The organism is Sphingobium jiangsuense (assembly GCF_014196495.1).
In the GTDB taxonomy this organism is placed as follows: domain Bacteria; phylum Pseudomonadota; class Alphaproteobacteria; order Sphingomonadales; family Sphingomonadaceae; genus Sphingobium; species Sphingobium jiangsuense.
Genome location: NZ_JACIDT010000001.1, coordinates 221,980 through 278,038, shown reverse-complemented (window position 1 = coordinate 278,038; position 56,059 = coordinate 221,980). Strand labels below are relative to the sequence as shown.

Sequence of the window (56,059 nt, the reverse complement as noted above, 5' to 3'; positions counted from 1 at the left end):
GCACCCGCATGAAATGGTGCTGACTGCGATCTCGCTCGGCATGGGCGGCATCGGCATCGCCGACCGCAACACGGTGGCGGGCGTGGTGCGCGCCCATGTCGCGATGCGCGACGCGAAGGAGCAGAAGCTGCTGCCCGATGGCTTCCGCCTTGTGGTGGGCGCGCGGCTCTGCTTTGCCGACGGCACCGGCGACATCATCGCCTATCCCGCGACGCGCCACGGCTGGGGCAGGCTGACGCGGCTGCTGACGGTGGGCAATCTGCGCGCGAAAAAAGGCGATTGCATCCTCGGTCTGCCCGACCTGATCGAATATGCCGACGACCTGCTGCTGATCGCTCTGCCCGGTGCGGACGGTTCCACGCTCGCCCGGTTGCAGGATGCCGCGCCGGGCCGCGTCTGGCTGGGCGCGGCGATGCACCGGGCCGGGCGCGACGCGCGGTTGCTCGCCCGCGCGCAGGCGCAGGCGGTGCGGGCGGGGGTGCCGCTGATCGCGCTCAATGACGCGCTTTATGCCGCGCCGGAGCAGCGGCCGGTGCAGGATGTGCTGACCGCCATCCGCCTGCATCGGGAGGTCCGCTCTGCCGGCAGGGATCTCCTCGCCAATGCCGAGCGGCATCTGAAGCCCCCCGCCGAAATGGCGCGCCTGTTCGCCGCCTGCCCGCAAGCCTTGGCGGAGACGCGGCGGCTGATGGACCGCATCGCCTTCTCGCTCGACGACCTGCGCTACGAATATCCGCACGAGCCGGTGCCCTATGGGTGGGAGCCGCAGCCATGGCTGGAGCATCTGGTGATGGAGGCCGCGCGCAAGCGCTATGGCGACGTGCTGCCGGACAAGGCGCGCGGCCTGATCGACAAGGAGCTGAAGCTGATCCGCGAACAGAATTACGCCTGCTATTTCCTGACCGTGCACGATATCGTCCGCTTCGCGCGCAGCCAGGGGATACTCTGTCAGGGCCGGGGCAGCGCGGCGAACAGCATCGTCTGCTTCCTGCTGGGCGTCACCTCGGTCGATCCGATGATCCACGACCTGCTCTTTTCCCGCTTCATGTCGTCCGAACGCAAGGAGCCGCCCGATATCGACGTGGATTTCGAGCATGAGCGGCGCGAGGAGGTGATGCAATATATCTATCGCCGCTACGGGCGGGAACGCGCCGGGATCGCCGCCACCGTCATCCATTACCGCCCGCGCAGCGCGGTGCGCGAGGTCGGCAAGGCACTGGGGCTGAGCGAGGATGTGACCGCGCGGCTTTCCGGCACGGTCTGGGGCAGCTACGCATCGAAACATGACGGCAAACGGGCGCGGGAGGGCGGGTTCGATCCCGACAACCCGGAAATCGCCCGACTCAACCATTTCGTGGGCCAGCTCGTGAACTTCCCGCGCCATCTGTCGCAGCATGTCGGCGGCTTCGTGCTAACCGAGGGGCGGCTCGACGAGACGGTGCCGATCCACAATGCGGCGATGGAGGACCGCACCTTCATCGAATGGGACAAGGACGATATCGACGCGCTCGGCATCATGAAGGTGGATGTGCTGGCGCTGGGCATGCTGACCTGCATCCGCAAGAGCTTCGACCTGATGCGGCTGCACGGGCTGGGGGATCATTCGTTGCGGCTGGAACTCGAAGCCGACGATCCGGCGGTCTATGAGATGCTGTGCCGGGGCGACAGCATCGGCGTGTTTCAGGTGGAGAGCCGTGCGCAGATGAACATGCTGCCGCGCCTGCGGCCGGTCGAGTTCTACGATCTGGTGGTGCAGGTGGCGATCGTCCGCCCCGGCCCGATCGAAGGCGACATGGTGCATCCCTATCTGCGGCGGCGGGAGGGGAAGGAGAAACCCGAATATCCTTCTCCCGGTCCCGATTATCCGCAGGACGAACTGGTCGATGTGCTCGGCAAGACCTACGGCGTGCCGATCTTTCAGGAGCAGGCGATGAACCTCGCCATCACCGCCGCCGGCTTCTCCGACGAGGAGGCGAACGGTCTGCGGCGGGCGATGGCGACCTTCCGCAATGTCGGCACCATCGACAATTTCCGCGAGAAGATGGTCGGCGGCATGGTCGCGCGCGGCTATGACAAGGATTTCGCCGAGCGCTGCTTCCGCCAGATCGAAGGCTTCGGCAGCTATGGCTTCCCCGAAAGCCATGCGCAGAGCTTCGCGCGGCTGGTCTATGTGTCGGCGTGGATCAAATGCCATCATCCGGCGGTGTTCGCCTGCGCGCTGCTGAACAGTCAGCCCATGGGCTTCTACGCGCCCGCCCAGCTGGTGCGCGACGCGCGCGAACATGGGGTGGAGGTGCGCCCCGCCGACGCCAATCGCAGCGACTGGGATTCGACGCTGGAGCGGCGGGCGGACGGCGCGCTGGCGCTGCGGCTGGGGCTGAGGCAGATCGGCGGCTTTCGCGAGGACTGGGCCGGGGCGATGACCGCCGCCCGCGCCGCCGCTGGGCCGTTCCGCACCGTCGAGGAGCTGGCGCGCCGCGCGGCCCTGCCCGCCCGCGCGCTGCGCCTGCTGGCCGATGCCGACGCGTGCCGCTCGCTGGGGCTGGACCGGCGCGCGGCGCTGTGGGAAGCGCGGCGCACGCCGGAGGGGGAGCTTCCCCTCTTCGCCGCGATGCAGGCGCGGGAACTGGGGCCGGAACCGGCGGTCGCGCTGCGCCCGATGACGCTGGGCGAGCATGTCGTCGCCGATTACCAGATGACGCGCCTTTCGCTGAAGGAGCATCCGATGACGTTGCTGCGCCCGCTCTTCGACGCGGAGGGCGTCACCTCCTGCGCGGCGCTGCGCGGGTGCAAGGGCGGCGCGCGGGTGCGCGTCGCGGGCGTGGTGCTGGTGCGCCAGCGCCCCGGCAAGGGCAATGCGATCTTCCTCACGCTGGAAGATGAGGGCGGCATTGCCAATATCGTGTTGTGGGCGCGCCGGTTCGAGCGCTTCCGGCGGGAGGTGATGGCGGCGCGGCTGATGCTGGTCGAAGGCGTGGTGCAGCGCAGCCCCCAAGGGGTGATCCATGTGATGGCGTCGCGCATCCTCGACCGTTCCGACGCGCTGGGGGCGCTGACCGGCATCCCGGCCCCTGCCGCTCCGTCCGATACCCTGCCCCCGAAACGCACCTCGACCCACCCGCGCAACGTCCGCCTGCTGCCCCGCTCGCGGGATTTCCATTGAGGGGGATTGCCGATGACGAATGATAATCCTCCCCTCCCCTTTAGGAGAGGGACCGAGGGATGGAGGCGTGCCGCTAGGCGCAGGTGCCGGATTCGAGGCAGAACCCCACCCCAACCCCTCCCCTGAAGGGGAAGGGCTTGATGTCGCCTGATCACCCCAAATCCGGCCAAATCATTCCCGCTTCCCATCCCCTGCCAAAATCGCCTACTAACCCTCCATGACCGACCTTACCCCCTTCGTCGTGCCCGACAGCGAAGCGCACGGGCTGATGGCCCGCCTGCCTCGCCGCGCGCGCGATCTGGCGTTGCTGGCGCGGTTCGACCGCCCCATCGGCTGGTGGCTGCTGTTCTGGCCGGGCGCCTGGGCGATCGCGCTGGCGGGCAACGGCCTCGAACGATGGGACATGATCCTCTGGTTCCTCGTCGGCAGCATCGCGATGCGCGGGGCGGGGTGCGTGTGGAACGACATGGTCGACCGCGACCTCGACCGGCAGGTCGCGCGCACCGCCGTCCGCCCGCTCGCCAGCGGCTCGGTGTCGATGACGCTCGCGGGCGCGTGGCTGGGGCTGCTCTGCCTGATCGGCCTCGTCGTGCTGCTGCAATTGCGGGTCGAGGCGCAGGTGGTCGCGCTGTCCAGCCTGGTGCTGGTCGCCGCCTATCCGTTCATGAAACGCATTACCTGGTGGCCGCAGGCGTGGCTGGGGCTGGTGTTCAGCTGGGCCGCGCCGACCGGCTGGGTGCAGATGACCGGCGGCATCGATGCGGCGGGGCTGCTGCTCTATGCGGGCGTCATCTGTTGGGTGATCGGCTATGACAGCATCTACGCGTTGCAGGATCGCGAGGACGACGCGCTGGTCGGCATCAAGTCCAGCGCGCGGGCGATGGGCGCCCATGTGCGCGCGGGGGTGACGGGGTTCTACGCGGCGGCGCTGCTGCTGTGGGGCGGGGCGGTCTGGTTGATCCGCCCGACGCCGCTGGCGCTGGCCGCGCTGCTGCCGATGGCGGCGCATCTCTGCTGGCAGGTGGGCACGCTGAAGGAAGCGGACGGCATGGACCCGCTGGTCAAGTTCCGCTCCAACCGCTTCGCCGGGCTGCTGATGTTCGCCGCCTGCGTGGTGGTGGGGGCGAGTTGAGGTGATCGGAGCCGGAACTATACTTCCGTTCGGGCTGAGCCGTCGAAGCCCTGTACTTCCTTGAAATAAAAGAAAACAGCCGTTGGGCTTCGCCCGCCCTTCGGGTCGACAAGCTCAGGGCGAACGGAGGCAGGCGAAGTGGGCAGGCTATTCCGCCGCCAGCAATTGCTCCGCGCCGCCGAGGTCCACCGAGACGAGGCGGCTCACGCCGCGTTCCACCATCGTCACGCCGAACAGGCGGTGCATGCGGCTCATCGTCACGGCATTGTGGGTGACGATCAGATAGCGGGTGCGCGTGTCCTTCACCATCTGGTCGAGCAGGTCGCAGAAGCGCTCCACATTGGCGTCGTCCAGCGGCGCGTCCACCTCGTCGAGCACGCAGATCGGCGCGGGGTTGGTGAGGAACAGGCCGAAGATCAGCGCCACCGCGGTCAGCGCCTGCTCGCCGCCCGACAGCAGCGTCAGCGTGGAGAGCTTCTTTCCCGGTGGCTGGGCCATGATCTCCAGCCCCGCTTCCAGCGGGTCGTCGCTGTCGATCAGCTCCAGATGCGCCTGACCGCCGTTGAACAGCGCGGTGAAGAGGCGCTGGAAATGGCCGTTCACCGCCTCGAACGCGGCGAGCAACCGCGCGCGGCCCTCGCGGTTGAGGCTGCCGATCGAGCCGCGCAGCTGGTGGATCGCCTGGGTGATCTCGGCGCTTTCGGCGCGGCTCGTCTCCTGCCGCTGCTCCAGCTCCGCCAGTTCCTGCGCGGCGATCAGGTTGACCGGGCCGATCCGTTCCCGCTCCGCCGTCAGCCGGTCCAGCTCGGCCTGCTCGCCCGGCGCGGTGCCGGTGTCGGCGGCGGCGAAACCCAGTTTTTCGGGCAGCACCGGCGGCGGGCATTCGAAGCGCTCGCCGCACAGCCGGTTGGTTTCGCTGCGATGGGCGATCGCCGCCTCGGCGCGGGCGGCGGCCCCGGCGCGCGCCTCGCGCGCGACCGACAGCGCCTCGCCCGCCTGTGCGAGCGTCGCTTCGGCCCGGCGCAGCGCGGCCTCGGCGGCGCTTTCCTCGCCTTGCGCTTCCCGCGCCCGTTCGGCCAGCGTCAGGCTCTCGGCGGAAAGGGTTTGCGCCTCCGCCGCCAGCGCCTCCGGCCGCCCGGCGAGGATGGCGCGCTCCTCCGCAATGGCTTGCCCGCGCGCGGTCATGTCGGCAAGGCGCTTGCCCGCCTCGCCGGACCGGCTGCGCCAGCGGCGGATATCGCCCTCGGCATCGCCCAGCCTGCGGCGGTCGGCGTCGAGCGCCCGTTCGCCCAGCGCCGCGTCGGCCTGCAACTGGCTGGCGCGGGCATGGGCGGCCTCGCTGCGGGCGGAAAGATCGGCGACCAGCGCGCGCGTCTCGCTGCCGTCCGGCATCTGGCCGAGCGCGGCTTCGGCCGTTTGAAGCTCCGCCTGCGCGGCGGCCAGATCCGCCGCCGCCTCTTCGGCGCGGACGGAGACGTCGCCGCGCCGCGCGGCGAGGCGGTCGATCTGCGCGATCGCGTCGTCGCGCCGTCGCGCCGCCGCCGCCCCGTCACGCTCGGCCGTCGCCAGATCGGCGCGCAGCGTGGCGATCGCCTGCGTGGCGGCAGTAGCGCGCTCATTCGCAGCGGCGAGCGCGGCCTGCGCCCGTTCCACCTCGGCGCGGGTGGCGGGCAGTTGCGCGTCGAGCGCGTCGAGCCGATTGGCGCGGATCAGCCTTTGCGCGGTCGCCGCGCCCGCCGCTTCCTCGCCGCCCCGCGCGACCAGCCCGTCCCAGCGGCGGACCTGTCCGTCGCGCGTCACCAGCCGCTGCCCGGCGGCGAGCGGCTGGCCCTCGTCCCGCTCCGCCACGACGATCTGCGCGAGGCGGCGGGCGAGCGCGGGCGGCGCGGTCACATGGGCGGCGAGCGCTTCGGTTCCCTCCGGCGGCGCGGGGTCGCCGGGCAGTGCCTGCGCGCCCGCCCAATGGCGCGGCGCGGTGTCGCTGAGGCCCGCCTCCAGATCGTCGCCCAGCGCTGCGGCCAGCGCCAGCTCATAGCCCGGCGCGACGCGCAGCCTGTCGATCAGCCGGTCCCCGCCGGAGGCGGCGCCGCTGCCCAGCGCCCGGCGCAGCGCCTGCGCCTCGCTGTCGAGCGCCGAAAGCGTGGCCTTGCTGGCGGAAAGCGCGGATTCCGCCTCCGCGCGCAGCCGGGCGGCCTCGTCGCGCTCGCCCTCGGCCCGCGCCAGCGCCGCCTCGGCCTCCATCTGCCGGGCCTGCGCCGTCTCGATCGCGGAGGCGGCCTCGTCGCGCTGCGCCTCCAGCGGCGCGGCCTGCGGCAGGGCGGCGAGTTCGTCCTGAAGCCGCTGCGCGTCGCGGCGGGCGCGGTCGACCCGGCCCTGCGCGGTGGACAGCGCGGCCTGCGCGACCTTCAGTTCCGCCTGCTCGCTCGCCTGCCGCGCCATCGCCTTCGCCAGATCCAGCTCGGCGGCGCGCGCCTGCTCCTGCGCCTCGGCGATGCGGGCGGCCAGCGCAGGCGCGCGCGCCTCGCCCTCCGCAATCCGTTCCTTGAGCGACGCCACTTCCTCGCCCAGCCGGGCGATGGCGTCGGCCGCATCATGGGCGAGCGCGTCCTCCCGCTCGCGGTCCTCGGCAAGGCGGCGGTCCTGCGCGTCGAGATCGGCGAGGCGGCGCACCGCCTCTTCCTGCCGGGCCTTGAGCGCGGCGAGGCGATGTCCGGCCTCGCTGGCGGCGTCGCGCGCGGTCTGCGCGGCGGAGCGGGCCTGCGCCAGCGCCTGCGTCGCCGCCTCGGCATGGGCGGAGGCGGCCTGTTGCGCCTCCATCGCGGCGAGCACGGCGGCCTCCCGCGCCTTAGCCTCGTTCTGCGCCGAGGTCGCGGTCGCGTCCGCCTCGCGCCAGCGGGCGAAGAGCGCGCGCGCTTCGGCCACGCGGATCGCCTCGGACAGCTTCGTATAGCGCTCCGCCGCCTTGGCCTGCCGCCGCAGCGCGGCCGCGCGCAGGTCCATGTCGGCGAGGATTTCATCGAGCCGGGCGAGATTGGCTTCGGCCGCGCGCAGCTTCTGCTCGGCATCCTTGCGGCGCACATGCAGGCCGGCGATGCCCGCCGCCTCTTCCAGCATCGCGCGCCGTTCCTGCGGTCGGGCGGCGATGACGGCGGCGATCTTGCCCTGGCTGACGAGCGCCGGGCTGTGCGCGCCAGTCGCGGCGTCGGCGAACAGCAGCGCGACGTCCTTCGCCCGCACGTCGCGGCCGTTGGCGCGATAGGCGCTGCCCGCGCCGCGCTCGATCCGGCGGACGATCTCCAGCTCTCCGTCGGCTCCCGCTTCGATGGCGGGGGTGATGTCGCCCGGCGGCGCGCTGGCGTGCAGCATCACCTCGGCGAAATCGCGGCGGGGGCGGGTGGCGGTGCCCGCGAAGATCACGTCCTCCATGCCGCCGCCGCGCATCGAGCGGGCGCTGGATTCGCCCATCACCCAGCGGATCGCCTCCAGCAGGTTGGACTTGCCGCAGCCATTGGGGCCGACGATGCCGGTCAGGCCGGGCTCGATCCGCAGTTCCGTCGCGTCGACGAAGCTCTTGAAGCCGGACAGCTTGAGGCGGCGAATTTCCATCCGCGCCTATCCTGCGATCGCGCGGAGGAAGGAGGAAAGGGAAAGCGAGGCGGCCCGCCCGGTCAGAGGCCGGCCTCCGTCAGCCGGGCCTTCAGCACGTCCCAGGTCGCGGCGTTTTCCACCACCTTGTCGTTGATCAGCAGCGTCGGCGTGCCGGTGATGTTGTAGGTGGCGGTCGCCTCCTGAACATGGGCGGCGATGGTTTCGGCCGCCTTGCCGTCGGACAGGCATTGCCTCACCTTGTCCTCGGTCAGGCCGCGCTGCTTGGCGAAATCGATGAGGCCGCCAAGCTCGGCGAGCGCGATGAAGCGGTCCTTCGGCGCGGCGTTCATCGCCTGGCTGTAGGCGGCGTCGCCCTTGCCCTGAATGGTCTGGAACAGCGCGGCCTGGTTGGCGAACAGCTGGTGCGACAGCGGGAAATAGGTCTCCGCGCCGTTGCACCCGGCGATCAGCGCCATCGTCATGTCTACGGGATCGCGCACGAACGGGCGAAATTCGAAGCTCATCTTGCCGGTATCGACCATTTTCCGCACGTCTTCGTCCGATTGCTGCGTGAAATCGGCGCAATGCGGGCAGGTGTAGGACCCGAATTCGGCCACCTTGATCGCCGCATCGGGGTTGCCCATCAGATAGCCGCCCTTTTCGGTGGCGACGACCACGCCGCTCCACGTCTTGCCCGCGGGCGGCGGCACGGTCTCGCCCGCCGCGACCTTCGGCACGTCGCCGCCGGTCTTGTCCTTGTCGCCGCAGGCGGCGAGGCCGAGCGCGAGACAGGCGGCGGTGAGGAGAGCGAGGGACTTTTTCACGCGGGGCAGCTCCGAAAACTAAAGGGCGAAACGAAGATAGGGCGGTTTAAATCAGTTCGGGGTGGCGGGCAACAGAGGGCGCAACCCGGCCCAGTCATGCGCCTGCGTCAGCTTGCCGTCGACGAGGAAGGATGGGGTGCCCTGCACGCCGTCCTGCTCCACCGCGCGCCTGGTCATCGCCAGCACCTGTTCCAGCGCCGCCGCGTCGGCGAGGCAGGCGCGGCCCTGCGCCGGGGTGACGCCGCGCTTCTCCATCAGCGCGAAAAGGCCGGTCCTGTCGGCGATGTCCGCCATCGCCGCCGCCTGCGAGGCGTTGGCGGGCAGGGCGGGCTTATAGGCGCGCGCCTTGTCCAGCCACGCGTCCTGATTGGCGAACAGCGCCTCATGATTGCCGAAGAAGCGCGCCGCCCCGCCGCAGCGGGCGAGCAGCGCCGCCGTCATGTCGAACCGGTCGCGCACCAGATTGCGCACCTCGACCGCGAGCGTGCCCCTGGCGATCCAGCCGCTTTTCAATGGGCCGGTGCCCTCGGCGACGAAGTGGGCGCAATGCGGGCAGGTATAGCTCACATATTCGACGAGCCGGTGCTTTGCCGCCGGGTTGCCGAGCACATGGGCGCCCTCGGCCGTGCGGGTGACGGTGCGGGTCCAGTCCTTCGCCGGGGCGGCGCGGGCGTGGAGGGCCGCGGGGGCAAGCAGGACGGGCGAAAGCGCCAGCGCGCCGAGCGCGAGGAGCAGGAAGCGGAGCGGTTTCACGGGCGGGGCGACTCTGGTTGTCGGGAACATCTCAGCTGATCTTGCCGATGGGCCGGGTATTGGCAAGCCCCTGCGCCATCGCCTCCAGCACGGCGCGCAGTTCCGGGTCGCCGATGTCGCGCAGCGACTCGCCCAGCTCGGTCGGCACCGGGCGCAAAGTGGCCGGGGGCGGGCGGCGTTCCGGCTCCCGCCGGGCGACCTCGCCGGGGCGGATCGCGACCTTGACGATCGCCTCATAGCCGAAGAAGCGGTTCACCCGCTCGATGATCTCGGGCAGCACATGCTGGATGATCGTCGCCTGCCCGCTCATCACGGTGAGGGACAGCGTGCCCTTTTCCTTCTTGCCCGCCGGGAAGCGGATGGATTCGGGCGCGGAGAGCGCGGCATAGCGCTCGCCGACGATCTCCGCCCAGCGCGTGACGACGCTCGACTGCACGAAGCCGAAGCGGCGGAAGGCCGCGCCGCCGATTCGCGGCATCAGGTCCGCGATCGCGCGCGGGCCGCCGATGCGCTCCGCCCCGGCCCGCTCCCCGGAGGCATTGGGGGCGGCCTTGCGCGATTTGCGCGCGGATTTCGGTTTCGCAGGTTCCGTCATTGTCCGCTCCATGCCATAGCGGCGCGATGTTGGCAAAGAGGTCCCCTGCAGGCGCGCCCGGCGCCGCCCCGTCCGAAAGCGTGGCGGACGCGCTTTTGCGCCATTACGACGCCCACGCCCGCCGCCTGCCCTGGCGAATCCCGCCCGGCGCGTCGGAAAGGGCGGACCCCTATCGCGTCTGGCTGTCGGAGATCATGCTGCAACAGACGACCGTGGCCGCCGTCATCCCCTATTTCGAGAAATTCACCACGCGCTGGCCGGATGTCGCCGCGCTCGCCCATGCCGACGAGGCGGAGGTGATGGCCGCCTGGGCGGGGCTGGGCTATTATGCGCGGGCGCGCAACCTCATCGCCTGCGCGCGGGTGGTGGCCGACGAGCTGGGCGGGCGCTTCCCCGATAGCGAGGAGGGGCTGCTCGCGCTGCCGGGCGTGGGCGCCTATACCGCCGCCGCGATCGCCGCGATCGCCTTCGGCCGCCGCGCGGTGGTGGTCGACGCCAATGTCGAGCGCGTCGTCGCCCGTCTGTTCGCGATTGCCACGCCGTTGCCGCAGGGACGGGGCGCAATTCGCGAGGCGACCGACCGCATCACGCCGGACGCGCGCGCCGGGGATTTCGCGCAGGCGATGATGGACCTGGGGTCGGCCGTCTGCACGGTGAAGACGCCGCAATGCCTGCTCTGCCCGCTGCGCCCGCAATGCGCCGCCCATGCCGAGGGGCGGGCGGAGGTCTATCCGGTCAAGCCGCCGAAGAAGGAAAAGCCGACCCGCGAAGGGCTGATCTGGTGGCTGGAGCGGGAGGACAGCCATGTCTGGATCGAGCGGCGCGGCGACAAGCGCATGCTGGGCGGCATGGCGGGCCTGCCCGGCACCGCATGGGATGCGCGCGGCGGTGCGCAGGGCGGGGAGCCGCCGGTGCCGGGCGACTGGATCGCGCTCAATGCCGGGGTGGAGCATGTGTTCACCCATTTCCGCCTGTTGCTGTCGGTGCGGCGGCAGGTGGTCGGGGCTGCATGCCTGCCCGATGGCGAGGGCCAATGGTGGCCGCTCGCCCGGATCGGTGAGGCGGGGCTGCCCACCGTCTTCGCCAAGGTCGTTCACCGCATGACGGAAAAGGGATGAAGATGCAGGACAAGAACGCATTGCCCATCGGTTTCGCCGCGCCCGCACCCATCGATCGCTGGGATCAGACGCGCGCCGACCCTGCGCTGCTCGCCAAGGCCTATGCCGATCCGCGGGCGCGGCGGCTGGTGCTCGACGGCCTCGACCCGCTGCTCGACGGCGGCAGGCTGGTGCGCGAGCCGATGCCCGCCGGTGCCGACCCCGCCGCCCATATCCTGCTGGGGCGGGAAAGCGACGGCGTGCCGCTGTTCGCCGAATTGCGGCGGGATATTCCGCATGGCGCCACCTATGCGCCGCGCGTGTGGGAGGCCGCGACCGAGCTGGAGCCGGGCGAACTGGCGCTCTATGGCGGCACGCGCAGCCTTGTCGACTGGCATGCGCGGCACGGCTTCTGCGCGGTGTGCGGCGGCGCGACGGTCGTCGCCAAGGGCGGCTGGGCGCGGGCCTGCACCGCCTGCGCGGCGGAGCATTTCCCGCGCGTCGATCCGGTCGTCATCATGCTGGCCGAATATGAAGGCCGCGTCCTCGTCGCCCGCCAGCCGCGCTTCCCGCCGCGCCGCTATTCCGCGCTCGCCGGCTTCGTCGAGCCGGGCGAGACGATCGAGGGCGCGGTCGCGCGCGAACTGTTCGAGGAGGCGGGCATCCGCGTCCGCGACGTGCGCTATGTGATGAGCCAGCCCTGGCCTTTTCCGTCCTCGCTGATGATCGCCTGCACAGCGCGGGCGGAGGACGATCGCCTGACCGTCGATCATACCGAGCTGGAGGACGCCTTCTGGGTCGATGCCGCCGGGGTGCGCGCCGCCCTCGATGGGGAAGAGGACGCGCCCTTCGTGGCGCCGCCGTCGATGGCGGTTGCGCGCTGGTTGCTGGTGCACTGGCTGGACGGAATGGCGACCCGTCCTTAGGTTGCGGCCCCCGCCCCGACATTGCGCCGGACGATGGGGGCGGCTATGGCGCTGGGCTGGCATCCACAGGATCAGATCGGGACCGCTCTTCCATGCTTTCACTCTCGCAGGCTCAGGATCGCGCGCAGGCATTGGTGGACGAGGCCCGCCGGGCGGGCGCCGACGCGGCCGACGCCCTCTATGTCTGCAACGCCTCCACCGGCGTTTCGGTGCGGCTGGGCGAGATGGAGGATGTCGAGCAATCCGAAGGCGAGGAGATCGGCCTGCGCATCTTCGTGGGCCAGCGCTCCGCCACCGTCTCGGCCTCGGATCTGGAGCGGGCCTCGCTCTCGGCCCTCGTCGATCGCTGCCTCGCCATGGCGCGGGAAGCGCCGGAGGATCCCTATGCGGTGCTCGCCCCCGAGGCGCGGCTGCTGCGCGGCAAGCCGCCCGTGCTCGATCTGGTCGATGCGGACGAGGTGGACCCGGCCGCGCTCAAGGAGCGCGCGCTGACGGCGGAGGACGCCGCCCGCTCCATCCCCGGCATCACCAACAGCGAAGGCGGCGGCGCGAGCATGGGCCGCACGCAGATCGCGCTCGCCACCAGCCATGGCTTCGCGGGCAGCTATGCGGCGACCATCCACGGTACATGGGCCAGCGTGCTGGCGGGCGAGGGCGGCGGGATGCAGCGCGACTCCGCCAGCCACAGCGCCCGTCATCTCAAGGATCTGGACGATGCCGAGCATATCGGCCGCCGCGCCGGGCAGCGCGCGGTGGCCCGCCTGCACCCGGAAAAGGTGGCGAGCGGCGTGATGCCGGTGATCTTCGACCCGCGCATCGGCGGCAGCCTCGTCGGTCATCTGATCGGCGCGATCGCAGGCCCGGCGATCACCCGCCGGTCGAGCTTCCTGCTCGACGATCTGGGCGCGCGGCTGTTCGACAGCGGCGTGACGATCATGGACGATCCGCACCGCAAGCGCGGCCTGCGCTCCCGCCCGTTCGACGGCGAGGGGCTGCCGACGCAGCGGCGCGCGCTGATCGACCGGGGGGTGCTGACCGGTTGGCTGCTCGATTCGGCCTCGGCGCGGCAGCTTGGGCTGGAGCCGACCGGCCATGCCAGCCGGGGCACCAGCGGCTCGCCGGGCGTGTCCGCGACCAATGTGCATATAGAGCCGGGCACGCTTTCCCCCGGCGACCTGATGAGCGGGATCGAACGCGGCATCTATGTGACCGAGTTGATCGGCATGGGCGTCAACATGGTGACCGGCGATTACAGCCGGGGCGCGTCGGGCTTCCTGATCGAGAATGGCGCGGTGTCGCATGCGGTGTCGGAAATCACCATCGCCGGATCGCTGAAGGAGATGTTCGCGGCGATGATCCCCGCCAGCGACCTCGCCTTCCGCTACGCGATCAACGTGCCGACGCTGCGGATAGACGGGATGACGGTGGCGGGTGGCTGACCGGGCGCTCCGCCCCGTCGTCGATGCGGTCGCGCGGGCGGCCGACCTTGCGCTGGAGCAATGGGCGGTCGGCCGGACGCAGGTGCGGCATTGGGAGAAGGAACCGGGCCAGCCGGTGTGCGACGCCGACATTGCCGTCAACCACATGCTGCGCGAGGAACTGATGCGGATCGCGCCGGATGCGGGCTGGCTCTCCGAGGAAAGCGTCGACAGCGCCGCGCGGCAGGATGCGGAGCGGCTGTGGATCGTCGACCCGATCGACGGCACCAAGGATTATATCGCGGGCCGGAGCGGCTGGGCGGTGTCGGTCGCGCTGGTGGAGCGGGGCGAGCCGGTGATCGGCGTGCTGGCGGCCCCCGCCCGCAACGAGCTTTGGATCGCGCATGCGGGCGAGGGCGCGCGCCGCAACGGCAGGCTGCTGCGCGCGGGCGACCGCCGGGTGCTCGCGGGCGCGCGCGTGCCCGCCGAGGCGCTGCCCCATGAGGACGCGGACCTGCGCATGGTGCCGCGCCCCAACAGCATCGCGCTGCGCATGGCGATGGTGGCGGCGGACGAGGCCGATCTGGTCGCGACGGTGCGCTGGGGCAATGAATGGGATGTCGCCGCCGCCGCGCTGATCGCGCGCGAGGCGGGCGCGACGGTCAGCGACGCGCTGGGCCAGCCGCTGCTGTTCAACCGGCCCGATCCGGTGGCGTTCGGCATATTATGCTGCGCGCCGGGCCTCCACGAGGCGGCGGTCGAACGCCTGTCCGGGCGCGCCCGGCGGATATTGGGAATGAACGACCGGGATACTCTTTAACCCCGGTCGGAGAAGATATATTTTCCCTCGCGCAGTGCCGACAGGCCGGGGCGCTTGAACAGTTTCCACCGCTCCGCCCAGGCGATCAGCAGCAGCGCGGTCGCGCCGAAGGCGAGGAAGCCCAGCGACATCGGCAGCACCGTGCCGTCGAAGGCCGCGCCGACCAGCCCGCCCAGCACGGTGGAGAGCAGCGTCGTCAGCGCCGCCTGCACCGACGCCGCCAGCCCCGCGCCTCTGGTGAACGGCTCCAGCGAGATGGAGCTGAAATTCGCGCCGGAGAAGGAGAAGCAGGTCGTCGTGATGCTCTGGATGACGATGAACACCAGCAGATGCTCATAGCCGGTGAGGATGATCGCGCAATGCAGCAGCGACACCGCCACCAGCACCAGCACCGCGCTCTGGCTGAGGCGGCGGGCGCCGAATCGCTCGACCAGGCGGCTGTTCATCAGGCTGCCCACGCCCATCCAGATCGCGATTGCGGCGAAGCCGATCGAGAAATATTCGCCCGCGTCGAACACGTCGAAGAAAATCTGCTGGATCGACACCAGAAAGCCGATGAGGCCGCCCATCATGATGCCGCTCGCCAGCATATGGCCGATGGAATTGCGGTTGGTGACCACCTGCACGAAGGTGGTCCACAGGTCGCGCGGGCCGATGGCGCTGCGGCTTTCGGGCGGCAGGGTTTCGGGCAGGCGCAGGAATTGCCACACCGCCAGCACCGCGATGAGCAGCAGCAGCAGGCCGAAGATCCAGCGCCACGGCGCGACCAGCAGCACCAGCGCGCCGACGCTGGGCGCCAGCACCGGCACGATGACGAAGGTGACCATGATGAGCGACATCACCCGCGCCATCGCGTCGCCACGGAAGCAGTCGCGCACGATGCTCATCGCGACGACGCGGCAGGAGGCGACGCTCAGCCCGGCGAGCAGCCGCGCGCCGAGCAGGATGGGGAAGCTCGTCGCCAGCGCGCAGATCAGCGTCGAGACGATCTGCAGGCAGGCCGCGACCATCAGGATGCGGCGGCGGCCGAATCGGTCCGACAGCGGGCCGTAGACCAGCGAGCCGATGCCAAGGCCCAGCAGGAAGATGGTGATGATATTCTGCCGGTCATTGGCATCGGCGACATGCAGGTCGGCGCCGATCTGCGGCAGGGCGGGCAGCATGGTGTCGATCGACAGCGCGGTGATCGACATCAGCGCCGCCATCATGATGACGAATTCCAGATTGCCCATGCCTGCGGGCGGGCCATGGGGATGATTCTTCTGTCTATCGGAGTGCATGCCCCTCCCTATGGCCGCATAAGAAGAGCAAGGCCAGCCCCTATGCGCCCCCTATGTGCGCCGCTCCGCCGCCCGCTCCTTTCCGCCGTCGCGCGCGGCGGAGCGGCAAAAAGGGCTGGCATCCCCGGACGCATAATGATAGCCGTTCGCAAGATTACCGGAACAGGACGCCTTGCACCTCCACCAGCTACCTTTGGGCCGCCCGGCCTGGATCGACAGGGTCGAATGGGATCGCCTCTCCATGGGCGAGGCCCAGCGCCTGCGCGAATTCGGCGTGGAGGAAGGGGCGACGGTAGAGGTGCTGCACCGCGCCGGACTGCTGGGCCGGGGCGCGCTCGCCTGCCGCATCGGCCGCATGACCGTCGCCATGCGCCATGCCCATGGCGATGCGATCCATGTGCGCACTGACCCGGCGGCGACGCCCGAAACGGCGGTCGCTTCCTCTTCCGCGCCTTCTTCCGCACATCCTTCCGCTCAGGCCATCACCGCTTCATGACCGCACAGCCGCTTGTTGCGCTGGTCGGCAATCCCAATGCCGGCAAGAGCGCCCTTTTCAACGCGCTGACCGGTGCACGCCAGAAGCTGGGCAATTATCCCGGCGTCACCGTGGAGCGCAAATCAGGCCGCCTCGCGCTGGAGGACGGGCGCCCGGTCGAGCTGGTCGACCTGCCCGGCACCTACAGCCTCACCCCGACCAGCCCGGACGAGGAGGTGACGCGCGACGTCATCCTCGGCAAGCAGCGGGGCGAACGCCTGCCCGATGCGCTGGTGCTGGTGGTCGACGCGTCGAATCTCGAAAACCATCTGCGCTTCGTGCTGGAGGTGCTGGATCTCGGCCTGCCGGCGGTGGTCGCGCTCAACATGGTCGATCTCGCCGCGCGCGACGGCCTCGAACTCAGCCCGGAGGCGCTGTCGGAGGCGCTGGGCGTGCCGGTCGTCTCCACCGTCGCCGTGCGCAAGCGCGGCCTCGACCATCTGCTGCACGAGCTGACCGGCCTGATCGACGGCGGCGCGGTTCCGGTGCGTCCGTCCACCGGCGACATGAGCTTCGCCGAGCGGCGGGCGAAGGCGCGGGACCTCGCGCGCATCGCCATCGTCGGCGAAACGCCCTCGCGCCGCCTGACGCAGGCGGTGGACCGCGTGGCGCTGCACCCGATCCTCGGCCCGCTGCTGCTGCTGGGGCTGCTGTTCCTGATGTTCCAGGCGGTCTATGCCTGGTCCGAAGCGCCGATCGCGATGATCGAGGGCTGGGCGGAGGAACTGGGCGATCTGGCGACGGCGCTGACGCCGGAAGGTTATCTGCGCTCCTTCCTCGTCGACGGCGTGATCAACGGCGTGGGATCGGTGGTGGTGTTCCTGCCGCAGATCCTCATCCTGTTCTTCTTCATCCTGATGCTGGAGGCGACCGGCTACATGACTCGCGCCGCCTTCCTGATGGACGGGCTGATGGCGAAGGTCGGCCTGTCGGGCCGCGCGTTCATTCCGCTGCTCTCCTCCTTCGCCTGCGCGGTGCCGGGGATCATGGCGACCCGCTCGATCAGCGACCCGAAGGACCGGCTGACGACGATCCTCATCGCCCCGCTGATGACCTGTTCGGCGCGGTTGCCGGTCTATGCAGTGATCATCGGCGCGTTCATCCCGGCGCGCTCGGTCGGCTACGGCGTCGGCTTGCAGGGGCTGGTGCTGTTCGCCCTCTATGTCGGCGGCATCGTCGGCGCGATGCTGGTCGCGCTCGTCCTGCGCCGCACCGTGGCCAAGGGGCAGAGCGCCGGCCTGCTGATGGAAATGCCGAAATATCAATGGCCGCGCTGGCAGGACATCGCGCTCGGTCTGTGGCAGCGGGCGATGATCTTCCTCAAGCGCGCAGGAACGATCATCTTCGTCTCGACCATCATCCTCTGGGCGCTGCTCAGCTTCCCCAAGCCGCCCGCCGGGTCCGACGTTTCGCCGGTCGGCTACAGCGCGGCGGGGCGCATCGCCACCGTGCTCAACGTCGTGATGGAGCCGATCGGCTTCAACCGCGACATCTCCCTCGCGCTCATCCCGGCGATGGCGGCGCGCGAGGTCGCGGTGTCGGCGCTCGCCACCACCTACAGCATCGACGCGGGCGACGACGAGGAAAAGCTGGAGCAGTCGCTGGGCGAGCGGCTGAAGAACAACTGGTCGCTGCCGACCGCGCTCGCCTTCCTCGTCTGGTTCGTGTTCGCGCCGCAGTGCATCTCCACCATCGCCGTCACCCGGCGCGAGACGAACGGCTGGAAATGGCCCGCCTTCATGGTCGGCTATCTGTTCGCGATCGCCTATGTCGCGGCGGGCATCACCTATTGGACGGCGGTGGCTGCCGGATTGTAGGGCCGTTCGAGATTCCGCTCATGCGGGCCTGCGAACCGCGCTATTCTGCGCTTCGGTGCTTACGACCCCTTAGGTCGCTGCGCTCCGATGCTCGAATGGCACGCCTCTCGGCTCCACCTGAACGAAATCTCGAACGGCCCTTCATGTGCAATATTTCCGAATCCGGGTAGATCCTCTGGACGCTGCCCGATCCAGCTTATAAGTGATCCCTTCACGGATTTTTCCGGCCGGAGTCTCGCCCGGCCCCCAGCAGTTTCGGAGAGTCATTCCATGGCAGGCAGCGTCAACAAGGTCATTCTGGTCGGCAATCTGGGTGCGGATCCGGAGGTGCGCAGTTTCCAGAATGGCGGCAAGGTCTGCAATCTGCGCATCGCCACGTCCGAAAGCTGGAAGGACCGCATGACCGGCGAGCGCAAGGACCGCACCGAATGGCACAGCGTCGCCATCTTCTCCGAAGGGCTGGCCGGCGTCGCCGAGCGCTATCTGCGCAAGGGCAGCAAGGTCTATGTCGAAGGCCAGCTGCGCACCCGCAAGTGGCAGGACAATAACGGCAACGACCGCTACACCACCGAAGTCGTGCTGCAAGGCCCCGGCGCGGTGCTGACCATGCTCGACGGCGCGCCCGGCGGCGGTCAGGGCGGTGGCGGCGGTTCCGGCGGCGGCTGGAGCGGCGGCGGCAGCGGCGGCGGCCGTTCGGGCGGCGACGACTGGGGCCGCTCGACCGGCGCCTTCGACGATGATTTCGGCGGCGGCGGGCGTTCCTCCTCCTCTTCCGGCGGCGTGCGTGATCGCGGCGCGCCCGCGCCCAATTTCGACAATGATCTCGACGACGAGGTTCCGTTCTGACCGCAGCGGCTTCCGCGATGACCGATACTCAGGCGAAGCTCGTCATCCGCGAGGCGAAACCCGCTGATGCGCGCGCGATCGCGGCGCTGTCGACCAAGGTCTACGGCAAGGCGACCGCCTTTTCCGGCGCGCAGATCCGCGGGCAGATCAACAATTTCCCCGAAGGCCAGTTCGTCGCCGAATATGAGGGCGTGATCGTCGGCCATTGCGCGACGCAGATCGTCGGCGCCGACCTCGCCTTCGCAGCCCATAGCTGGGAAGAGATCACCGGCGGCGGCTTCGCGACCCGGCACGATCCGGACGGCGACATACTCTACGGCATGGAAGTGTGCGTGGACCCGGATTATCGCCGCCTGCGCATCGGCCAGCGCTTCTACCGGCGGCGGCAGGAGCTGTGCCAGTATTTCGAGCTGAAGGGCATCGTCTTCGGCGGGCGCATGCCCGGTTACAAGCGGCGCCAGAAGCAGTTCCCCAACCCGGAGGATTATCTCGCCGCGGTGCTGGACAAGCAGGTGCGCGATCCCGTCATCAACTTCCAGTTGATGCAGGGCTTCGAGGCGCGCGGCGTGCTGCGCGGCTACGACCCGACCGACCGGGACAGCGGCGGCCTCGCCGTGCTGATGTTCTGGCCCAATCCGCTCGCGCCCGAACAGGTGCCGGGCCGCAAGGCGCGCGGGCAGAAGCGCCTGCCCTCCTCGGTGCGCGTCGCGACCGTGCAGTTCCAGATGCGGCGCATCGCCAGGATCGACGAGTTCGAGGAACAGGTCGAATATTTCGTCGACGTCGCCGCCGATTATTCGGCCGATTTCGTCACCTTCCCGGAATTGTTCACGCTGGAGCTGCTCTCGATCGGGGAGGAGAAGCTGGCCCCCGATCAGGCGATCGAGCGCGTTGCCGACTATACCGACCGCTTCTGCGCCTTCATGGAGAAGCTGGCCGTCAGCTACAACATCAACATCATCGGCGGCTCCCACCCGACGCGGATGGACAATGGCGACATCCGCAACATCAGCTATATCTTCCTGCGCGATGGCGGCGTCTACACGCAGGAAAAGCTGCACCCGACCCCGTCGGAGCGGCGCTGGTGGAACATCAAGGGCGGCTATGGCGCCAATGTGATCCCGACCGATTGCGGCCCGATCGGCGTGATGATCTGTTACGACTCGGAATTTCCGGAAATGGCGCGGCATCTCGTCAATCAGGGCGCGATGATGCTGTTCGTGCCCTTCTGCACCGACGAGCGGCGCGGCTATCTGCGCGTGCGCTATTGCTGCCAGGCGCGGGCGGTCGAGAATCAATGCTATGTGATCACCTCAGGCGTGGTGGGCAATATTCCGAACGTCGAGAATATGGACATCCATTATGCCGAAAGCGCGATCCTGACGCCCAGCGACTTCCCCTTCGCGCGCGACGGCGTGGCGGCGGACACCGCGCCCAACACCGAGACGATCGCGATCGCCGACCTGTCGCTCGACGACCTGCTCACCAGCCGCCAGTCCGGCGCGGTGCAGAACCTGCGCGACCGGCGGTTCGACCTCTACCGGGTGCAGTGGCGCAAGGGGTGAGGCCGGAGGCGGCCAATTCCTGACCTAAGTAACCCGTTCGGGCTGAGCCTGTCGAAGCCCTGTCCTTCTTAAAAGGGGGAAGAACAGCCCTTCGACGCGCTCAGCCCGAACGGGGTGGTGCTACCCTAAACCTTTTCGTTTCCCGTCATGCCAGCGCAGGCTGGCATCTCAGGAGGCGGCGCGCGATACGGCCTGAGGCCCCAGCCTGCGCTGGGGCGACGATAAGGGAAAGTCCGTCACCCCACCAATTTCCGCGCGAATTCGCGGATATGCGGGCCGATGTCCTCACGTTCCAGCGCCAGCGCCAGATTGGCCTCGATATAGCCCGCTTTCGATCCGCAGTCGAAGCGCTGGCCCTCGAAGGTCACGCCGTGGAACGGCTGCCTGCCGATCAGCGCCGCCATCGCGTCGGTAAGCTGGATCTCGCCGCCCGCGCCCTTTTCCTGCGTTTCGAGGATCGTCATCACCTCCGGCTGGAGGATATAGCGCCCGGCGACGATGAGGTTCGACGGGGCCGTCCCCGGCGCGGGCTTTTCGACCAGCCCCTTCACCTCGGTCAGCCGCCCGTCGCGCTCGCCCGGATCGAGGATGCCGTAGCTCGACGTCTGCTCCATCGGCACCTCCAGCGCGCAGATGAGGTTGCCGCCGGTCTGCTCATAGGCGTCGACCATCTGCTTGAGGCAGCCGGAGCCGGGCTTTCCGTGCATGAACTCGTCGGGCAGGATGATGGCGAAGGGCTCGTCGCCGACGATGTCGCGCGCGCACCAGATCGCATGGCCCAGGCCCAGCGGCTCCTGCTGGCGCAGGAACACCGCATTGCCGGGGGCGAGGCGCGTGCCTTCCAGCGCGGACAGGTCCTTGCCGCGTTCCTTCTGCGTCGCCTCCAGCTCGAAGGCCATGTCGAAGTAATCCTCGATCGCGCCCTTGCCGCGCCCGTTGACGAAGATCATCTGCTCGATCCCGGCTTCCAGCGCCTCGTCGACCGCATATTGGATCAGCGGCCGGTCGATCACCGGCAATAATTCCTTCGCCACCGCCTTGGTCGCGGGAAGGAAGCGGGTGCCCAGCCCCGCCACCGGGAAAACGGCCTTGCGAATCTTCCTGTCTGCCATGAAACCCCCTGTATTCGGGAAAACTGTTGATCGGGAAAAAGCTGTTCATCCGAAAGGGCGCGAGCCGGCGCATGGCCGGGCCCGGCATCCGGCCGGACCGGATGCCGCCGCGCCCCTTCGCTTGTCCTTCAGAAATCGACGGCGATGCCCTTGCGCTCCCAATCGCCATAGCGGGTCGGGCTGAGTTCCTCGGTCACCTTCGGCTCGGTATCGAGCGGGTCCGGTTGCGGCACGGGCGGACTTTTGGAAAGATAGTCCGGCGCGCGAACATGATCGGGGCGTTTGCCCATGAAGATATCTCCGAAAGTCTTATTGCAACTGCGAAAGTATAACCGGGTCAAGACGGCGCACAAGCGCCTTCCTTCGTCCCATTACCGTACAGGGGTTTACCCGTGCAGCAAAAACGTTAAAGCCCTGTTTCCCATGGCAAAGCCCCCTTCCCACCAGAATCGGACCAGACGAGCCGGATCCCGCCGGAGCGGCGGCGCGCCCGCCGTCCCCGGCCTCGACGCGCGCCGGGCGGCGCTGCGCCTGCTCGACGCCGTGATGCGGCGCGGCGAACCGCTGGAAACCGCGCTCCATGCCGCGACTCAGGGGCTGGCCGACCGCGCCGACAAGGCGCTCGCCCATGCGATCGCCGCCGATGTGCTGCGCTGGACCGCCGATCTCGACGCGCTGATCGACGGCGCGACGCCGCAGCCGCTGCCGGAGGATGCGAAGGCGCGCATGGTGCTGCGCCTCACGCTGGTGCAGGCGCTGCGGCTCGACACGCCGCCCCATGCGGTGGTCGCCACCGCGCTGCCGCTGGTCGACGGCGGGCCGCGCCGCCTCGTTCATGGCGTGCTCGGCGCCCTGCTGCGCAGCGAGGCGCGCCTGCCCGACGTGCCGACGGTGCCGGAGGCGGTGGCGCAGCGCTGGCGTGCCCAATGGGGCGAGCCGGTGGTGGAGGCCTCGGCTCAAGCGCTCGCCCGCCGCGCGCCGATCGACGTGACGCTCGCCGACCCCGCCGAAACCGCGCATTTCGACGATGTGCTGGCGGGCGACACGCTGATGTCCGGCCATGTCCGCATCGGCCATCAGGTGTCGGTGCCGGGCCTGCCGGGCTATGCCGAAGGACGCTGGTGGGTGCAGGATCTCGCCGCTTCCCTGCCCGCGCGGCTGGCGGGCGAGGGACGGGGCCGCACCGCGCTCGATCTGTGCGCGGCGCCGGGCGGCAAGACGATGCAGCTCGCCGCGCAAGGCTGGGCGGTGACGGCGCTGGACAAAAGCGCGAAGCGGCTGGAGCGCATGGGCGAGAATCTCGCCCGCAGCGGTTTTGCCGCGAGCGTGGTTCAGGGCGACGCGCTGACATGGGCGCCCGAAGCTCCCGCCGATCTCGTGCTGCTCGACGCGCCGTGCAGCGCGACCGGCATCTTCCGCCGCCACCCGGACGTGATGCATCGCGTCGGCGACCGCCAGATCGCGGAGATGTCCGGAATACAGGCGCAGTTGCTCGACCGCGCGGCCGACTGGGTGAAGCCGGGCGGGCTGCTGGTCTACGCCACCTGTTCGCTGGAGCGCGCCGAGGGGGAGGACCAGATCGCCCGCTTCCTGGCGAGCCATGCCGGTTTCGCGCTCTCCCCGCCGCAGGCCGGGGAGCTGCCCGAAGGGGTTGCCGCCGACGCTATGGGCCATGTGCGCACCCTGCCCACGATGCTGGCCGACAGGGGCGGGCTGGACGGCTTTTTCATCGCCCGGCTGGTGCGCCAGCAAGGCTGATGCGGGGCTGACCGCATCCCTGTGGAAAGAGATCGCAAATAACGCGCGGACGGGCGCCTGCGCTGTTGCGCCGCCCGGCGCTCCTCGCTAAGGCCATGGGTTCATGAGCCGCCCTGTCCTTATCTCTCCTTCCATCCTCTCCGCCGATTTCGCTCGTCTGGGCGAGGAGGTCCGCGCGATCGACGAGGCGGGCTGCGACTGGGTGCATGTGGACGTGATGGACGGCCATTATGTGCCCAACATCACCATCGGCCCGATGGTCGTGAAGGCGCTGCGCCCGCATACGCAGAAGTTGATGGACGTGCATCTGATGATCACCCCGGTCGACCCGATGCTCGACGCCTTCGCCGAGGCGGGCAGCGACCTCATCACCGTGCATCAGGAGGCCGGGCCGCACCTGCACCGCACGCTGCAACGCATCCGCGCGCTGGGAAAGAAGGCGGGCGTCTCGCTCAACCCCTCGACCCATGAAGACACGCTCGACTATGTGCTGGAGGATATCGACCTCGTGCTGGTGATGAGCGTCAACCCCGGCTTCGGCGGGCAGAGCTTCATCGACAGCCAGCTGCGCAAGATCGAGGCGATCCGCGCCAAGATCGAGCGGCTGGGCAAGCCCATCCATCTGGAGGTCGACGGCGGCGTCGATGCCGCCACCGCCCCGCGCGTGATCGCGGCGGGGGCCGATGTGCTGGTCGCGGGCACCGCGACCTTCCGCGGCGGGCCGGCCGCCTATGCCGACAATATCCGAGGGCTGCGCGGCGCATGAACAGCCTGTCCCCCCGGCCTGATGCGCCCGCGCAGGACGAAGCGGACAGCATCGAAGACGGCAAGCGCCTCATCCGCCTGTCGACCGACAAGGGAAGCTCGCTGGCGGAGCGGATTTCCAGCCATTTCTATCGCCTGACCTGGCGCACGCCGCTGCACAATATGCGGCTGAAGGGCAAATATCCGCTGAAGCTGCTGGCGGTGCCGCGCGACATGATCGCCGGCAACGCGCGCGCCGGAAAGGCGATCCGCGCCGGGCATTTCCTGCTGCGCGGGCACAAGCTGCCGATCGCCGGGCTCGATCTCACAGCGCCGCCCCTGTCGCCCGCCTGGGCCGAATATCTGCACGGCTTCCGCTGGCTGCGCGATCTCAACGAAGTGGGCAGCCGCGAGCAGGTGACGCCGTCGGCTGAAAGCATCATGCGAAGCTGGCTCGCCGCCCATGCCGAAAAGCCGAGCGAACCGGCATGGAGCGCCGAATATGCCGGGTGGCGTCTGCTGTTCTGGGCCGCCTATGCGCCGCTGATCCTGTCGAGCGGCGATCTGGTCTACCGCTCGCTGGTGTTGAACTGCTTCGCCCGCACCGCGCGGCATCTCGACCGGGGCGCGGACAAGGCGCCGGTCGGCCTGCCCCGCCTCGTCGCCTGGTGCGGCGTGGTGACGGCGGGGCTGCTGCTGCCGGGCGGGGCGCCGCGCCGGGCCTATGGCGAAACCGGCCTCAAGCGCGCGATCGAGCATGCCTTCTACAGCGACGGCGGCACGATCAGCCGCTCGCCGCTCGCCCAGCTGCGCGGCATAGAGGCGCTGACGATGGTGCGCGCCGCCTATGACGCGGTGCGTGTCGAGGTGCCCGCCTTCCTCACCGAAACGTTGAACCGCACCGTTGCCGCGCTGCTCGGCCTTACCCATGGCGACGGCGGGCTCGGCAGCTGGCAGGGCGGGGGCGCGATCGACGCGGCGCAGGTCGAGACGCTGCTCGCGGCGACCGGCGTGCGCACCCGTCCGCTGCGGCAGGCGCGCGACTGGGGCTATCAGCGCATCAGCGCCGGATCGACGCAGGTGCTGGTGGACGCCGCTCCGCCGCCGGTCGCCCAGCTGGCGGAGGCCGGATGCGCCTCGACCGGCGCGATCGAGATCAGCGACGGGGCCGACCGGCTGATCGTCAATTGCGGCGGCGCGGCCTTTGCCGGGCCGATGATCCCGGCCGATTTCGCGCGCGGCCTGCGCACCACCGCCGCGCACAGCACGCTGACGCTCGACGACAGCAACTCCACCGCGATCCTGCCCGACGGCACGCTGGGCCGCGGCGTTACCGAGGTGGAGCTGCACCGGCAGGAGCTGGAAAACGGCAGCCGCCTGGAACTGAGCCATGACGGCTATGTCCGCCGCTTCGGCTATGTGCACCGCCGCCTGCTGCAAATCAGCAATGACGGCCGCGACATACGGGGCGAGGACATGCTGCTGCCCGCCCAGCGGCGCAAGCGGCCGGTCGCCGCGCCCTATGTGCTGCGCTTCCACCTCGCGCCGCATATCGACGCCTCGCTGACGGCGGACGGGCAGGGCGCGCTGCTGCGCATCGACATGGGCGCGCTGTGGCAGTTCCGCTGCGGCGCGGGCACGCTCGGCATAGAGGACAGCGTCTGGATCGACGGCGACGGCCGCCCGCACGGGACGAAGCAGCTGGTCGTCAGCGCCACAGCCGAGCCGGGCGGCAGCTCGCTCGGCTGGCTGCTGAAACGGGTGGGATAAGCGCAACCAGGAACAGGGGTGATCTCGTGCGGCATTGCCGCCGCAGGGGCCATTATAACAGAAGGAAAGCAGGAACATCATGACGGACGTGAAGATCGGCCGGGCGCTTTTGTCGGTGTCCGACAAGACGGGGCTTGTCGAACTGGGGCAGGCGCTGGCGCGGCACGGGGTGGCGCTGGTGTCGACCGGCGGCACGGCGAAGGCGCTGCGCGACGCGGGGCTGGACGTGGCGGACATTTCCGACCTCACCGGCTTTCCCGAAATGATGGACGGCCGCGTCAAGACGCTGCACCCGAAGGTGCATGGCGGCCTGCTTGCGGTGCGCGGCAATGCCGAGCATGTCGGCTCCATGCGGGAGCATGAAATCGAGCCGATCGATCTGGTCGTCGTCAACCTCTATCCGTTCGCGCAGACCGTGGCCAAGGGCGCGGACCGCGACGAGATCATCGAGAATATCGATATCGGCGGCCCCTCGATGGTGCGCAGCGCGGCGAAGAACCACGAGAGCGTCACGATCGTCACCGACCCGGCCGACTATACGCGGCTGATCGAGGAGATGGACGCGAAGGGCGGCGCGACCAGCTACGACTTCCGCCGCCTGTGCGCGGCCAAGGCCTATGCGGCGACGGCGGCCTATGACGGCATGATCGCGGCCTGGTTCGCCAAGGTCGACCAAGGCGTCGATTATCCCGAAAGCCGTTCGATGCCGACGAAGCTCGTCTCGATGCTGCGTTATGGCGAGAATCCGCACCAGCGCGCGGCGCTCTATGTGCCGCAGGTTCCCGCCGTGCAGGGCATCGGGCAGGCGGTGCAGGTGCAGGGCAAGGAGCTGTCGTACAACAATTACAACGACGCCGACGCGGCGCTGGAGCTGGTATCCGAATTCCGCGACGGCCCGCCGACCGTGGTGATCGTCAAGCACGCCAATCCCTGCGGCGTCGCCACCGGCGAAACGCTGGCCGAGGCGTACAGGAACGCGCTGGAATGCGACAGCGTGTCGGCCTTCGGCGGCATCATCGCGGTCAATCGCCCGCTCGACGGCCCCACCGCCGAGGCGATCACCGAAATCTTCACCGAGGTCGTCGTCGCGCCGGGCGCCGATGAAGCGGCGAAGGCGGCGTTCGCGAAGAAGAAGAACCTGCGTCTGCTGCTGACCAACGGCCTGCCCGATCCGGCGCGCGCCGGCCAGACGACCAAGATCATCGCGGGCGGCGCGCTGGTGCAGGATCGCGATAACGGCGTGGTGACGCGCGACATGCTGAAGGTCGTGACGAAGCGGGCGCCGACCGAGCAGGAACTGAAGGACTGCCTGTTCGCCTGGACCGTCGCCAAGCATGTGAAGTCGAACGCCATCGTCTATGCGAAGGACGGCGTGACGGCGGGCATCGGCGCGGGCCAGATGAACCGCCGCGACAGCTCCCGCATCGCCGCCGCCAAGGCGAAGGAAGCCGCCGAGACCTATGGCTGGGCAGCATCCCGCACTGTGGGCAGCTCGGTCGCGTCGGACGCCTTCTTCCCCTTCGCCGACGGCCTGCTGGCGGCGGTCGAGGCGGGCGCGACGGCGGTGATCCAGCCGGGCGGCTCGATGCGCGACGAGGAGGTGATCAAGGCCGCCGACGACGCGGGCCTCGCCATGGTCTTCACCGGCATGCGCCATTTCCGCCATTGAGCGGCGGATAGCGGAGAATATGGAGCGGATAGCGGAGAATATGGAAAAGCCCCGGTTCGCGCCGGGGCTTTTTTGTTGGCGGCGCTATGACCGGGACCGCTGCATGGCAGGTTGCGGCCAGAAGCGGACGTAGAAGATTGGTTTCACGCGGAGGCGCGGAGACGCGGAGAGATAGTAGCGCGAAGCGCTTTCCCTCGTCATTCACCCCGGCAACCGACACAAGGAGAATGAAATGGGGCCTGCGGCCCGGAACGTCCTTCTCCGCGCCTCCGCGTCTCCGCGTGAACTTTCTACTCCAGCACGATATGTCCGCTAACCACCCGCATCCGCCATTCCGCAGCGAGGTTCACATGGGACCTGTATCGGAAACCGGCCCGCTCACGCCCCGCCAAATGCAGCCCGCATTGCCGCTTCGGCCTGTTCGTGGAGCGCCCAGAAATCGGGCACCGCGTCGCCCCGCAGCCTGCGTTCGAGCACCGCGAGATGGGAGTGCCAACCGCCGCCGAAATTGATCGCGTCGTCACGCCCGCGAAGGCCTCTGTGGGTGAGCACGAGCCGGGTCTTGCCGTCTTCTTCATGCAGCTCGAAGGTCACCTCGCCTGCCTCGCCTCCCTCCCAGGTGAAGGACAGGAGATGGGGCGGCTCGATGCGGGTGATGCGTTCCTCCCAGCTGTGGCCGATATAGGGGCGGTAGCGTTCGGGCGTCGCCACCTCGCCATCGGAAAGCCGGTCATGGTCCATGGTCAGCCCGATCCCGCCGCCAACCTTGGGATCGGTCGGCCCGCCCATGAACCAGCGCGCCCGCAATTCGGGATCGATGAGATAGCGCCATGTCTTCTCGACAGGCGCGTCGAGCAGCCGTTCGAAGCGCAGGGTGTCGGTGGAAATCTTGTCCGCGTCCGTCATGTTCGATCCTCCTTCAGCGCCGATTCCAGAGCGTCGAGGCGGGTGGTCCAGAACCGTTCCCACTGGGCCAGCCATTCGCTGGCATCCTTCAGCCGGTCGGCCCTGATGCGGCAGAGCTGGCGCCGTCCCACCTTCCGCCGTTCGATCAGGCCCGCGCGCGCCAATACCCCCACATGCTTGGCGGCACCGGCCAGACTCATCCGATAGGGGGCGGCAAGCTCGCTGACCGCCTTCTCGCCTTCCGCCAGCGCCGCCAGCATCCCGCGCCGCGTCGGATCCGCGAGCGCGGTAAAGGTGGCGTCGAGTCGATTATCAACCATATGGTTTACTATCCTCTTGATGGAGGAAAAGTCAACCGATCGGTTTAATGACTGTCGGAAAACGGGTTTGCCGGCGGCGAGAACGGTGGAGAGAGTCCGCGGCCGCCCTCAGCTCATTCTCTTCATCACCGCTGTATGCAGGGCCAGCAGCCAGGCAATGCAGAGCAAGCTGTGGGCGGGCCAGAGATATTCATACCATGGCTGGCCGAAATAGTTGCCCATAAGCTCGCCCGCCGCCAGAAACGCGGCCGCGCCGCCGAATATCAACAGCGAAAGGGCGCTGGCAAAGGGAAGGTCGTTCCGCCATATCTTCGGCCGGGCGGCGGGGTTGGACCGTCGCAGGCAAAGCCAGGTAACGCCCAGCACAAGAGGCGAGAGCAGAAATGCCAGAATGACGCTGCTGAAGATAGGCAGGCCGATGCTGTCCGCATTCACGGGCAGGACACCCGCCTTTTTGAGTTCGGGCCAATAGAGGGCGTTCGCCGCCGGAAAGCCGGCCAACATCATCGCCGCCAGTATCCAGACCGGACGCGCGCCTTTGGACATGCGTGCACCTCCTTGCAGGCATAAGAAAAGCGGACGATCCCACCGGACCACCCGCTTTCCCGTTTTTCTTCGATCCCGAACCTGTCAGACGCGCATCGGCATCAGCACGTAGAGCGCGGGGGAGGTATCGCTTTCGCGGATCAGCGTCGGGGCGGCCTGGTCGGCGAGGTGCAGATCCACCGTATCGCCCTCGATCTGCTGGAGGATGTCGAGCAGATAGCGCGCGTTGAAGCCGATTTCGAAGCCTTCGCCGTCATAGTCGCCGGGCACTTCCTCGGCCGCGGTGCCGTTTTCCGGGCTGGTGACGGACAGGGTGATCTTGTCGCGGTCCAGCGCCATCTTGACCGCGCGGGTCTTTTCGGTGGCGATGGTCGCGACGCGGTCCACGCCTTCCTCGAAGCTGCGCGGGTCGATCTTCAGCAGCTTGTCGTTGCCGGTCGGGATGACGCGGCTGTAATCCGGGAAGGTGCCGTCGATCAGCTTGCTGGTCAGGATCGCATTGCCGATGCCGAAGCGGATCTTGCTGGCGGAAAGGGCGATGTCCACGCTGCCTTCCACCTCGTCGAGCAGCTTGCGCAGTTCCGCGATGCATTTGCGCGGCACGATGATGTCGGGCATGCCCTCCGCGCCGTCGGGGCGCGCCACGGTGACGCGGGCGAGGCGGTGGCCGTCCGTCGCCGCCGCCTTCAGCACAGGCTGCGGGTCGTCCGACACATGGAAGAAGATGCCGTTGAGATAATAGCGCGTCTCTTCGGTCGAGATGGCGAAGCGGGTCTTGTCGATGATCTGCTTCAGCGTTTCGGCGGGCAGCTCGAACCGGGTCGGCAGCTCGCCTTCGGCGATGATCGGGAAATCGTCGCGCGGCAGCGTCGAGAGGTTGAAGCGCGCGCGCCCGGCCTGGATCAGCATCTTGCCCTCGGCCGCGTGCAGCAGCACCTGGCTGCCTTCGGGCAGCTTGCGCGCGATGTCGAACAGCGTGTGCGCGGAAATCGTCGTCGATCCGGGGGTTTCGACCTGCGCCTGCACCTGCTCCACGACCTGAAGGTCGAGGTCCGTCGCCATCAGGCGGATGGTGCCGTCGGCCGCCGCCTCGATCAGCACGTTGGACAGGATCGGGATGGTGTTGCGCCTTTCGACCACCGACTGGACATGGCCCAGACTCTTGAGCAGCGTCGCACGTTCGATGGTAGCCTTCATTCCCCGTTCCGTTCCCACTCTTAAAAACTTCAAAAACTGCAACCCCGGATGGGGCCAGCGCGGTCGGATAGCGATTCCCGCCCCCGACGAGCGCGGGCGGAGCACCTTCATTACCGACAAATCCCCTCACCGCAAGGGGGCGGTCTTTTAACAGCCGCCATCGTTAATTTTCTCTTACGCATGCTTGCAAAAGAAGAGCGTCTGCGCTTTGCCTGACGGGGATGAGATATTGGCTGATGCTGTTGATCGCGACGATGGCGCCGGTGGGGTCGGCGCGGGCGGCCGATTCGCTCGGCGTGTTCGACGGCTGGGCGGCGTTTCGCGATGCGCGGGCCGGGCGCTGCTATGCGATCGCGGAGCCGGAACGCGGCACGGCGGGCGGGCAGGCGCGGGCCTATGCCTCGGTCGGCACCTGGCCGGAACGGGGCGCGCGCAGCCAGCTCTTCGTGCGGTTGAGCCGCCCGCAGGCGGACAAAAGCCGCGTCTATCTCTCGATCGGGGAACGGCGGTTCGCGCTGGTCGCCGGGCCGGGCCGGGCCTGGGCGCAGGATGCGCGGATGGACGCGGCGATCGTCTCCGCCATGCGGTCGGCCGAGACGATGAGCATCGAGGGCACCGGCGGCAACGGCCGCCCTTTCTACGACCTCTATGTGCTGAAGGGCGCGGCGACGGCGATCGATGCCGCCGCGCTCGCCTGCCCCGCGCGCTAGGGCCGGCGGGCGGTCAGAACCGCTCGATCAGCCGCGCGACCGAATGATGGCCGAGATTGTCGGTGGCTTCCGCCTCCTCGACCGCTTCGTCCACTTCCTTTTCCAGCGCGAGGCGGATTTCCTCCAGCTCCTGCTCGGTCATATGCTCGATGCCGATGAAGCGGTTGCGCGCGCTGTCCACCGCGCGGATCAGCTCGTCCAGCTTCGCCTGTATCGCGGCGGCATCGCGGTTCTGGCTGTTCTGGATCACGAACACCATCAGGAAGGTAATGATCGTGGTCGACGTGTTGACGATCAGCTGCCAGGTGTCGGAAAAGCCGAACAGCGGCCCTGACACCGCCCAGAGCAGGATGCTGACGAGCGCGATCACGAACGCCCAGGGCTGGCCCACCGCGGCGGAGACTCCGGTGGCGATGCGGGTGAAGAAACGGTCCATGCGATCAAGCTCCGGCTGACAAGGAAAACCGCCGAAAGGACTGGCGATTTTTCCCTTTTGATACTATATGCCGCGCACATGCAAATCCCCGGACATATCGACCCCGTGCCCGTGCCGCGCGCGATCACCCCGCGCGAGGATGGCCGCGCAGACCTGATGGGCCTGTCGCGCGACCAGATCCGCGCCGAGCTGGAGGAAAAGGGGCTGGAGCCGAAGCAGGCGAAGCTGCGCGCCAAGCAGCTGTTCCACTGGCTCTACCATCGCGGCGAGACGGATTTCGAGAAGATGACCGACCTCGCCAAGCCGATGCGCGGCTGGATGGCGGAGCGCTTCGTCGTCGGCCGCCCGCAGGTGGTGGAGGCGCAGGTCAGCTCCGACGGCACGCGCAAATGGCTGCTCCGCTCCGACGACGGGCAGGATTATGAGATGGTGTTCATCCCCGATGCGGACCGGGGGACGCTGTGCGTCTCCTCGCAGGTCGGGTGCACGCTCAACTGCCGTTTCTGCCATACCGGCACGATGCGCCTCGTCCGCAACCTGACGCCGGGCGAGATCGTCGGGCAGGTGATGCTGGCGCGCGATGCGCTGGGCGAATGGCCCAAGGGCAATATGGCGGCCTCCGCCGATGAGGACGAGGCGGACGACGCGCCGCAATATTCGACCGATGGCCGCATGCTCACCAATATCGTCATGATGGGCATGGGCGAGCCGCTCTATAATTTCGACAATGTGCGCGATGCGCTGAAGGTGGTGATGGACGGCGACGGGCTGTCGCTGTCGAAGCGGCGCATTACCCTCTCGACCAGCGGCGTCATCCCGATGATGGAGCGCGCGGGCGAGGAGATCGGCGTCAACCTCGCGGTGTCGCTACACGCCGTCACCAAGGAGGTGCGCGACGAGATCGTCCCCATCAACAAGAAATATGGGATAGAGGATCTGCTGGCCGCCTGCGCCGCCTATCCCGGCGCGAACAATGCGCGGCGCATCACCTTCGAATATGTGATGCTGAAGGACAAGAACGACAGCGACGAGGATGCGCGCGAGCTGGTGCGGCTGATCCGCAAATATCGCCTGCCCGCCAAGGTGAACCTGATCCCGTTCAACCCGTGGCCGGGCGCGCCCTATGAATGCTCGACGCCGGAGCGGATCCGGCGCTTTTCCGACATCATCTTCGAGGCGGGCATCTCCGCCCCGGTGCGCACCCCGCGCGGGCGCGACATCGCGGCGGCCTGCGGGCAGCTCAAGACGCAGGCGCAGAAACTGAGCCGCGCGGAACTGGACCGGATGGTGGAGGAGAAGCAGGCGGCGCTGGGGTGATCTGGGGCGTCGTTCAATCGGCCATCCCGCTGGTCGGACCTGCCGTTACGGATTGTGAAGCGGTGCAGGCAATGACGGCGCCCAACTCTTCGATGAATGCGTCGAGCAGGGGGGAAGGGCGCAGCTTTTTCAACCGCCGCCATCCGATGCGGCGGCGCGGGCTTCCCTGAATGGGAATGACGGCGAGAGCGGATGAACGCGCGACATATTGTATGCCGGTGGTGAGAAGAAGCCGGTCGCTGTCAAGGGCGATGATTTCCTGAGCGGCCAGGCTGTTCGTGGTGATGATATTCGTGGGCCAGGGAAGCGCCGACGCAAGGAACATGGCTTCGACCAGCTGATGAAACTTGCTTCCCGCCGCAGGCATGATCCAGGCCGCTTCGACCAGTTCGCCAAGCGTTACCGACTCCCGTTTCGCCAGGGGATGGCCGGGCCTGACGCCGATGGACAGGCCCTCTTCGAATAACGTCGCTTCGACAAGATGCTGCGGCAGGGCCTGAAGGTCGGCAACGGGACCGACCAGCAAGTCGATCTCCCCCCGCTCCAGTGTCGGCAGCAAATCCGTGTCCAGCCCCTCCCGAATAATCAGCTCCGCATTTCTGATGCGAGAGCCGAGCCGGGAGCAAGCCAGCGGAACCAGCCCCATTGTCGTGCTGGGCGTGGCGCCGACGATCAGGCGGCCCGCGCCGCCCTGGGCCAATGCCTCAATATCCTCGGCGGCATCCTCTATCAGATGAACCATTGCGGCGGCGGTGCGCGTCAGGATTTCCCCCGCCGGCGTCAGAACGGCACCCCGTGGCCCTCGCTCGAACAAGGGTACGCGCGCGGCGCGCTCCAGAAGCGCAATGCTTTTCGAAATGGCCGGCTGACCGGTTTGCAGGGCGGCCGCCGCGCGGTTGAAGGATCCCTGCTCGGCAACCGCCAGCAAGGCCTTCAGATGTTTCAGTTCAAAGCTCGACATCGAGGATATTCCAATATGGAATAATATTAGATCAAAACTGCACTATGCGCGATAAGGCCATGCTGTCAAACGACGGCCTGTTGGATGAGAAAACACAGGCGCGATCGCGCGTGGGACGGATATCATGGCACAGGCACCCCGCTATCTCCGCAATTGCTGGTATGTTGCTGCTCATCTGGATGAGCTTGAAAACAAGGATTTGCTGGCGCGCACCCTGTTGGAAGAGCCGGTCGTGCTGCTGAAGACGGAAACGGGCCGCTGGCATGCACTGGCGGACCGCTGCCCCCATCGCTTCGCGCCCTTGAGCATGGACTCGTGCGACAAGGGAATCGTCGTTTGCGCCTATCATGGGCTGGCGTTCGACGGGGCGGGCAACTGCGTCCATAACCCGCATGGCCCTGTTACGGGTTCCCTTGCCGTCAAATCCTATCCGCTGGCATTGAGGGGGCCGCTCGTCTGGATATGGATGGGCGATCCCGCGCTTGCGGAAACCACGCCCGCACCCAGCTATGAATGGCTCGAAAATGGCAGTCATCATATCGGTCTTGGCTACCTGCACGGCCTCGCAAACTATCAGCTGATGGCCGATAATATTCTGGATCTGAGCCATATCGAATATCTCCATCCGATTCTGGGAACAGAGGCGGTGAGCAAGGCGAAGGTCGAGGTCGAGACCACGCCGGACAGCATCGTGACGACCCGTCATATGGTGGACGAGCTTCTGTCCGAGCCGCTTGCGCGGACCTATCGGGCTGAGGGAGCGAGGGTGGATCGGGAATTGAGGGTGGAATGGCGGGCGCCGTCGCTGATGGAACTCACGGTGACCATCTGTCCGCAGTCGCCGCCCGGCGCTCCCCCGCGCGGGTCGCGAACGCTTCACCTCTTTACCCCGGAGACATCCGGCTCCACCCATTATTTCTATGTCAGCGGAATGAGCAAGTCGGACACGTCCGAGCAGATCGCATCGGGTTTCCGGGCGGCATTGGAAAAGGCCTTCGTTCACGAAGACAAGCCGATGATCGATGCGCAGCAACGAAGGATCGGCCCGGAGTGCGATATCATGGATATGGGCCCGGCGATGCTTTCGATAGACAAGGCTCCGGTCCTGGCGCGGAGGCGGCTGCGGCAACGGATCGACAATGAACGGATATTTCGGGACGGCTGAAAATAAGCAGCCCGGTCACAGGGCCGGGCTGTTCTGATTTCTGCCGCTGCCGCGCTGCCCTCAAGCCGCCTGCCGCAGCTCCATCTCCATCCGGTCCCAGATCTCGACCAGCGCCGCGACCAGATCGCGCATCATCTCTTCATTGTGCGCCGGGCCGGGGGTGAAGCGCAGGCGTTCGGTGCCGCGCGGGACGGTGGGATAGTTGATCGGCTGCACATAGACGCCATATTCGGCCAGCAATATGTCGCTGATCTTCTTCGCCTTGGCGGGGTCGCCCACCAGCAGCGGCACGATATGCGTGACCGACGGCATCACCGGCAGGCCGGCCTCGCGCATCAGCTGCTTGAGCGTCGCGGCGGCGGCCTGCTGCGCGTCGCGCTCCTCGCTCGATTGCTTGAGGTGCCGCACCGCCGCCAGCACGCCCGCGACCAGCACCGGCGACAGCGAGGTGGTGAAGATGAAGCCCGGCGCATAGGAGCGGATGCAGTCGACGATCATCTTGTCGGCCGCGATATAGCCGCCCATCACGCCGAACGCCTTGCCCAGCGTGCCTTCGATGATCGTCACGCGATCGGCCACCGCGTCGCGATCGGTGATGCCGCCGCCGCGCGCGCCGTACATGCCGACCGCATGCACCTCGTCGCAATAGGTCAGCGCGTTATATTCGTCGGCAAGGTCGCAGATCTCCGCGATCGGCGCGACGTCGCCGTCCATCGAATAGACGCTTTCGAACGCGATCAGCTTGGGCGCGTCCGGGTCCGCCTCGGCCAGTAGCTCGCGCAGATGGGCGAGGTCGTTGTGGCGGAACACCTTCTTTTCGCAGCCCGAATTGCGGATGCCCGCGATCATGCTGGCATGGTTCAGCTCGTCGGAGAAGATGATGCAGCCGGGCAGCAGGCGGGCGAGGGTGGACAGCGTCGCCTCGTTCGACACATAGCCGGAGGTGAAGAGCAGCGCGGATTCCTTGCCGTGCAGGTCCGCCAGCTCCCATTCCAGATCGACATGATAATGGGTGTTGCCGCCGATATTGCGCGTGCCGCCGGAACCCGCGCCGACATCGTGCAGCGCCTCTTCCATCGCCGCGATCACCTTGGGATGCTGGCCCATGGCGAGATAGTCGTTGGAGCACCAGACGGTGATCGGCTTCGGCCCGTTATGGCCGTGAAAGCAGCGCGCGTTCGGAAAGGCGCCCTTGTTGCGCAAAATATCGATGAAGACGCGATAGCGCCCTTCGCTGTGCAGGCGTTCGATGGCCTGGCTGAAAACATGTTTGTAATTCACTGTGCCGCCAAGCCTCACTTGCCGCAACCGCCTCTCAAGCCGCCCATGTAATGCGAACCGCCGCTTTTTTCCAGCGATAACGGCTCGCAACTAGGCCCCTTGCCTGAGGCAAAATGTCATAGGAAGGTTTACAGAAGCTCAATCTGCGGCAGGCCCCGGCGTTCGAGTTCGGGGCGCAGCGGCTCTATGTCGGGATCCATCCGGGTGAAGACGGCGATGCCCGGCGCGGGTTTTTCGGGCCACGGGGAGGGTCCGTTCAGATAGTCGATCCGCCGCGCGATCCCGTCGCCGCCATGCAGGAAGAGCAGCGGCGCGGCGCCGACCTCCCGCGCGGCGGCCTCCAGTTCGTCCTGCACCAGCGGGAAATGGGTGCAGGCCAGCACCACCCGGTCCATCCGGTCGCCGCCCGGCTGCTCGACAAGGCCGCGCAGCGCGGTGCGGGCGATTTCCGGGTCGAGCGGCTCGCCGCGCAGCTTCGCCTCGGCCAGCGCGACCAGCGCCGCGCTGCCGTGGCGCAGCACCAGGCAATCGGCGCCATGCTCGGCCGCGAGGCGATCGACATAGGGCTGGCGCACCGTCGCCTCGGTGCCGAGCACGCCGATGACGCGGCTGCGCGAGGAAATGGCGGCGGGCTTGATCGCCGGGACGGTGCCCACCACCGGAATGTCGAGCGCCGCGCGCACGGAGCCGAGCGCGATGGTCGAGGCGGTGTTGCACGCGATCACCGCGATGCGCGGGCGATAGCGCTCCACCAGCCGGCCGAGCAACGCGGGCACGCGCGCGGTGATCTCCGCCTCGCTCTTCGTGCCATAGGGAAAGCCCGCCCGGTCCGCCGCATAGACGACCGGCATGCGCGGCAGCAGCTTCAGCGCGGGTTCGAGGATCGAGAGGCCGCCCACGCCGGAATCGAAGAACAGGACGGGGGCTTGCGGTTCGGTCATGCGCGCCTGTGTCAAACGGGACGCCGCGCAAGTCAAGCGGGCGGCGTTCGCCTGATGGCTTGCAGTTTTGCGCCGCGCCTGTACCTTTCGCCGCGACGAAGGGGATCGGCCGAGCGCATCCGCCCTGTTTCCGGCGGGCGCCTTGCCCTGCCCGCCAGCGTCGAGAATCAAGGAGTTACGCGTCGATGGCACTGCTCGATCATTTTCTGTCGCGGCTGATAAGGAAGGGCACGCTGACCGTCGTGGACGTGAACGGAACGTCCCGCCGCTTCGGCACGGCCACCCCCGGCTTTCCCGACGTGACGCTGCGCCTCAACGATCCGAAGGCGGGGCGCGACATCGTGCTGCACCCCCGGCTGGGCTTTGCCGAAGCCTATATGGACGGGCGCGTGAGCATAGACGATGACGACATCATGGGCCTCGTCATGCTGGCGCGCGGCAATGCGCGCTGGGAAAGCGGCAAGAGCCTGGAGCGCACCGGCCCGGTGCGCAAGGCCGCGAAGGCGGCGCTGCGGCGGGCGAAGCAGGCGAATTTCCGCGCCGCGTCGAAACGGAACGTCGCCCATCATTACGATCTTTCGGGCGCGCTCTACGACCTGTTCCTCGACCGGGACAAGCAATATAGCTGCGCCTATTGGGCCGGAGAGCTGGACGATCTGCCGGAAAATCTGAGCGCGGGCCTCGACAGGGCGCAGCTCGACAAGAAGGCGCATATCGCCGCCAAGCTGGCATTGAAGCCGGGCATGAAGGTGCTGGACATCGGCTGCGGCTGGGGCGGCATGGCGCTCTACCTGCATGCGAAATGCGGGGTCGACGTCGTGGGCATCACCCTGTCGGAGGAGCAGCTCGCCGTCGCGCGCCGGCGGGCGGAGGAAGCGGGCGTCGCCGACCATGTGAAGTTCGAGCTGATCGACTATCGCGACATGCAGGGGGAGTTCGACCGCATCGTCTCGGTCGGCATGTTCGAGCATGTCGGCGTGCCCTATTATCGCGAATTCTTCCGCCGCTGCCACAATCTGCTCAAGCCCGACGGGGTGATGCTGCTGCACACGATCGGGCGCATGGGCGGGGCGGGCATGACCGATGCGTTCACGCGCAAATATATCTTCCCCGGCGGCTATATCCCGGCGCTGAGCGAGATATTGCAGGGCAGCGAGCCCAACCGGCTGATGGTCACCGACGTGGAGGCGCTGCGCCTGCATTACGGCTATACCACGCGCGCCTGGTATGAACGGGTGAGGGAGAAGCGGGCGGAGATAGAGGCGCTGTACGACGCGCGCTTCTTCCGCATGTGGAGCCTCTATCTGGCGGGCGCGGCGGCGGCGTTCGAGCATGGCGGCATGCTGGTCTACCAGCTGCAATATGCGCGCGACCGCCACAGCCTGCCGATCACCCGCGACTATATGCTGGAAGAGGAGGAACGGCTGCGCGCCTTGGGGTGAGGCGAGGGCGGACCTTCGGGGCACTCGCCATCCCTCTTGCGTCATGCCAGCGCAGGCTGGCATCTCAGGATATGGCGCGCAACCTGGCCTGGGACCCCAGCCTGCGCCGGGGTGACGGTTTAGGAAATGTTCGTATCCCCAAAAAACCGGCCCCGCCAGGAAAGGCGAGGCCGGCGTCCTTCATGCCATGGGTGCGACCCGAAGGGCGATCAGGAAGGATTGGCGGGCGCGGCATGGCCCTTGTGCGGGCCGTTCTGCTTCCACTGCTCGCGCATCTGCTTCATCGCGTCACGGCGTTCCTGCACGGTGACGGTGCCGTCCTTGTTGGCGTCCATCTTGTCGAAATGGGCAAGCGCCGCGCTGGTCGCCTCGGCCAGCGTGATCCGGCCGTCCTTGTTCGCGTCGGCCTTGGCGATGGACATGCCGCCGCCCTTCATCCCGCCGCCCATGCGGTGATGGCCGGGGCCGCCCCGCTTGCCGTCCGCGCGCCCGGCGCGACCCTGATGTGCGGCGTCGAATTCGGCGCGGCTGATCGCGCCGTTGCCGTCCTTGTCGAGTGCATTGAAGCGCTCGGCCCGCCATTTGGTGCGCGCGGCGTCACGCCGGGCGGTGATTTCCTCCTTGGTGACGGCGCCGTCCTTGTTGGCGTCGAACAGCGCGAAATATTCCTTCACCTTGGCTTCGGCCTCGGCGCGGGTGATGTCCTTGCCCGCAGGGGCGGCCGGACGGGGCGTTGCCTGGGACGCGGCAATGGCCGGCGCGGCCACCGCAAGGATCGCGGCTCCGGCGATCAACAGGGATTTCTTCATCGGTAGCTCCATCGATTGTTCGTGACGACTCGACAAATAGCCGCGACGCCCTGCACCGACGCTGAATGGAGGCGATGGGTTCCGTTCAGGAAACGGGGCTATTCGAAATTCGCGCGTTCAGAAAACTATAGCGCGCGTTAACCAAATATGTCAGTCGATATCCATGAGCCTGACCGCCGCCGTTCCGGGTCATTCCGAACCGTCGCCCCGCCTGCGCGGGCGACCCCGCCAGTTCGACATCGGGCAGGCGGTGGCGCGGGCGGAGGACCTGTTCCGCTCGCGCGGCTATGACCGGGTGACGCTCAACGACCTCAACCGCGCGATCGGCATCAACCCGCCCAGCTTCTACGCCGCGTTCGGCAGCAAGTCGCTGCTCTTCAAGCGGATCGCCGACGCCTATCTGGCCGACTGGCTCGCCGCCATCCGCGCCGCCTTCGAAGAGGCGCCGTCGCTGCGCGAGGGTTTGCAGCGCGTCGTCGTCGATGCCGCGCGGCGCTTCGCATGGCGGGAAAGCGAGGGCGGCGCCTGGGGCGGCTGCCTGCTGCTGGAGGCGGCGAACAATTGCAGCGACGCGCTGGTCGTCGCGCATATCCGCAAGGCGCGGCTGACGGTCGCGGCCTCGCTCTATCGCGGCATCTCGCGCGAGGCGCCGGAACAGGTGGTGAGCCTGACCGATCATGTGATGCTGCTGCTGGTCGGCATCTCCGCGATGGCGCGCGACGGCGTGGCGGAGGAGCGGCTGGTGCCGCTGGCGGAGCAGGCTGCACGGGCGCTGGCGGTGCACGCCACCTCCGCCTGACCGGCCGACCGGCGAAACGGTTGCGATTTTGCGGGATCGCTGTTAGGCGCGCGCCAGTTCGACATCATTCCTAACCTGTGAGTCCCTAGCCCATGTCCGAGAAGATCAATCGCGTTGTTCTCGCCTATTCCGGCGGCCTTGACACCAGCGTGATCCTGAAATGGCTGCAACAGACCTATAATTGCGAGGTCGTCACCTTCACCGCCGATCTGGGGCAGGGCGAGGAACTGGAACCAGCGCGCCACAAGGCGGAGCTGATGGGCGTGAAGCCGGAGCATATCTTCATCGACGACCTGCGCGAGGAATTCGTGCGCGATTATGTGTTCCCGATGATGCGCGCCAATGCGCAATATGAGGGGCTGTACCTGCTCGGCACATCGATCGCCCGCCCGCTGATCGCCAAGCGCCAGATCGAGATCGCGAAGCAGGTCGGCGCCGATGCCGTCTCGCACGGCGCGACCGGCAAGGGCAATGACCAGGTCCGCTTCGAACTGGGCTATTATGCGCTGCAACCCGACATCAAGGTGATCGCGCCGTGGCGCGAATGGGACCTGACCAGCCGCACCCGGCTGATCGAGTTCGCCGAACAGCATCAGATCCCGATCCCGCGCGACAAGCGCGGCGAGGCGCCGTTCTCGACCGACGCGAACATGCTGCACACCTCTTCGGAGGGCAAGGTGCTGGAGGACCCGTGGGAGGAAACCCCGGATTTCGTCTATTCGCGCACGGTGAATCCGGAGGACGCGCCCGACGCGCCCGAATATATCACGATCGATTTCGAGCGCGGCGACGGCGTGGCGATCAATGGTGTCGGCATGTCACCCGCGACCTTGCTCGAAACGCTCAACGAATATGGCCGCAAGCATGGCATCGGGCGGCTCGATCTGGTCGAGAACCGCTTCGTCGGCATGAAGTCGCGCGGCATGTACGAGACGCCGGGCGGCACCATCTATCATCTCGCCCATCGCGGCATAGAACAGATCACGCTGGATCGCGGCGCGGCGCACCTCAAGGATGAGCTGATGCCGCGCTATGCGGAGCTGATCTACAACGGCTTCTGGTTCTCGCCGGAGCGGGAGATGCTGCAGGCGGCGATCGACCACAGCCAGGAGAAGGTGACCGGCACCGTGCGGCTGAAGCTCTACAAGGGTGGCGTCTATGTGGTGGGGCGCAAGTCGCCCAACTCGCTGTACAGCGAGAAGGTCGTGACCTTCGAGGACGATGCGGGCGCCTACGACCAGCGCGACGCGGCGGGCTTCATCAAGCTGAACGCGCTGCGCCTGCGCCTGCTGGGGCGGCGGGATCGCTGAGGCAGTCTGGCTGGTCTTGCGGGATGGAAAAGAGGGAGCGTCCGGTTTGGGCGCTCCTTTTTTATGATTGGCTTCCTTGCTGAATAGCTATGGAATGTGGGGCGGAAATAGGGAGCGCACACTCTCCCACCGTTCGGGCTGAGCTTGTCGAAGCCCTGCCCTTTTCTTTGAGAGGCAAGAAGGAAGTACGGCCCTTAGCTTCGCCCGCCCTTCGGGTCGGCAGGCTTAGGGCGAACGGAGGTCATGCTGCTGTGCGAAACCCAGGCGCACTAAACGCAAAAACCCCTCGCCGGGAAAAACGTCCTCCCGTCAAAACCGCGCACCCGCCGTCTCAAGCCCCGGCGCGCCTATCCTCCCGCGCGGCGCATCCGCTCAGGTGATGCCCCACAGATAGATGATGGTCATCACCACCAGCGCCAGCGCCAGCGAGATGCCCAGCACATAGCGCACGATATGCGGGGTGGTGCCTGCCCTCGTTTCGTCGGTGGAGCGGTGCATCGGGTGCGGATCCGGGTCCACCGGGGGAAGCGGGGTTTCTGCCATGGCCATTCGCTCTCTCCTTTCAGGATTGTCATGCCCATGATGCTATAATGCGGGGGCGCGCAGTCCGTTCCGAGCAAATGCCTTCATCACATGCTTACCAAATGGCTATAAGGCGGAGGAATGGAATCATATGCCTCCTCCTCCGCGCGCCCGGACCGCGCCGAACCCTGCCCCCGGTCCGCCGTCAGCCATGGCGTGGGCCTGGCAGGTCTGGCCGGGCTGGCGCTGTGGACCGTCCTTGCCTGGCGATACGGCATGGACGGGCCGCATGCAGGCATCTTCGCCTCGGTCGTGGCCTGCGGCGTGCCGATGCTGCTCTGGTCGCTGCTGGTCGACCGGGTGCACCGCCGCCCCTCGACCGGCATAGACTGGTCCGGGCCGAGGCGATCCGCGCGCGAGGGATTCGACATCTCCGTGGTCAAGCTGGCGGGGCTGTGGGCGACATGGGGCGCCATCGCGCTCTTCTACGGCACCGCCCGCTGGTATTGGGACGGCGGCTACAGCTACGCGATGCAATTGTTCGGCTGGGCGGTGGTGCCGCTGCTGCTGGCGTCCATCCCCTATGTGATCTGGCTCGACCGCTATCTGATCGAGCCGCGCGACGGCGCCTATGCCTTCGGCCAATGGGTGATCGGCGGCGCGGCGGGCAAGCCGCCCGAAGGGGCGATCGGCGATCATCTGCGCGCCTGGGGGGTGAAGGCGTTCTTTCTGGCATTCATGCTGTCGATCACGCCCGCCAATTTCGCCAATGTGATCGGCTGGCGCACCGGCGATCCGCTGGCGGGGCCGGTGGAGCTGGCCAATTTCCTCATCACCATATTGTTCATGATCGACGTGTCGTTCGCGACCATCGGCTATATGCTGACCTGCAAGCCGCTCGACGCCCATATCCGCAGCGCCAACCCGCACATGGCCGGGTGGATCGCGGCGCTGATCTGCTATCCGCCGTTCGTGCTGATGGGCAATGGCGGGCCGCTCGACTATCATCGCGGCACGGCGGAATGGGACATGTGGTTCGCCGGGAACGCGGCGATGCTGTGGATATGGGGCGGGCTGCTGGTGTTGCTGACGGCGGTCTACGCCTGGGCGACGGTGGCGTTCGGCCTGCGCTTTTCCAACCTGACCCATCGCGGCATCATCACCCACGGCCCCTATCGCTGGACGCGGCACCCGGCCTATCTGTCGAAGAATCTGTTCTGGTGGCTGTCGGTGATGCCGTTCCTGTCGACCACCGGCAACTGGGTCGATGTGGTGCGCAACTGCACGCTGCTGGGGATCACCAGCGCCATCTATTACTGGCGCGCCCGCACCGAGGAGCAGCATCTGTCCGAAGACCCGGACTATCGCGCCTATCATGCCTGGATGGAGCGGCGCGGCGTGGTGACGCGCGCGCTGGCGGCGCTCACCCGGTGGAGCGGGCGGGGATCGCCGGCGGCGCATCCCGAACGGGGCTGAAGTAAGGCGTGGGGAGGCAATCTCCCCGCCATGCGCTTTTCGCGTTGCACTACCCCGCTTTTCACGCTAGCAGCGCCAGACCCACGCATTATAGCGCGACCGAGGCCCGATGGCGGAGTGGTGACGCAGCGGACTGCAAATCCGTATACGCCGGTTCGATTCCGGCTCGGGCCTCCAGATTTCCCTTATTTCCCGCCGATGCCTGCCCGGTCGCCGCTTCAGCGATCCGCGCGATTCGGGTTGAGCGCCGAGGGACGCCGCGCGCCGCCGCTGCGCGGCACGGAGACCGCCGCCGGGCGCGCTGCTGGCGCAACGAAGGCGGACGCGGCGGACGCAGGCGCGGGCGCCCCGTTCCCTTCCTCCATCGCCATCAGCGCGGCGATGCGCTTTTCCGTCGCGGGGTGGGTGGAAAACAGGTCCGACACCCCTGTCGGCACGATATAGAGCTGCGCCGCCGCCGGATTGTGCATCGCGCCCTGGCTCGGGATGCGCCGCGCCGGGTCGGCGATCCGCGCCAGCGCCGAGGCGAGCGCGCGCGGCGAGCCGGAGATTTCCGCGCCCGCCCGGTCCGCGCCATATTCGCGCGTGCGGCTGATCGCCATCTGCACGATCATCGCCGCGAACGGCGCGACCAGCACCGCCAGCAGGCCGGCAACCGGGCTGGGGCCGTTCTCGCCATTGCCGCGGAAGAACAGGCCGAAATTGGCGATCATCGCAATCGCCCCGGCGATGGTCGCCACCATCGTCATGATGAGCGTGTCGCGATTGCGTACATGGCCCAACTCATGCGCCATCACGCCCGCCACCTCCTCTCGCGAGAGCATCGAGAGCAGGCCGGTGGTCGCCGCGACGGCGGCATTTTCCGGATTGCGCCCGGTGGCGAAGGCGTTAGGGTTCAGGTCCTCGACGATATAGACCTTCGGCATGGGCAGATCGGCCCGGCGCGCGAGCTCGGCGACGAGATTATAGAAATCCGGGGCCGAGTGGGCGTCCACTTCCTTCGCATTGTGCATGGAAAGGACGATCTTGTCGGCGTTCCAGTAAGTGAAAAGATTCATGCCCGCCGCGATCACCAGCGCGATCATCGCGCCGCCGCTGCCGCCGAACATATAACCAAGCGCCATGAACAGCGCCGTCAGCGCCGCCAGCAGCATGGCCGTCTTCATTCCGTTCACTACCTGATCTCCCTTGCTGTCAAGGGCGAATGTAGGAACGGTCGGGCCGTCGCGCAACGCCGGGGTGCGCGGGCCGGGGCCGTGACGATCAGGGCCGGGCCGTCTCCGGCTCCGGCGGGGCCAGTGTCGAGCCGTCCGGCCCCTGTATCACGACATTGGTGCGGCCGCGCTGCATCAGGCCCTTCGCCAGCGTCAGCGCCTGCGTGCGCGATTGCGCGCAGACGCTGGTGGTGCCGCATCCCTCGAACCGGATTCTGTAGGACATCTCTCCCTCCTGATCCTGAAAACCGGAAGGATGACGCGCCGCTTGCGCCCGCGCATTGACTCAGATCAAGAGATGCGGCGATGTGAACCCGGCGGCCGACGGGACGTTGTGACAAGAACAGGAAAAGGAAGGCCCGGCATGATCATCGGCACCGTCAGGGAAAGGAAAACCCACGAATATCGTGTCGGCCTGACCCCCGAAAGCGCGCGGGAACTGGTGCTGGCCGGGCATGAGGTGCTGGTCGAGAGCGGCGCGGGCGAGGGGATCGGCGCCGACGATCGCGCCTATGGGGCGGTCGGTGCGCAGGTCGTCGTCACGGCGGAGGAGGTGTTCGCCCGTGCCGATATGATCGTCAAGGTCAAGGAGCCCGATCCGGAAGAGCGCGCGATGCTGCGGGAAGGGCAGATCCTCTACGCCTATCTGCATCTGGCGCCCGATCCGGATCAGGCGCGCGACCTGATGGCGTCGGGCGCGGTGTGCATCGCCTATGAGACGGTGACGGATGCGGCGGGCGGCCTGCCGCTGCTCCGCCCGATGAGCCAGGTCGCCGGGCGCATGGCGATACAGGCGGGCGCGACCGCGTTGCAGAAGGAACATGGCGGGCGGGGCGTGCTGCTGGGCGGGGTGCCCGGCGTATCACCCGCGAAGGTCGCGATCCTCGGCGGCGGGGTGGTCGGCTTCAACGCCGCGCAGATGGCCGCCGGGCTGGGCGCGGACGTGACCATCCTCGACCGCAGCCCCGAAGCGCTGGAGCGGCTGGCGCTGCATTTCGAGGCGCGGGCGAAGACGCGCTTCTCCAATCAGGCCAATCTTGCCGAAAGCGTGGCGGAGGCGGATCTGGTGATCGGCGCGGTGCTGATCCCCGGCGCGGCGGCGCCCCGGCTGGTCAGCCGCGCGATGCTCGGCACGATGAGGCGCGGCGCGGTGCTGGTCGACGTCGCGATCGATCAGGGCGGCTGCTTCGAGACGTCGCGGCCGACGACGCATGCGGACCCGACCTTCCTCGTCGACGGCATCGTCCATTATTGCGTCGCCAACATGCCGGGCGCGGTGGCGCGGACCAGCACCTATGCGCTCAACAATGTGACGCTGCCCCATGCGCTGCGCATCGCCAATCTGGGCTGGAAGGAAGCGATGCGCACCGATCCGCATCTGCTCGACGGCCTCAATGTCTGGGATGGCAAGATCACCTATCCCGCCGTCGCCAGGGCGCTGGGCCTGCCCTGCACCCCGGCCGAGGAGGCGCTGTGGTAAGCGGCGGGATATGGGCCTGAACGCGGGCGGAAAATGGGGCTGCATTGTTGCGGCGGTCGTCGCCCTGCCGTTGCTGGCGGGTGCGTTCCTGTTGCTGCCCGATCAGGAGGGCGACGGCGGCAGGCTGCTGGCGGCCTGCGCCGGGATCGTCCTTGTCGCGGGCCTCATCGGTTTGGCCGTTCGCGCCGGCCATGGCTTCGCGGCCCGGCGGCGCTCGGAACGCCGCCGCTGAGGCTCAGTCGGGCACGCGCCAGTCGATCGGCGCCTGCCCGTGCTCTTCCAGAAAGGCGTTGGCGCGGCTGAACGGTCGGCTGCCGAGAAAGCCGTTATGCGCCGACAGCGGCGAGGGGTGAGCGGAACGGATGACGAGGTGGCGGCCCCCCTGCGACACGTCCTTGACGAAAGCGGCCTTGCGCTGCGCATAGGCGCCCCAGAGGATGAACACGATCGGCCGTTCCTGTCGCGCCACCAGCTCGATCACCGCGTCGGTGAACTTCTCCCAGCCGCGCCCCTGATGCGAGGCGGCCTTGCCCATTTCCACCGTCAGCACGCTGTTGAGCAGCAGCACGCCCTGCTCGGCCCAATGGGTGAGGTTGCCGTGGCGGGGCGGGTCGATGCCGAGATCGGCCTTCAATTCCTTGTAGATGTTGACGAGACTGGGCGGCGGCCGCACGCCGCGCTGCACCGAAAAGCATAGGCCATGCGCCTGCCCTGCGCCATGATAGGGATCCTGCCCCAATATCACCACCCGCACCTTGTCGAGCGGGGTGAGGTCGAGCGCGCGGAAATACTCGCTGCCCCTGGGGAAGATCCTCTTGCCTGCGGATTTTTCCGTCAGCAGGAATTCGCGCAGCGCCGCCATGGTCTGCGAGGCGAACATCGGCCGCAGCGGATCGGCCCAACTCGGGTCGAGCTTCGGGCGGGGGCGTTCGGCGGTAGAGAGGGGGGCTGCGGCGCTGTCGGTCATGGATGCGGTTTTTAAGGGCAATCGGGCGGATATGCAAAGTCCTTGGTTGATCGGGTGGGGCGTCTGCCATTAGCCCCTCCCTTTCAGGGGAGGGGTGGGGTGGGGTTTCGCCTTGAAATCCATAGTCATTTCGTGGGGCGCGACCCCACCCCTCGATCCCCTCCCCGGCAGGGGAGGGGAGAATAAAGGAAAACCCCAAATACGATCCGGGACAGGCTCTTGACCCGCGCCGCCGTCGCGCGGCACAAGGCCGCATGTCCCTTGCCGCCAGCCTCACGCCGATCGACGACCCCGCCGCCCTCGAACCGCGCTGGCGGGCGCTGGAGGCGCGGGCGCGGGGGACGTCTTTCTTTCTCGGCTGGACATGGATGGGAAGCTGGCTCGCCGCGTGCCGGGCGGCGTCGATCCCGCTGCCCGCGCTGTTCGCCCTGCGCGACGAGGGCGGGCGCGACGTAGCGCTCGCGCTGATCGGCCGGGGCCGCGCGCGGCGCAGCTTCGGCGCGGTGCCCGCTTTATGGCTGAACGAAACCGGCGTGGCGGAGGGCGACCGGCCCTATGTCGAATATAACGACCTGCTCTGCGCGGCCGGGCGGGAGGCGGAGGCGCGGCGGGCCTTCGGCGCGGCGATGGCGGCGGAAAAGGGCTGGTCGGCGCTCCACCTCTCCGGCGTCGAGGATGAGGCGGCGTTCGACGCCGTCCCCGGCATCAGGCGCAAAAGGGTGGAGGACCGCTCACCCGCCTATTTCGCCGATCTGGCGGCGGTCCGCGCGGCGGGTGGCGACTATCTCTCGCTGCTCAGTTCCAACACGCGCGGGCAGATTCGCCGCTCGCTCAAGGAAGAGGCCGCCCCGCCCGTGCCGGAACAGGCCGGGGACGGCGAAACCGTCGTCCTCTGGCTCGATGAGATGGCGCGGCTCAATGCCGGTCGCCATGCCGACAATGCGTGGGAAGCCGCCTTTTTCCGCGGTTTCGCGCGCCGTATCGCGCTGGCGGGGCTGGAGGACGGGTCGGTCGAGCTGCTGCGCATCGGCGCGGGTGGGGAGGCGCTGGGCTATCTGCTCAACTTCCTGCGCGGCGGGCGGGTGATGAACTATCAATCCGCCTTCACCGCGCCGCGCGGGCCGAAATCCAAGCCCGGCCTGATGTGCCACGCCGCCGCGATCGTCCATCATGCGGAGCGGGGGCAGGCGCTCTATTCCTTCCTCGCGGGCGGCGACCGCTACAAGCAGAGCCTCGCGACCGGCGCGGAGCAGCTCCATTGGCTGGTGCTGGAACGCTTCGACCCGCGCCTCGAACTGGAGGCGCTCGCCCGCCGCCTGCTGAAGAAATAAGGGGCTACAACCCCAGCCGCTCCACCACCCGGAACAGCCCGCGCCCTATCCACTGGCGCTCTGGCCGGGCGCCGACCTTCACCCGCGGCAGGCCGCGCGCGCGCAGCTTGTGGTTGAGGCTGTGCAGCTCGCTTTCCGCCACGCTGCGGCGCGACCGCCAGGTGATCGAGAAGCTGATCGAAACGCCGTCGCCATTCTGCACGAAATGGGGCGCCTTGACCGGCATCAGCACCGCATCGCCGGGGGTGAGGCGGATGGGCGTGACGCGCGGCAGGAAGCTGTCGTCCCAGCGCAGGTTGCGGTGCCCGCCCTGCGAAAAGGCTTCGCTCTGCTCCGGCGGCACCAGTTCCTCGTCATGGGTCGGGAACACGTTCATCACCTTCTCGCCCATGATCTGGAGCAGGATATTATGCTCCGGGTCGATGTGGAACGGCGTGACGCTGCCGGGGGAAGAGAGGAAGATGAACGCCTCCCGGTGCAGCATCGGCCCGGTGGACGCCTCGACGATCGGGCGCAGATCCTCCAGCGCGTCGTGCAGCAGCGCGGCATAGGCCGGGTCGCGTTCCACATGCTTGAGCACCGCCCAGCTGCCGTTGCTCTCTATGGTGCGGATGGTTTCGCCGAGCGTCAGGCCGTTGGCGGGCGTGTCCTCCGGGCGGATGCCGAGCGGCAGGTCGCCGCGATTATATTCGACGCTGTCGGCGGGCATGCGCTCGGCCAGATCGGCAAGGGCGGCGAGCGAGAGCAGCGGGTGGCCGGCAAGCCTGTGGGTCAGGTGCTGCGGCTGGTCGGGATAGGCGGCGGCGAACAGCGCGCGGGCTTCCCGATCGAAGGCGACCGCTTCTTTCCCGGCGGGGGAGGTGGGCTGGTGCAGGCTCATATCTTCTCTTTCCTGAGGGAATGGAGGGCGTTTTCGGCAAGGCTGATCGCCGCGAAGGCGGCGCGGCGGGCGAGGCCGGATGGACCCTGTCCGCCCAGCGCGACGCGGAACTGGCCGATGCGCCGCCGCTCCGCCCACAGGCTGTCGATCATCGGGTGATCGGGCGCGGCGCAGCTGTCCATCCAGTCGACCGGCCGCGGCGTCTCGCCGTCGCCCAGCACCGCGTGGAGATTGTCCAGCTCTATCAATATGCCCGGCGAATAGCGGGCATGGCTTTCGTCGAAGGCGATCTTGTAGCTGTAGGCGCCGCGCCCGTGCCGGAAGTTGATGAGCATCGCGATCGGCGCGCCGTCGACATCGATGCGCAGCATGTCGAGCATGCCCGCCCGCGCGGCGCCGGTCAGCATCGCGGCGAACCAGCGGCGGGTGCCGTCATGATTGCCGATCGCCGTGCCGGTCCGCCCCTTCCAGCCCGCCGCCTCCAGCGCGAGGAAATCCACGCCCCAGCGCGTGGCTTCCGCCGGGTCGTCCAGCCGCCGGTGCGTCACCGTGCCGCATTCCTCAAGCCGGTTGACGAGGCGGCGGATTTCCTTGCGCTTCTTCGCGCGAACATGGGCTTCCCAATAGCGCCGGGCGCTGAGGTCCGACCGCAGCAGCGCGCGCTCATACAGGCCGATGCGCTTGATCGGCCTGCGCTGCTCCGCGCAGCAGGCATGCAGCGCCACCGCCGCCGGGCCGTCCGGGTCGAGCCGCTCCAGATGCAGGAAATGCCCCGCCCATGCCGCGCCGTCGAGCTGCGCCAGCAGCAGCGCCCATGCCTCCCGCTCCTTGCTCGCGCGCAGCAACGGCGCGCCGTAGAAGCAATGGTCATGCGCCCAGTTGCCGACATTGCGCACCGGATAGCGGGAATGGCGCGCCTGCGGCACGACCGGCAGCAGGCCGATCAGCCGCCCGTCCGCGCGCGCCTCGATCACCCGCACCTGCCCGCCGGGGTCGAGATGATCGAGGGCGGGGGTGAGCAGCGCGGGATGATAGAAGGGATTGCTCTCGCTCGCGGCATCGGCGAGCGCCAGCCATTCCGCCGGAACAGCCCGGCCCGGCCCGCTGGCCGCATCGTCCGATATGGCCTGATCGGAAATGGCCCGATCGGAAGTGGAGAGCGCCCTGTTCATGCGCCCCGCTTATACCGCAAATCTTAGAAATTGCTTGCAGCGACGGCCATCGGCGGGCGGTGCGCGGCTATCCCCCGTTAATATCCCAGCCGAAGGCCTACGCCGTAATAATGGGGCCCGGCATTGGCCTTCATGGCCAGTTTCGGCAGCAGCGGAAAGGCGATGCTGGCATAGGGGCGCGTCGCATGGCCGCTGAAGCGCACGCCCGCGCCGATGGTGGCGGACGCGGGCAGGGTGAAGCCCGCCTCGATCCGGCCGTAAAGCTTCGTGTCGCCGTCGCGCAGATAAACGCCGCCGCCCGGCGTCAGGCTGAACGCGCCGAGGTCGAGCGCATAGCCCGCGCCGAGCTCCGTTCCCCAATGCCCGTCCGCCCGGACGTAATTGGCCTCTGCGCCCAGTCCTTCGGCATGGGCGGCGGGGGTGCCCGCGATCGAGAGGGCGAGGGCCATTCCGGCGAAGAGGCGCGCGCGCATATGATGATCCTTTCGTGACGATCCGGTTCTTCCGGCGCGAATATGGCGCTTCGCCGCGCCAGGCAACCGGAGGCGGGACGAGCCGAGTCGCTCCTGCGCCCGGATGCGCGCCGGCAGGGTGCGATGGGATCGGAGGGCGGGCGAAGCCCAACGGCTGTTCTTTCTTCTCGGCTTCCATCGAGAAAAGGACAGGGCTTCGCCAAGCTCAGCCCGAACGGCTCTCTTATGGCAGCGTCCAGCCAAAAGCCGCCGCCTGCCCGGAACCGTTTCCAAAGCCTATAATCGCCATTTATTAAGCGAGGAGTAACTAGTTTGCGGCATGGCGGGATTATGTCGCAATCAGGTCCACGATCCATCCAGAGAAGCTATAAGGCGCCGCCGCCCTCGCTGGCGGGCATATTGGGGCTGTCGGGATCGGACAGCGACCTGTCGGTGGGCTGGGTCGCCGAATCCGTGCGCATGGTGTCGCTGTTCTGGCCGCTGTTCCTGCTCGCCAAGATCTGCCTGATGGTGGTGACGGTCAACCTGCCCGTGCTGGTCGCCAATTATGTGCTGTTCGACCTGCCGCTGCTGGCGGTGACGGCCATCGCCGACCTCGCCATCTGGGTGATGCCGCAGCGGCGCTATATGCGCCGCTTGCAGCCCTATCGCCAGATGCGCGTGATGATGGCGCTGGTGCTGGTTTCGGGCCTTTCCATGGGCCTGTGGTACGGCATGCTGGACAAGGCGCTGCTCGACGGGTCGGTTTCGACGGTCGCGGCGCAATTGACGCTGGCGCTGCTGGCGATGGCGATTTTCGGGCATCAGCGGCTGCTGGGGCTGACCTATTGCCTCGGCGTCGGCGTCAGCCTCTCGCACGATGGCGGGGTGGGGCCGATGCTGCTGGTGGTGCTGATGCTCGGCACCCTCGCGGTCTCCACGCTGGCGCAGGCGCGCTGGGACGGCCGCCGCCTGCTGGCGACGCAGAAGGTCGAGGAACGCAGCCGCCGCGCCGGGCATCTGCTGACGGAATATGAGCAGGCCGGCCGGGGCTGGTTCTGGGAAACCGACCGCCATGGCGCCATCACCTATATTTCCGAGCCGCTGGCCCGCTCGCTGGGCATGTCGGCGGACGATCTGATCGGGCGGCAGCTCACCGATCTGGTCGTGATGGGCGACCGGGGCGAGGAGGAAACCGGGCGGGCGCTGGGCTTCTACCTGACGGCGCGCAGCTGCTTCACCGATGTGCCGGTGCGCGTCGCGCTGGTCGGCGACGAGCGCTGGTGGGCGATATCGGGCTGCCCCATCCTCAATGAATATGGCCAGTTCCACGGCTTTCGCGGCAGCGGCGCTGACCTTACCGAAATGAAGCGCAGCCAGGCGGAGGTCGAGCGGCTGGCGCAGTTCGATTCGCTGACCGGCCTCGCCAACCGCATGCAGATGCAGCGCATGCTCGACAAGAGCGTGATGCAGCCCAATGGCCGCCCCGGCGATTGCGCGCTGTTCCTGATCGACCTCGACCGGTTCAAGAACGTCAACGACACCATGGGCCATCCGGCGGGCGACGCGCTGCTGCGCGAGGTCAGCCAGCGGCTGAAGCGGGTGGTGGGCGACCGGGGCATGGTCGGCCGCCTGGGCGGCGACGAATTCAAGGTGGTGCTGCCCGGCCTCGTCGATCGCGGCACGCTGGGCGTGCTGGCCGACGCGATCATCGCCTCGCTGTCGCAGCCCTACCAGATCGAAGGGACACAGGTGGTGATCGGCGCATCGGTCGGCATCGCCATCTGCCCTCTCGACGGCATCACCAGCGAGACATTGGTGCGCAACGCCGATCTCGCGCTCTACGCCGCGAAGGGCGACGGCCGGGGCGTGCACCGCTTCTATTCCGCCGACATGCTGGCCGATGCCGAGGATCGCCGCCAGCTGGAGGAAGACCTGCGGCATGCGCTGTCCCATGGGGGGCTGCATCTGGTGTTCCAGCCGGTTGTGAATTCGCGGACGGAACGGATTTCCGGTTTCGAGACGCTGCTGCGCTGGGAGCATCCGGCGCGCGGACCGATCTCCCCCGCGCTGTTCGTGCCGATCGCCGAGGATGCGGGCCTGATCGGCGCGCTGGGCGAATGGGTGATGCGCACCGCCTGCCACGCCGCCGCCCGCTGGCCGGAGGACGTCCGCGTCGCCGTCAACGTCTCTCCGCTGCAATTCGCCAATCCCGCGCTGCCCGGCATCGTGATGAACGCGCTGGCCGCATCGGGCCTCGCGCCCGAACGGCTGGAGCTGGAGCTTACCGAGAGCGCCTTCATCCACGAGGGCGAGGCGACCGACCAGATGTTCGCGCAATTGAAGGGGCTGGGCGTGCGCCTCGCGCTCGACGATTTCGGCACCGGCTATTCCTCGCTCGGCTATCTGCGCAAGGCGCCGTTCGACAAGATCAAGATCGACCGCAGCTTCGTGCAGGGCGCAGCCTTGCAGGGCAGCCGGAACGCGGCGATCATCACCTCGATCGTCAGCCTGGCCGAGGCGCTGGGCATGGACACGACCGCAGAGGGCGTCGAAACCCATGACGAACTGGCGCTGGTGCGGACGCTCGGCTGTTCGCAGGTGCAGGGCTTCATCTATGGCGTGGGCGAGAGCGCCGAGGAAGTGGAGCGCCGCTTCGCGACCGAGGGCGGCCGGGCCACGGCGGCGGGCTTCCAGTCCAGCCGCTCCCGCCGCCAGTCGATGCTGCGGTCGGTGACGCTGCTCCATCAGGGCCAGCATTATGTCGCGCGGGTGCGTAACATCTCGCATGGCGGCGCGATGGTCGAGGGGCTGTGGAACGTGCCCGTCGGCACCACTTTCCGGCTGGAACTGGCGGTGGGCATCGTCGTCGACGCGGTGACGCGCTGGGCGGTGGACGACCGCATGGGCATCCAGTTCGTCCAGCCCATCGACCTGCGCGCATTGCAGACCGCGCCGCCGCTTCGTCTGGCGAGCTGAGGGGCTTGAGGGCCCGCTTATGCGAACTGGCGCTCGATGGCAGATTACGCCTGAGCTGAAATAAGAGAAGCGTTCGGGCTGAGCTTGTCGAAGCCCTGTCCTTCTTCTTTCTTCAACGCAGAAAAAGAGTACAGCCGTTGACCTTCGATTACCGGGTCAGGGCGAACGAGGGGTGGAGGCCGCTCTAAACCTTTGCTTTTCCGCGCCATGCCAGCGCAGGCTGGCATCTCAGGAGGGGTTGCGCAACGCGGCCCAAGATCCCAGCCTGCGCTGGGGTGACGGATGTGGGAAGGGGACTGCTGGCCTTCAAACCGCCCCTTGCCGGCAAATCAGAGCGTGGCTTCGATCGCGCGGGCGGCCTGATCGGGGTTCGGCGCCTGGGTGATCGGGCGCCCGACGACGATGACCGACGCGCCCGCGTCCATCGCCTGGCGGGGCGTCACGGTGCGCTTCTGGTCGCCCAGCCTGCCGCCCGCCGGGCGCACGCCGGGGACGACGAAATAGCCGCCCGGCCAGCGCTTCTTCGCGATGCCGACCTCCGCGCCGGAGCAGACGATGCCGTCCAGCCCGGCCTCGCGCGCCAGATCGGTCAGATGCTCGACCTGCGCCGTTGCCTCGCGGGAAACGCCGATGTCCCGAAGGTCGCCCGCATCGAGGCTGGTGAGCACGGTGACGGCCACCACCCTGGTTCCGCTGCCCGCCGCCGCCTTCGCTTCCTCCAGCATCGCGCGGCCGCCCGCCGCGTGCACGGTGAGGATCGCCGGTTCGAGCACATGCAGCGACTGGATCGCCTTGGCGACGGTGTTGGGAATGTCGTGCAGCTTCAGGTCGAGGAAGATGGGCAGGCCGAACTTCGCCATTTCCAGCACGCCGTGATGGCCGTTGGCGCAGAAGAATTCCAGCCCCAGCTTGAGGCCGCCCACATGATGCCGCACCTCTCCCGCGAGCTGCTGCGCGCGGTCGAGGTCGGGCGTGTCGATGGCGATATAGACGGGGCTGCTCATGGGACGGTCGGCTTTGCGGGCAGGGAGAGGTCCGGTTCGGCCGGCTGGTCGGGCGCTTCGGCGCCGGGGGCCGGAGCGGCGGACGGGGAGGCCGCCGCCGTGCTGGCAAGCGCCCGCTCCGCGCTGGAAAGCTTGCGTTGCAGGCGCCAGCGGCAGGCGCGGCCCCAGAGCCAGGTCGGCAACAGGCCCAGCAGGAATGCGGCGACGATCAGCACCGGCAGGCGCGTTTCGAGGATGATGTCGCCCCAGAGCTTGACCGGCACATAGCCGGAATAGCTCGGCGCGATCGCCCAGTTCGCCTTGGCGAACAGCGCCAGCGCAACGGCGATGATGACCCAGAATGCGGTTTTCAGGAAGTTCATAGCTTGCCCTCATGGCCGAGGCACCCAGCTTAGGCAATTTTTTTCCGTCGTGCCAGAGAGGTGTTGCAGCCCGCGGGCTGCGGGAGAGGCCGCCCCGGAACCAGAAAGGCCCGGCCCTGTCCCTGCGTCCGCAGGGCGGACGGTCGGGGCGGGCCGGGCCGAAAGATCCCGGTTCAGGGGACGGGAAGGCTTACATCAGCTTCCAGGTCAGCGGCAGGACGATCGCGGTCGCGCCACCCGGAGGGGCGGGCAGGTTGCCGACCTTGGCGGGCAGGCTCAGCGCCTCGCGATCCAGCACCGACGAGCCGGACGGGGCGACCATCTCGGTCTTCTCGACCGAACCCGACGCGCTCACATACACCTTCACCTTGGCGGTGCCTTCGTCGCCGCGCATCTGGGCCGCGCGCGGATAGGTCTGCTTCGCCGCGATCGCGCGGGCGACGGCCTGCTGCCATCCGGCCGACTGAGCAAAGGCGGGAGTGACGGTAAGGGCAACGGTTGCGGCAGCGGCCAGAGCTTTCCCCGAAAACTTCGTGAACATTATAATTTTCCTTCCTTTTCCTTCGTTCCCAGCACGGTTTTGTTTTGCATCCCCTTCCTAGACGAAGGTCCGATAAAGTGGAGTTTATCAATATGGTATATTTCGATTTACTCTTTTATTTTCAGAT

At 67.9% G+C, this 56,059-nt stretch carries 51 protein-coding genes and 1 tRNA gene (1 of these 52 cut by a window edge); 26 read left to right on the top strand and 26 right to left on the bottom strand.

The annotated features are described in order from the left end of the window. A protein-coding gene (locus tag GGR43_RS01325; protein ID WP_188070135.1) for an error-prone DNA polymerase crosses the window boundary here: on the top strand, positions 1–3,163 show its 3' portion. It extends 71 nt beyond the left edge of the window; the window shows 3,163 of its 3,234 coding nt (coding positions 72–3,234); its start codon lies off the left edge, out of view; the stop codon is at positions 3,161–3,163. Positions 3,164–3,380: 217 nt separating this feature from the next. Then, positions 3,381–4,295: a 4-hydroxybenzoate octaprenyltransferase gene (gene ubiA, locus GGR43_RS01320; RefSeq protein WP_188070134.1), complete on the top strand. Its 915-nt coding sequence runs from the start codon at positions 3,381–3,383 to the stop codon at positions 4,293–4,295. A 147-nt stretch (positions 4,296–4,442) separates the two neighbouring features. On the opposite strand, the gene smc is transcribed toward ubiA, so the two are convergent. The 4 genes from smc to GGR43_RS01300 form a co-directional block, all read right to left on the bottom strand. Beyond that, positions 4,443–7,901 (bottom strand): chromosome segregation protein SMC, encoded by a 3,459-nt coding sequence (gene smc, locus GGR43_RS01315; RefSeq protein ID WP_188070133.1) that lies wholly within the window; start codon positions 7,899–7,901, stop codon positions 4,443–4,445. 62 nt (positions 7,902–7,963) lie between these two features. Continuing rightward, positions 7,964–8,707, bottom strand: coding sequence for a DsbA family protein (locus GGR43_RS01310; protein WP_284278926.1), 744 nt, complete (start codon positions 8,705–8,707; stop codon positions 7,964–7,966). 51 nt (positions 8,708–8,758) lie between these two features. Continuing rightward, positions 8,759–9,460 carry a DsbA family protein gene (locus tag GGR43_RS01305; RefSeq protein ID WP_284278927.1) on the bottom strand — a complete coding sequence of 234 codons (702 nt, stop codon included), beginning with the start codon at positions 9,458–9,460 and terminating at the stop codon, positions 8,759–8,761. Between the two features lie 31 nt (positions 9,461–9,491). Beyond that, positions 9,492–10,055 carry a DUF721 domain-containing protein gene (locus GGR43_RS01300; protein WP_188070131.1) on the bottom strand — a complete coding sequence of 188 codons (564 nt, stop codon included), beginning with the start codon at positions 10,053–10,055 and terminating at the stop codon, positions 9,492–9,494. 26 nt (positions 10,056–10,081) lie between these two features. Between GGR43_RS01300 and mutY the strand changes: the two genes are divergently transcribed. From mutY to GGR43_RS01280, 4 genes are all read left to right on the top strand, one after another. After that, positions 10,082–11,173 (top strand): A/G-specific adenine glycosylase, encoded by a 1,092-nt coding sequence (mutY, locus tag GGR43_RS01295; RefSeq protein ID WP_188070130.1) that lies wholly within the window; start codon positions 10,082–10,084, stop codon positions 11,171–11,173. After that, positions 11,170–12,078: an NAD(+) diphosphatase gene (nudC, locus tag GGR43_RS01290; RefSeq protein ID WP_188070129.1), complete on the top strand. Its 909-nt coding sequence runs from the start codon at positions 11,170–11,172 to the stop codon at positions 12,076–12,078. Before mutY ends, nudC begins: the two co-directional genes overlap by 4 nt. A gap of 92 nt (positions 12,079–12,170) precedes the next feature. Further along, positions 12,171–13,517: a TldD/PmbA family protein gene (locus GGR43_RS01285; protein ID WP_188070128.1), complete on the top strand. Its 1,347-nt coding sequence runs from the start codon at positions 12,171–12,173 to the stop codon at positions 13,515–13,517. Further along, positions 13,510–14,316 carry an inositol monophosphatase family protein gene (locus tag GGR43_RS01280; protein ID WP_188070127.1) on the top strand — a complete coding sequence of 269 codons (807 nt, stop codon included), beginning with the start codon at positions 13,510–13,512 and terminating at the stop codon, positions 14,314–14,316. Before GGR43_RS01285 ends, GGR43_RS01280 begins: the two co-directional genes overlap by 8 nt. Here GGR43_RS01280 and GGR43_RS01275 read toward each other — a convergent pair. Further along, positions 14,313–15,596 (bottom strand): multidrug effflux MFS transporter, encoded by a 1,284-nt coding sequence (locus GGR43_RS01275; RefSeq protein WP_246343259.1) that lies wholly within the window; start codon positions 15,594–15,596, stop codon positions 14,313–14,315. The two genes, GGR43_RS01280 and GGR43_RS01275, sit on opposite strands and share 4 nt — an antisense overlap. A 172-nt stretch (positions 15,597–15,768) precedes the next feature. On the opposite strand from GGR43_RS01275, the gene GGR43_RS01270 reads away from it, so the two are divergent. The 4 genes from GGR43_RS01270 to GGR43_RS01255 all read left to right on the top strand — a co-directional run bounded on the left by GGR43_RS01270 (position 15,769) and on the right by GGR43_RS01255 (position 20,359). Next, positions 15,769–16,092, top strand: a complete 324-nt coding sequence (locus GGR43_RS01270; protein WP_188070126.1) for a FeoA family protein — start codon at positions 15,769–15,771, stop codon at positions 16,090–16,092. Continuing rightward, positions 16,089–17,948, top strand: coding sequence for a ferrous iron transporter B (gene feoB / locus GGR43_RS01265; protein ID WP_188070125.1), 1,860 nt, complete (start codon positions 16,089–16,091; stop codon positions 17,946–17,948). Before GGR43_RS01270 ends, feoB begins: the two co-directional genes overlap by 4 nt. Before the next feature lie 270 nt (positions 17,949–18,218). Further along, entirely contained in the window at positions 18,219–18,794 is a 576-nt protein-coding gene (gene ssb, locus GGR43_RS01260) for a single-stranded DNA-binding protein (RefSeq protein WP_188070124.1), read from the top strand. Positions 18,795–18,811: 17 nt separating this feature from the next. Beyond that, the gene (locus tag GGR43_RS01255; RefSeq protein ID WP_188070123.1) at positions 18,812–20,359 is read left to right on the top strand and encodes a carbon-nitrogen hydrolase family protein; all 1,548 of its coding nucleotides are present in this window, start codon (positions 18,812–18,814) and stop codon (positions 20,357–20,359) included. Between the two features lie 236 nt (positions 20,360–20,595). Here GGR43_RS01255 and GGR43_RS01250 read toward each other — a convergent pair whose 3' ends face one another. Then, a complete protein-coding gene (locus GGR43_RS01250; RefSeq protein WP_188070122.1) occupies positions 20,596–21,471 on the bottom strand; it encodes a UTP--glucose-1-phosphate uridylyltransferase in 876 nt (291 codons plus the stop codon). Positions 21,472–21,599: 128 nt separating this feature from the next. Then, a complete protein-coding gene (locus tag GGR43_RS01245) occupies positions 21,600–21,761 on the bottom strand; it encodes a DUF1674 domain-containing protein (RefSeq protein ID WP_188070121.1) in 162 nt (53 codons plus the stop codon). Between the two features lie 133 nt (positions 21,762–21,894). On the opposite strand from GGR43_RS01245, the gene GGR43_RS01240 reads away from it, so the two are divergent. The 4 genes from GGR43_RS01240 (at position 21,895) to purH (ending at position 27,412) form a co-directional block, all read left to right on the top strand. After that, positions 21,895–23,229, top strand: coding sequence for an RsmB/NOP family class I SAM-dependent RNA methyltransferase (locus GGR43_RS01240; protein WP_188070120.1), 1,335 nt, complete (start codon positions 21,895–21,897; stop codon positions 23,227–23,229). A 103-nt stretch (positions 23,230–23,332) separates the two neighbouring features. Further along, complete coding sequence (rpe, locus tag GGR43_RS01235) at positions 23,333–23,995, top strand: ribulose-phosphate 3-epimerase (RefSeq protein ID WP_188070119.1); 663 nt, start codon at positions 23,333–23,335, stop codon at positions 23,993–23,995. Next, entirely contained in the window at positions 23,992–25,743 is a 1,752-nt protein-coding gene (locus tag GGR43_RS01230; RefSeq protein ID WP_188070118.1) for a heparinase II/III family protein, read from the top strand. Before rpe ends, GGR43_RS01230 begins: the two co-directional genes overlap by 4 nt. A gap of 79 nt (positions 25,744–25,822) precedes the next feature. After that, positions 25,823–27,412: a bifunctional phosphoribosylaminoimidazolecarboxamide formyltransferase/IMP cyclohydrolase gene (gene purH / locus GGR43_RS01225; protein ID WP_188070117.1), complete on the top strand. Its 1,590-nt coding sequence runs from the start codon at positions 25,823–25,825 to the stop codon at positions 27,410–27,412. Positions 27,413–27,790: 378 nt separating this feature from the next. On the opposite strand, the gene GGR43_RS01220 is transcribed toward purH, so the two are convergent. The 4 genes from GGR43_RS01220 to dnaN form a co-directional block, all read right to left on the bottom strand. Continuing rightward, positions 27,791–28,318, bottom strand: a complete 528-nt coding sequence (locus tag GGR43_RS01220) for an SRPBCC family protein (protein ID WP_188070116.1) — start codon at positions 28,316–28,318, stop codon at positions 27,791–27,793. After that, positions 28,315–28,638, bottom strand: coding sequence for an ArsR/SmtB family transcription factor (locus GGR43_RS01215; RefSeq protein WP_188070115.1), 324 nt, complete (start codon positions 28,636–28,638; stop codon positions 28,315–28,317). The genes GGR43_RS01220 and GGR43_RS01215 overlap by 4 nt, the downstream gene beginning before the upstream one ends. A 108-nt stretch (positions 28,639–28,746) precedes the next feature. Then, on the bottom strand, positions 28,747–29,235 hold the full coding sequence (locus GGR43_RS01210; protein WP_188070114.1) for a hypothetical protein: 489 nt from the start codon (positions 29,233–29,235) through the stop codon (positions 28,747–28,749). Positions 29,236–29,268: 33 nt separating this feature from the next. Next, entirely contained in the window at positions 29,269–30,381 is a 1,113-nt protein-coding gene (dnaN, locus tag GGR43_RS01205) for a DNA polymerase III subunit beta (protein WP_188070113.1), read from the bottom strand. Positions 30,382–30,617: 236 nt separating this feature from the next. Between dnaN and GGR43_RS01200 the strand changes: the two genes are divergently transcribed. Further along, entirely contained in the window at positions 30,618–31,091 is a 474-nt protein-coding gene (locus GGR43_RS01200) for a hypothetical protein (RefSeq protein WP_246343258.1), read from the top strand. 13 nt (positions 31,092–31,104) lie between these two features. Here GGR43_RS01200 and GGR43_RS01195 read toward each other — a convergent pair whose 3' ends face one another. Next, complete coding sequence (locus GGR43_RS01195) at positions 31,105–31,527, bottom strand: low affinity iron permease family protein (RefSeq protein ID WP_188070111.1); 423 nt, start codon at positions 31,525–31,527, stop codon at positions 31,105–31,107. Between the two features lie 78 nt (positions 31,528–31,605). Between GGR43_RS01195 and rlmN the strand changes: the two genes are divergently transcribed. Continuing rightward, a complete protein-coding gene (rlmN, locus tag GGR43_RS01190) occupies positions 31,606–32,844 on the top strand; it encodes a dual-specificity RNA methyltransferase RlmN (RefSeq protein WP_188070110.1) in 1,239 nt (412 codons plus the stop codon). Between the two features lie 13 nt (positions 32,845–32,857). Here rlmN and GGR43_RS01185 read toward each other — a convergent pair whose 3' ends face one another. Continuing rightward, entirely contained in the window at positions 32,858–33,805 is a 948-nt protein-coding gene (locus tag GGR43_RS01185) for a LysR family transcriptional regulator (protein WP_188070109.1), read from the bottom strand. A gap of 124 nt (positions 33,806–33,929) precedes the next feature. Between GGR43_RS01185 and GGR43_RS01180 the strand changes: the two genes are divergently transcribed. Next, positions 33,930–34,970, top strand: coding sequence for an aromatic ring-hydroxylating oxygenase subunit alpha (locus GGR43_RS01180; RefSeq protein WP_188070108.1), 1,041 nt, complete (start codon positions 33,930–33,932; stop codon positions 34,968–34,970). Positions 34,971–35,030: 60 nt separating this feature from the next. Here GGR43_RS01180 and hemA read toward each other — a convergent pair whose 3' ends face one another. Both hemA and murI read right to left on the bottom strand, forming a co-directional pair. Beyond that, positions 35,031–36,251, bottom strand: a complete 1,221-nt coding sequence (gene hemA / locus GGR43_RS01175; protein ID WP_188070107.1) for a 5-aminolevulinate synthase — start codon at positions 36,249–36,251, stop codon at positions 35,031–35,033. A gap of 128 nt (positions 36,252–36,379) precedes the next feature. Beyond that, entirely contained in the window at positions 36,380–37,192 is an 813-nt protein-coding gene (murI, locus tag GGR43_RS01170; RefSeq protein WP_188070106.1) for a glutamate racemase, read from the bottom strand. A 185-nt stretch (positions 37,193–37,377) separates the two neighbouring features. On the opposite strand from murI, the gene GGR43_RS01165 reads away from it, so the two are divergent. Then, on the top strand, positions 37,378–38,634 hold the full coding sequence (locus GGR43_RS01165; protein WP_188070105.1) for an SAM-dependent methyltransferase: 1,257 nt from the start codon (positions 37,378–37,380) through the stop codon (positions 38,632–38,634). A 209-nt stretch (positions 38,635–38,843) separates the two neighbouring features. On the opposite strand, the gene GGR43_RS01160 is transcribed toward GGR43_RS01165, so the two are convergent. After that, positions 38,844–39,443, bottom strand: coding sequence for an EF-hand domain-containing protein (locus GGR43_RS01160; RefSeq protein WP_188070104.1), 600 nt, complete (start codon positions 39,441–39,443; stop codon positions 38,844–38,846). Positions 39,444–39,606: 163 nt separating this feature from the next. On the opposite strand from GGR43_RS01160, the gene GGR43_RS01155 reads away from it, so the two are divergent. Both GGR43_RS01155 and GGR43_RS01150 read left to right on the top strand, forming a co-directional pair. Then, positions 39,607–40,242 carry a TetR/AcrR family transcriptional regulator gene (locus tag GGR43_RS01155; protein ID WP_188070103.1) on the top strand — a complete coding sequence of 212 codons (636 nt, stop codon included), beginning with the start codon at positions 39,607–39,609 and terminating at the stop codon, positions 40,240–40,242. Between the two features lie 92 nt (positions 40,243–40,334). Beyond that, entirely contained in the window at positions 40,335–41,552 is a 1,218-nt protein-coding gene (locus GGR43_RS01150) for an argininosuccinate synthase (RefSeq protein ID WP_188070102.1), read from the top strand. Between the two features lie 372 nt (positions 41,553–41,924). Here GGR43_RS01150 and GGR43_RS01145 read toward each other — a convergent pair whose 3' ends face one another. Continuing rightward, entirely contained in the window at positions 41,925–42,101 is a 177-nt protein-coding gene (locus tag GGR43_RS01145) for a hypothetical protein (protein WP_188070366.1), read from the bottom strand. A gap of 114 nt (positions 42,102–42,215) precedes the next feature. On the opposite strand from GGR43_RS01145, the gene GGR43_RS01140 reads away from it, so the two are divergent. Beyond that, the gene (locus GGR43_RS01140; RefSeq protein ID WP_188070101.1) at positions 42,216–43,550 is read left to right on the top strand and encodes a methyltransferase family protein; all 1,335 of its coding nucleotides are present in this window, start codon (positions 42,216–42,218) and stop codon (positions 43,548–43,550) included. 103 nt (positions 43,551–43,653) lie between these two features. Next, positions 43,654–43,727: transfer RNA gene (locus GGR43_RS01135), tRNA-Cys, on the top strand. 41 nt (positions 43,728–43,768) lie between these two features. Here the strand turns inward: GGR43_RS01135 and htpX are convergent. Further along, complete coding sequence (gene htpX, locus GGR43_RS01130; protein ID WP_188070100.1) at positions 43,769–44,725, bottom strand: zinc metalloprotease HtpX; 957 nt, start codon at positions 44,723–44,725, stop codon at positions 43,769–43,771. 88 nt (positions 44,726–44,813) lie between these two features. Continuing rightward, a complete protein-coding gene (locus GGR43_RS01125) occupies positions 44,814–44,990 on the bottom strand; it encodes a hypothetical protein (protein ID WP_188070099.1) in 177 nt (58 codons plus the stop codon). A gap of 138 nt (positions 44,991–45,128) precedes the next feature. On the opposite strand from GGR43_RS01125, the gene ald reads away from it, so the two are divergent. Together ald and GGR43_RS01115 are read left to right on the top strand one after the other, a co-directional pair. Continuing rightward, complete coding sequence (gene ald, locus GGR43_RS01120; protein ID WP_188070098.1) at positions 45,129–46,244, top strand: alanine dehydrogenase; 1,116 nt, start codon at positions 45,129–45,131, stop codon at positions 46,242–46,244. 10 nt (positions 46,245–46,254) lie between these two features. Next, complete coding sequence (locus GGR43_RS01115) at positions 46,255–46,476, top strand: hypothetical protein (protein ID WP_188070097.1); 222 nt, start codon at positions 46,255–46,257, stop codon at positions 46,474–46,476. Positions 46,477–46,479: 3 nt separating this feature from the next. Here the strand turns inward: GGR43_RS01115 and ung are convergent, their stop codons facing one another. Continuing rightward, entirely contained in the window at positions 46,480–47,211 is a 732-nt protein-coding gene (gene ung, locus GGR43_RS01110; RefSeq protein ID WP_188070096.1) for a uracil-DNA glycosylase, read from the bottom strand. A gap of 254 nt (positions 47,212–47,465) precedes the next feature. On the opposite strand from ung, the gene GGR43_RS01105 reads away from it, so the two are divergent. Then, positions 47,466–48,542, top strand: a complete 1,077-nt coding sequence (locus tag GGR43_RS01105; protein WP_188070095.1) for a GNAT family N-acetyltransferase — start codon at positions 47,466–47,468, stop codon at positions 48,540–48,542. Between the two features lie 4 nt (positions 48,543–48,546). Here the strand turns inward: GGR43_RS01105 and GGR43_RS01100 are convergent, their stop codons facing one another. From GGR43_RS01100 to GGR43_RS01090, 3 genes are all read right to left on the bottom strand, one after another. After that, positions 48,547–49,422: a cupin-like domain-containing protein gene (locus GGR43_RS01100; protein ID WP_188070094.1), complete on the bottom strand. Its 876-nt coding sequence runs from the start codon at positions 49,420–49,422 to the stop codon at positions 48,547–48,549. Then, positions 49,419–50,594 (bottom strand): GNAT family N-acetyltransferase, encoded by a 1,176-nt coding sequence (locus GGR43_RS01095; RefSeq protein WP_188070093.1) that lies wholly within the window; start codon positions 50,592–50,594, stop codon positions 49,419–49,421. Before GGR43_RS01095 ends, GGR43_RS01100 begins: the two co-directional genes overlap by 4 nt. Positions 50,595–50,671: 77 nt before the next feature. Then, positions 50,672–51,067 (bottom strand): hypothetical protein, encoded by a 396-nt coding sequence (locus GGR43_RS01090; protein ID WP_188070092.1) that lies wholly within the window; start codon positions 51,065–51,067, stop codon positions 50,672–50,674. 330 nt (positions 51,068–51,397) lie between these two features. Between GGR43_RS01090 and GGR43_RS01085 the strand changes: the two genes are divergently transcribed. Beyond that, entirely contained in the window at positions 51,398–54,025 is a 2,628-nt protein-coding gene (locus tag GGR43_RS01085; RefSeq protein WP_188070091.1) for an EAL domain-containing protein, read from the top strand. 329 nt (positions 54,026–54,354) lie between these two features. On the opposite strand, the gene pyrF is transcribed toward GGR43_RS01085, so the two are convergent. The 3 genes from pyrF to GGR43_RS01070 all read right to left on the bottom strand — a co-directional run bounded on the left by pyrF (position 54,355) and on the right by GGR43_RS01070 (position 55,932). After that, the gene (pyrF, locus tag GGR43_RS01080) at positions 54,355–55,029 is read right to left on the bottom strand and encodes an orotidine-5'-phosphate decarboxylase (RefSeq protein WP_188070090.1); all 675 of its coding nucleotides are present in this window, start codon (positions 55,027–55,029) and stop codon (positions 54,355–54,357) included. Further along, positions 55,026–55,391 (bottom strand): lipopolysaccharide assembly protein LapA domain-containing protein, encoded by a 366-nt coding sequence (locus tag GGR43_RS01075; protein WP_188070089.1) that lies wholly within the window; start codon positions 55,389–55,391, stop codon positions 55,026–55,028. Before GGR43_RS01075 ends, pyrF begins: the two co-directional genes overlap by 4 nt. A gap of 190 nt (positions 55,392–55,581) precedes the next feature. After that, the gene (locus tag GGR43_RS01070; RefSeq protein ID WP_188070088.1) at positions 55,582–55,932 is read right to left on the bottom strand and encodes an energy transducer TonB; all 351 of its coding nucleotides are present in this window, start codon (positions 55,930–55,932) and stop codon (positions 55,582–55,584) included. Positions 55,933–56,059 lie beyond the last annotated feature (127 nt).

Bases quoted from the DNA above. Each gene is read 5' to 3' on its own strand.
- rpe (WP_188070119.1), top strand. From the start codon at position 23,333: ATGAGCCGCCCTGTCCTTATCTCTCCTTCCATCCTCTCCGCCGATTTC.
- GGR43_RS01300 (WP_188070131.1), bottom strand. From the start codon at position 10,055: ATGACGGAACCTGCGAAACCGAAATCCGCGCGCAAATCGCGCAAGGCC.
- GGR43_RS01165 (WP_188070105.1), top strand. From the start codon at position 37,378: ATGGCACTGCTCGATCATTTTCTGTCGCGGCTGATAAGGAAGGGCACG.
- GGR43_RS01180 (WP_188070108.1), top strand. From the start codon at position 33,930: ATGGCACAGGCACCCCGCTATCTCCGCAATTGCTGGTATGTTGCTGCT.
- GGR43_RS01255 (WP_188070123.1), top strand. From the start codon at position 18,812: ATGACCGATACTCAGGCGAAGCTCGTCATCCGCGAGGCGAAACCCGCT.
- GGR43_RS01145 (WP_188070366.1), bottom strand. From the start codon at position 42,101: ATGGCCATGGCAGAAACCCCGCTTCCCCCGGTGGACCCGGATCCGCAC.
- GGR43_RS01105 (WP_188070095.1), top strand. From the start codon at position 47,466: ATGTCCCTTGCCGCCAGCCTCACGCCGATCGACGACCCCGCCGCCCTC.
- GGR43_RS01275 (WP_246343259.1), bottom strand. From the start codon at position 15,596: ATGCACTCCGATAGACAGAAGAATCATCCCCATGGCCCGCCCGCAGGC.
- rlmN (WP_188070110.1), top strand. From the start codon at position 31,606: ATGCAAATCCCCGGACATATCGACCCCGTGCCCGTGCCGCGCGCGATC.
- GGR43_RS01155 (WP_188070103.1), top strand. From the start codon at position 39,607: ATGAGCCTGACCGCCGCCGTTCCGGGTCATTCCGAACCGTCGCCCCGC.
- ald (WP_188070098.1), top strand. From the start codon at position 45,129: ATGATCATCGGCACCGTCAGGGAAAGGAAAACCCACGAATATCGTGTC.
- GGR43_RS01230 (WP_188070118.1), top strand. From the start codon at position 23,992: ATGAACAGCCTGTCCCCCCGGCCTGATGCGCCCGCGCAGGACGAAGCG.
- GGR43_RS01125 (WP_188070099.1), bottom strand. From the start codon at position 44,990: ATGTCCTACAGAATCCGGTTCGAGGGATGCGGCACCACCAGCGTCTGC.
- GGR43_RS01100 (WP_188070094.1), bottom strand. From the start codon at position 49,422: ATGAGCCTGCACCAGCCCACCTCCCCCGCCGGGAAAGAAGCGGTCGCC.
- GGR43_RS01090 (WP_188070092.1), bottom strand. From the start codon at position 51,067: ATGCGCGCGCGCCTCTTCGCCGGAATGGCCCTCGCCCTCTCGATCGCG.
- GGR43_RS01150 (WP_188070102.1), top strand. From the start codon at position 40,335: ATGTCCGAGAAGATCAATCGCGTTGTTCTCGCCTATTCCGGCGGCCTT.
- GGR43_RS01185 (WP_188070109.1), bottom strand. From the start codon at position 33,805: ATGTCGAGCTTTGAACTGAAACATCTGAAGGCCTTGCTGGCGGTTGCC.
- murI (WP_188070106.1), bottom strand. From the start codon at position 37,192: ATGACCGAACCGCAAGCCCCCGTCCTGTTCTTCGATTCCGGCGTGGGC.
- pyrF (WP_188070090.1), bottom strand. From the start codon at position 55,029: ATGAGCAGCCCCGTCTATATCGCCATCGACACGCCCGACCTCGACCGC.
- feoB (WP_188070125.1), top strand. From the start codon at position 16,089: ATGACCGCACAGCCGCTTGTTGCGCTGGTCGGCAATCCCAATGCCGGC.
- GGR43_RS01115 (WP_188070097.1), top strand. From the start codon at position 46,255: ATGGGCCTGAACGCGGGCGGAAAATGGGGCTGCATTGTTGCGGCGGTC.
- GGR43_RS01195 (WP_188070111.1), bottom strand. From the start codon at position 31,527: ATGGACCGTTTCTTCACCCGCATCGCCACCGGAGTCTCCGCCGCGGTG.
- GGR43_RS01095 (WP_188070093.1), bottom strand. From the start codon at position 50,594: ATGAACAGGGCGCTCTCCACTTCCGATCGGGCCATTTCCGATCAGGCC.
- GGR43_RS01070 (WP_188070088.1), bottom strand. From the start codon at position 55,932: ATGTTCACGAAGTTTTCGGGGAAAGCTCTGGCCGCTGCCGCAACCGTT.
- GGR43_RS01140 (WP_188070101.1), top strand. From the start codon at position 42,216: ATGGAATCATATGCCTCCTCCTCCGCGCGCCCGGACCGCGCCGAACCC.
- nudC (WP_188070129.1), top strand. From the start codon at position 11,170: ATGAAGATGCAGGACAAGAACGCATTGCCCATCGGTTTCGCCGCGCCC.
- GGR43_RS01215 (WP_188070115.1), bottom strand. From the start codon at position 28,638: ATGGTTGATAATCGACTCGACGCCACCTTTACCGCGCTCGCGGATCCG.
- GGR43_RS01200 (WP_246343258.1), top strand. From the start codon at position 30,618: ATGCTGTTGATCGCGACGATGGCGCCGGTGGGGTCGGCGCGGGCGGCC.
- purH (WP_188070117.1), top strand. From the start codon at position 25,823: ATGACGGACGTGAAGATCGGCCGGGCGCTTTTGTCGGTGTCCGACAAG.
- GGR43_RS01240 (WP_188070120.1), top strand. From the start codon at position 21,895: ATGGCAAAGCCCCCTTCCCACCAGAATCGGACCAGACGAGCCGGATCC.
- GGR43_RS01250 (WP_188070122.1), bottom strand. From the start codon at position 21,471: ATGGCAGACAGGAAGATTCGCAAGGCCGTTTTCCCGGTGGCGGGGCTG.
- GGR43_RS01245 (WP_188070121.1), bottom strand. From the start codon at position 21,761: ATGGGCAAACGCCCCGATCATGTTCGCGCGCCGGACTATCTTTCCAAA.
- GGR43_RS01285 (WP_188070128.1), top strand. From the start codon at position 12,171: ATGCTTTCACTCTCGCAGGCTCAGGATCGCGCGCAGGCATTGGTGGAC.
- GGR43_RS01160 (WP_188070104.1), bottom strand. From the start codon at position 39,443: ATGAAGAAATCCCTGTTGATCGCCGGAGCCGCGATCCTTGCGGTGGCC.
- GGR43_RS01085 (WP_188070091.1), top strand. From the start codon at position 51,398: ATGTCGCAATCAGGTCCACGATCCATCCAGAGAAGCTATAAGGCGCCG.
- dnaN (WP_188070113.1), bottom strand. From the start codon at position 30,381: ATGAAGGCTACCATCGAACGTGCGACGCTGCTCAAGAGTCTGGGCCAT.
- smc (WP_188070133.1), bottom strand. From the start codon at position 7,901: ATGGAAATTCGCCGCCTCAAGCTGTCCGGCTTCAAGAGCTTCGTCGAC.
- GGR43_RS01220 (WP_188070116.1), bottom strand. From the start codon at position 28,318: ATGACGGACGCGGACAAGATTTCCACCGACACCCTGCGCTTCGAACGG.
- GGR43_RS01075 (WP_188070089.1), bottom strand. From the start codon at position 55,391: ATGAACTTCCTGAAAACCGCATTCTGGGTCATCATCGCCGTTGCGCTG.
- ssb (WP_188070124.1), top strand. From the start codon at position 18,219: ATGGCAGGCAGCGTCAACAAGGTCATTCTGGTCGGCAATCTGGGTGCG.
- mutY (WP_188070130.1), top strand. From the start codon at position 10,082: ATGTTGGCAAAGAGGTCCCCTGCAGGCGCGCCCGGCGCCGCCCCGTCC.
- ubiA (WP_188070134.1), top strand. From the start codon at position 3,381: ATGACCGACCTTACCCCCTTCGTCGTGCCCGACAGCGAAGCGCACGGG.
- ung (WP_188070096.1), bottom strand. From the start codon at position 47,211: ATGACCGACAGCGCCGCAGCCCCCCTCTCTACCGCCGAACGCCCCCGC.